The 56,397-nt window shown below is 71.7% G+C and carries 49 protein-coding genes and 2 other RNA genes (1 of these 51 only partly in view); 39 read left to right on the top strand and 12 right to left on the bottom strand.

Annotated elements, in window-relative coordinates:
• Positions 1-166 precede the first annotated feature (166 nt).
• On the bottom strand, positions 167-1,042 hold the full coding sequence (gene hflC, locus J8J14_RS12560) for a protease modulator HflC (RefSeq protein WP_209379838.1): 876 nt from the start codon (positions 1,040-1,042) through the stop codon (positions 167-169).
• Positions 1,039-2,262 carry an FtsH protease activity modulator HflK gene (gene hflK / locus J8J14_RS12555; RefSeq protein WP_209379837.1) on the bottom strand — a complete coding sequence of 408 codons (1,224 nt, stop codon included), beginning with the start codon at positions 2,260-2,262 and terminating at the stop codon, positions 1,039-1,041. Before hflK ends, hflC begins: the two co-directional genes overlap by 4 nt.
• A 148-nt stretch (positions 2,263-2,410) precedes the next feature.
• Between hflK and J8J14_RS12550 the strand changes: the two genes are divergently transcribed.
• Together J8J14_RS12550 and J8J14_RS12545 are read left to right on the top strand one after the other, a co-directional pair.
• The gene (locus J8J14_RS12550; RefSeq protein WP_209379836.1) at positions 2,411-3,523 is read left to right on the top strand and encodes an Mrp/NBP35 family ATP-binding protein; all 1,113 of its coding nucleotides are present in this window, start codon (positions 2,411-2,413) and stop codon (positions 3,521-3,523) included.
• A gap of 55 nt (positions 3,524-3,578) precedes the next feature.
• A complete protein-coding gene (locus J8J14_RS12545) occupies positions 3,579-4,508 on the top strand; it encodes a 3-hydroxyacyl-CoA dehydrogenase NAD-binding domain-containing protein (RefSeq protein WP_209379835.1) in 930 nt (309 codons plus the stop codon).
• Positions 4,509-4,615: 107 nt separating this feature from the next.
• Here the strand turns inward: J8J14_RS12545 and J8J14_RS12540 are convergent, their stop codons facing one another.
• The 3 genes from J8J14_RS12540 to J8J14_RS12530 all read right to left on the bottom strand — a co-directional run bounded on the left by J8J14_RS12540 (position 4,616) and on the right by J8J14_RS12530 (position 6,353).
• Positions 4,616-4,909: a hypothetical protein gene (locus tag J8J14_RS12540; protein ID WP_209379834.1), complete on the bottom strand. Its 294-nt coding sequence runs from the start codon at positions 4,907-4,909 to the stop codon at positions 4,616-4,618.
• A 13-nt stretch (positions 4,910-4,922) separates the two neighbouring features.
• Entirely contained in the window at positions 4,923-5,861 is a 939-nt protein-coding gene (gene thyX / locus J8J14_RS12535; RefSeq protein WP_209379833.1) for an FAD-dependent thymidylate synthase, read from the bottom strand.
• Between the two features lie 126 nt (positions 5,862-5,987).
• Positions 5,988-6,353, bottom strand: a complete 366-nt coding sequence (locus J8J14_RS12530) for a hypothetical protein (RefSeq protein WP_209379832.1) — start codon at positions 6,351-6,353, stop codon at positions 5,988-5,990.
• A 117-nt stretch (positions 6,354-6,470) separates the two neighbouring features.
• Here J8J14_RS12530 and ssrA point away from each other — a divergent pair.
• The 3 genes from ssrA to J8J14_RS12515 all read left to right on the top strand — a co-directional run bounded on the left by ssrA (position 6,471) and on the right by J8J14_RS12515 (position 9,534).
• Positions 6,471-6,796, top strand: a transfer-messenger RNA (tmRNA) gene (gene ssrA, locus J8J14_RS12525).
• Between the two features lie 288 nt (positions 6,797-7,084).
• A complete protein-coding gene (locus tag J8J14_RS12520; RefSeq protein ID WP_209379831.1) occupies positions 7,085-7,609 on the top strand; it encodes an SspB family protein in 525 nt (174 codons plus the stop codon).
• Positions 7,610-7,917: 308 nt separating this feature from the next.
• On the top strand, positions 7,918-9,534 hold the full coding sequence (locus J8J14_RS12515) for a fumarate hydratase (protein WP_209379872.1): 1,617 nt from the start codon (positions 7,918-7,920) through the stop codon (positions 9,532-9,534).
• A gap of 79 nt (positions 9,535-9,613) precedes the next feature.
• On the opposite strand, the gene J8J14_RS12510 is transcribed toward J8J14_RS12515, so the two are convergent.
• Positions 9,614-10,681, bottom strand: coding sequence for a tetratricopeptide repeat protein (locus J8J14_RS12510; RefSeq protein WP_209379830.1), 1,068 nt, complete (start codon positions 10,679-10,681; stop codon positions 9,614-9,616).
• A gap of 168 nt (positions 10,682-10,849) precedes the next feature.
• Between J8J14_RS12510 and J8J14_RS12505 the strand changes: the two genes are divergently transcribed.
• Genes J8J14_RS12505 through J8J14_RS12485 form a run of 5 tightly spaced genes read left to right on the top strand, consistent with a single transcriptional unit; the run spans position 10,850 to position 14,480 of the window.
• Positions 10,850-11,239, top strand: coding sequence for a RidA family protein (locus tag J8J14_RS12505; protein ID WP_209379829.1), 390 nt, complete (start codon positions 10,850-10,852; stop codon positions 11,237-11,239).
• Between the two features lie 11 nt (positions 11,240-11,250).
• A complete protein-coding gene (locus tag J8J14_RS12500; RefSeq protein WP_209379828.1) occupies positions 11,251-11,655 on the top strand; it encodes a VOC family protein in 405 nt (134 codons plus the stop codon).
• Positions 11,652-12,773 carry an alanine racemase gene (locus J8J14_RS12495; protein WP_209379827.1) on the top strand — a complete coding sequence of 374 codons (1,122 nt, stop codon included), beginning with the start codon at positions 11,652-11,654 and terminating at the stop codon, positions 12,771-12,773. Before J8J14_RS12500 ends, J8J14_RS12495 begins: the two co-directional genes overlap by 4 nt.
• 40 nt (positions 12,774-12,813) lie before the next feature.
• Positions 12,814-14,262, top strand: coding sequence for a class II fumarate hydratase (locus J8J14_RS12490; RefSeq protein ID WP_209379826.1), 1,449 nt, complete (start codon positions 12,814-12,816; stop codon positions 14,260-14,262).
• Positions 14,262-14,480, top strand: coding sequence for a ribbon-helix-helix domain-containing protein (locus J8J14_RS12485; RefSeq protein ID WP_209379825.1), 219 nt, complete (start codon positions 14,262-14,264; stop codon positions 14,478-14,480). The genes J8J14_RS12490 and J8J14_RS12485 overlap by 1 nt, the downstream gene beginning before the upstream one ends.
• Before the next feature lie 47 nt (positions 14,481-14,527).
• Here J8J14_RS12485 and J8J14_RS12480 read toward each other — a convergent pair whose 3' ends face one another.
• Entirely contained in the window at positions 14,528-17,368 is a 2,841-nt protein-coding gene (locus tag J8J14_RS12480) for an AsmA family protein (protein ID WP_209379824.1), read from the bottom strand.
• A gap of 253 nt (positions 17,369-17,621) precedes the next feature.
• Between J8J14_RS12480 and J8J14_RS12475 the strand changes: the two genes are divergently transcribed.
• The 25 genes from J8J14_RS12475 to J8J14_RS12355 all read left to right on the top strand — a co-directional run bounded on the left by J8J14_RS12475 (position 17,622) and on the right by J8J14_RS12355 (position 46,102).
• Positions 17,622-18,395, top strand: coding sequence for a TerB family tellurite resistance protein (locus tag J8J14_RS12475; protein WP_209379823.1), 774 nt, complete (start codon positions 17,622-17,624; stop codon positions 18,393-18,395).
• An 88-nt stretch (positions 18,396-18,483) separates the two neighbouring features.
• Positions 18,484-19,209 (top strand): N-acetylmuramoyl-L-alanine amidase, encoded by a 726-nt coding sequence (locus J8J14_RS12470; RefSeq protein ID WP_408895955.1) that lies wholly within the window; start codon positions 18,484-18,486, stop codon positions 19,207-19,209.
• A 53-nt stretch (positions 19,210-19,262) separates the two neighbouring features.
• Positions 19,263-19,675: RNase P RNA component class A (gene rnpB / locus J8J14_RS12465), an RNA gene on the top strand.
• Positions 19,676-19,958: 283 nt separating this feature from the next.
• Entirely contained in the window at positions 19,959-20,432 is a 474-nt protein-coding gene (gene mraZ, locus J8J14_RS12460; protein ID WP_209379822.1) for a division/cell wall cluster transcriptional repressor MraZ, read from the top strand.
• Positions 20,429-21,406 carry a 16S rRNA (cytosine(1402)-N(4))-methyltransferase RsmH gene (rsmH, locus tag J8J14_RS12455; RefSeq protein WP_245215714.1) on the top strand — a complete coding sequence of 326 codons (978 nt, stop codon included), beginning with the start codon at positions 20,429-20,431 and terminating at the stop codon, positions 21,404-21,406. Before mraZ ends, rsmH begins: the two co-directional genes overlap by 4 nt.
• On the top strand, positions 21,403-22,401 hold the full coding sequence (gene ftsL, locus J8J14_RS12450; RefSeq protein WP_209379821.1) for a cell division protein FtsL: 999 nt from the start codon (positions 21,403-21,405) through the stop codon (positions 22,399-22,401). The genes rsmH and ftsL overlap by 4 nt, the downstream gene beginning before the upstream one ends.
• A complete protein-coding gene (locus tag J8J14_RS12445; RefSeq protein ID WP_209379820.1) occupies positions 22,398-24,482 on the top strand; it encodes a peptidoglycan D,D-transpeptidase FtsI family protein in 2,085 nt (694 codons plus the stop codon). The genes ftsL and J8J14_RS12445 overlap by 4 nt, the downstream gene beginning before the upstream one ends.
• Positions 24,483-24,486: 4 nt before the next feature.
• Positions 24,487-25,944: a UDP-N-acetylmuramoyl-L-alanyl-D-glutamate--2,6-diaminopimelate ligase gene (locus tag J8J14_RS12440; RefSeq protein WP_245215732.1), complete on the top strand. Its 1,458-nt coding sequence runs from the start codon at positions 24,487-24,489 to the stop codon at positions 25,942-25,944.
• Positions 25,941-27,320: a UDP-N-acetylmuramoyl-tripeptide--D-alanyl-D-alanine ligase gene (locus tag J8J14_RS12435; RefSeq protein ID WP_209379818.1), complete on the top strand. Its 1,380-nt coding sequence runs from the start codon at positions 25,941-25,943 to the stop codon at positions 27,318-27,320. The genes J8J14_RS12440 and J8J14_RS12435 overlap by 4 nt, the downstream gene beginning before the upstream one ends.
• Positions 27,317-28,402, top strand: coding sequence for a phospho-N-acetylmuramoyl-pentapeptide-transferase (gene mraY / locus J8J14_RS12430; protein WP_209379817.1), 1,086 nt, complete (start codon positions 27,317-27,319; stop codon positions 28,400-28,402). Before J8J14_RS12435 ends, mraY begins: the two co-directional genes overlap by 4 nt.
• A gap of 5 nt (positions 28,403-28,407) precedes the next feature.
• Positions 28,408-29,757 (top strand): UDP-N-acetylmuramoyl-L-alanine--D-glutamate ligase, encoded by a 1,350-nt coding sequence (gene murD / locus J8J14_RS12425; RefSeq protein ID WP_245215730.1) that lies wholly within the window; start codon positions 28,408-28,410, stop codon positions 29,755-29,757.
• A complete protein-coding gene (locus J8J14_RS12420; protein ID WP_456307516.1) occupies positions 29,754-30,911 on the top strand; it encodes an FtsW/RodA/SpoVE family cell cycle protein in 1,158 nt (385 codons plus the stop codon). The genes murD and J8J14_RS12420 overlap by 4 nt, the downstream gene beginning before the upstream one ends.
• Positions 30,908-32,050 carry an undecaprenyldiphospho-muramoylpentapeptide beta-N-acetylglucosaminyltransferase gene (gene murG / locus J8J14_RS12415; protein WP_209379814.1) on the top strand — a complete coding sequence of 381 codons (1,143 nt, stop codon included), beginning with the start codon at positions 30,908-30,910 and terminating at the stop codon, positions 32,048-32,050. Before J8J14_RS12420 ends, murG begins: the two co-directional genes overlap by 4 nt.
• A 3-nt stretch (positions 32,051-32,053) precedes the next feature.
• A complete protein-coding gene (gene murC, locus J8J14_RS12410; RefSeq protein WP_209379813.1) occupies positions 32,054-33,496 on the top strand; it encodes a UDP-N-acetylmuramate--L-alanine ligase in 1,443 nt (480 codons plus the stop codon).
• Complete coding sequence (gene murB, locus J8J14_RS12405; protein WP_245215713.1) at positions 33,493-34,398, top strand: UDP-N-acetylmuramate dehydrogenase; 906 nt, start codon at positions 33,493-33,495, stop codon at positions 34,396-34,398. Before murC ends, murB begins: the two co-directional genes overlap by 4 nt.
• Positions 34,395-35,348, top strand: coding sequence for a D-alanine--D-alanine ligase (locus J8J14_RS12400; protein ID WP_209379812.1), 954 nt, complete (start codon positions 34,395-34,397; stop codon positions 35,346-35,348). Before murB ends, J8J14_RS12400 begins: the two co-directional genes overlap by 4 nt.
• Positions 35,338-36,228 (top strand): cell division protein FtsQ/DivIB, encoded by an 891-nt coding sequence (locus J8J14_RS12395; protein WP_209379811.1) that lies wholly within the window; start codon positions 35,338-35,340, stop codon positions 36,226-36,228. Before J8J14_RS12400 ends, J8J14_RS12395 begins: the two co-directional genes overlap by 11 nt.
• Positions 36,225-37,526, top strand: a complete 1,302-nt coding sequence (ftsA, locus tag J8J14_RS12390; RefSeq protein WP_342452440.1) for a cell division protein FtsA — start codon at positions 36,225-36,227, stop codon at positions 37,524-37,526. Before J8J14_RS12395 ends, ftsA begins: the two co-directional genes overlap by 4 nt.
• 58 nt (positions 37,527-37,584) lie before the next feature.
• Positions 37,585-39,153: a cell division protein FtsZ gene (gene ftsZ / locus J8J14_RS12385; RefSeq protein ID WP_209379810.1), complete on the top strand. Its 1,569-nt coding sequence runs from the start codon at positions 37,585-37,587 to the stop codon at positions 39,151-39,153.
• Between the two features lie 245 nt (positions 39,154-39,398).
• Positions 39,399-40,349, top strand: a complete 951-nt coding sequence (gene lpxC, locus J8J14_RS12380) for a UDP-3-O-acyl-N-acetylglucosamine deacetylase (protein WP_209379809.1) — start codon at positions 39,399-39,401, stop codon at positions 40,347-40,349.
• 154 nt (positions 40,350-40,503) lie between these two features.
• Complete coding sequence (locus tag J8J14_RS12375; RefSeq protein WP_245215712.1) at positions 40,504-41,355, top strand: outer membrane protein assembly factor BamD; 852 nt, start codon at positions 40,504-40,506, stop codon at positions 41,353-41,355.
• Between the two features lie 14 nt (positions 41,356-41,369).
• Positions 41,370-43,049: a DNA repair protein RecN gene (recN, locus tag J8J14_RS12370; protein WP_209379808.1), complete on the top strand. Its 1,680-nt coding sequence runs from the start codon at positions 41,370-41,372 to the stop codon at positions 43,047-43,049.
• A gap of 103 nt (positions 43,050-43,152) precedes the next feature.
• Positions 43,153-44,781, top strand: coding sequence for a DUF2491 family protein (locus tag J8J14_RS12365; protein ID WP_209379807.1), 1,629 nt, complete (start codon positions 43,153-43,155; stop codon positions 44,779-44,781).
• A 35-nt stretch (positions 44,782-44,816) separates the two neighbouring features.
• A complete protein-coding gene (locus tag J8J14_RS12360) occupies positions 44,817-45,230 on the top strand; it encodes a DUF350 domain-containing protein (protein ID WP_209379806.1) in 414 nt (137 codons plus the stop codon).
• Between the two features lie 62 nt (positions 45,231-45,292).
• Complete coding sequence (locus J8J14_RS12355; RefSeq protein WP_209379805.1) at positions 45,293-46,102, top strand: hypothetical protein; 810 nt, start codon at positions 45,293-45,295, stop codon at positions 46,100-46,102.
• Positions 46,103-46,145: 43 nt separating this feature from the next.
• Here J8J14_RS12355 and J8J14_RS12350 read toward each other — a convergent pair whose 3' ends face one another.
• Positions 46,146-46,883, bottom strand: coding sequence for an endonuclease V (locus J8J14_RS12350; RefSeq protein WP_342452439.1), 738 nt, complete (start codon positions 46,881-46,883; stop codon positions 46,146-46,148).
• A gap of 35 nt (positions 46,884-46,918) precedes the next feature.
• Here J8J14_RS12350 and ligA point away from each other — a divergent pair, with 35 nt between their 5' ends.
• Positions 46,919-49,081: an NAD-dependent DNA ligase LigA gene (gene ligA, locus J8J14_RS12345; RefSeq protein WP_408895933.1), complete on the top strand. Its 2,163-nt coding sequence runs from the start codon at positions 46,919-46,921 to the stop codon at positions 49,079-49,081.
• A gap of 17 nt (positions 49,082-49,098) precedes the next feature.
• On the opposite strand, the gene J8J14_RS12340 is transcribed toward ligA, so the two are convergent.
• Positions 49,099-50,004 (bottom strand): hypothetical protein, encoded by a 906-nt coding sequence (locus tag J8J14_RS12340; RefSeq protein WP_209379804.1) that lies wholly within the window; start codon positions 50,002-50,004, stop codon positions 49,099-49,101.
• Positions 50,005-50,177: 173 nt separating this feature from the next.
• On the opposite strand from J8J14_RS12340, the gene J8J14_RS12335 reads away from it, so the two are divergent.
• Positions 50,178-50,813: a LysE family translocator gene (locus tag J8J14_RS12335; protein WP_209379803.1), complete on the top strand. Its 636-nt coding sequence runs from the start codon at positions 50,178-50,180 to the stop codon at positions 50,811-50,813.
• A gap of 42 nt (positions 50,814-50,855) precedes the next feature.
• On the opposite strand, the gene J8J14_RS12330 is transcribed toward J8J14_RS12335, so the two are convergent.
• Positions 50,856-52,643: an aminopeptidase P family protein gene (locus J8J14_RS12330; protein WP_342452438.1), complete on the bottom strand. Its 1,788-nt coding sequence runs from the start codon at positions 52,641-52,643 to the stop codon at positions 50,856-50,858.
• Positions 52,644-52,806: 163 nt separating this feature from the next.
• On the opposite strand from J8J14_RS12330, the gene J8J14_RS12325 reads away from it, so the two are divergent.
• A complete protein-coding gene (locus tag J8J14_RS12325) occupies positions 52,807-53,169 on the top strand; it encodes a DUF1127 domain-containing protein (RefSeq protein WP_209379801.1) in 363 nt (120 codons plus the stop codon).
• Positions 53,170-53,440: 271 nt separating this feature from the next.
• Complete coding sequence (locus J8J14_RS12320; RefSeq protein ID WP_245215711.1) at positions 53,441-54,256, top strand: PRC-barrel domain-containing protein; 816 nt, start codon at positions 53,441-53,443, stop codon at positions 54,254-54,256.
• 54 nt (positions 54,257-54,310) lie between these two features.
• Here J8J14_RS12320 and J8J14_RS12315 read toward each other — a convergent pair whose 3' ends face one another.
• Positions 54,311-55,234, bottom strand: coding sequence for a 50S ribosomal protein L11 methyltransferase (locus J8J14_RS12315; protein ID WP_209379800.1), 924 nt, complete (start codon positions 55,232-55,234; stop codon positions 54,311-54,313).
• A gap of 51 nt (positions 55,235-55,285) precedes the next feature.
• Positions 55,286-56,397, bottom strand: partial view of an ATP-dependent helicase gene (locus J8J14_RS12310; protein ID WP_209379799.1) — the end only. 1,126 nt of this gene lie beyond the right edge of the window; only the last 1,112 of its 2,238 coding nucleotides appear in the window; the start codon falls outside the window, past its right edge; the stop codon is at positions 55,286-55,288.

The raw sequence follows: 56,397 nt of genomic DNA, 5'->3' as shown, positions 1-56,397 counted from the left end.
CCGGTAACGTCTGAGCGGCAGATTGGACCATTCCGGGCCGCGCGAAAGGCCCCGCCTGTTACAAAGGGCGACGGGCGCGATCACGCCTGGGTGCGGAAACGGCAGCGGCCCGCCCCCAGGGAAGGGAACGGGCCGCCGCTTCGGTCCTGAACTTAACCGGGCCGGGTCAGCGCGTGCTGCCCGGGATTTCCCGGAAGAAGCGGAAGAACTCGCTCTCCGGGGAGAGGAGCAGGCGGCTGTCGCCACCTTCGGAGAAGGCCTCGCGGTAGGCCTGCATGCTCCGCCAGAAGCCGAAGAACTCCGGATCGCGCTGGAAGGCGTCGGCGGAGATGCGGATGGCTTCCTGCTCGCCCTGGCCGCGCAGGATGTCGGCCTGGGCCTGCGCCTCGGCCAACAGCACGGTCCGGTCGCGGTCGGCGGCGGCACGGATGCGGGCACCCTGCTCCGCGCCTTCCGCGCGGGCCTCGCGGGCCACGCGCTCGCGCTCGGACTGCATGCGGGAGAGCACGGCCTGGGTGTTCTCCTCCGGCAGGTCGGCGCGGCGGATGCGGACATCCTCCACGGCGATGCCGAAGCGCGCCGCCTCGCGATTCACCTGGTCCCGGATCTCGTTCATGATCCGCAGGCGGTCGGCGGAAAGCACGTTCAGCAGCGCCTCGTTGCCGAGCACGCGGCGCAGGGCCGAAGAGACGATGGAGGCCAGGCGCCCGCGGATGCCGCTCTCGGCCACGCCCGCGGTCTGGAAGAAGAGCAGCGGGTCGGTGATGCGGAAGCGGGTGAAGCTGTCCACGATCAGGCGGCGCTGGTCGCCTAGGATCACTTCCTCGCCCGAGGCCTCGTAGTCCAGCAGGCGGCGGTCCAGCGCGATCACGCTCTGGATGAAGGGCAGCTTCACATGCAGGCCGGGCTCACGGATCACGCGGATCGGCTCGCCGAACTGCGTGATGATCACCTGCTGGGTCTGGTGAACGGTGAAGAACGCGGAGGCGGCCGTGAAGACGGCCAGAACGAACACCACCGCGATGATGGTCAGGCGGTTCATCGGGCGATCCCCTGCTGCATCGGCCGAGGCGGCTGGGTGGTGGCGGCGCCGGGCGCCGGCGGCACGCCGTTGCGGGGCGGCTGCTGTTGCTGCTGCGGTGCGCGGTTCGGGTCGATGTTCAGAAGCGGCACCAGGCCCTGCAGCCGGTCATCCACGATGATCTTCGGATTGCGGCGGAGGATTTCCTCCATCGTCTCCAGATAGATCCGGCGCATCGTGACATCCTGCGCCACCTGGTAGGAGGAGAGGACGGAGACGAAGCGCTGCGCCTCGCCGCGGGCCCGGGCAATCTGGCTGTCGCGCTGGCCCTCGGCCTCCTGCACCATCCGCGCCGCCTCGCCGCGCGCGCGGGGGATGATGTCGTTGCGGTAGGACTCGGCCTCGTTGCGGGCGCGCTCGCGGTCCGCATTGGCGCGCTGCACGTCGCGGAAGGCCTCGATGACCGCGCCGGGGGGATCCACTTTCTGCAGCTGCACCTGGGTCACCTCGATGCCGGCGCCGTACTGGTCCAGGATGGCCTGGGTTCCCTGGCGGACCTGCTGCTCGATCTGGGCGCGCGCCTCGGTCAGCGCGGGCTGGATCGGGGTGCGGCCGATCACCTCGCGCATCATGCTCTCGGCCGCCGACTTCACGGTGACCTCGGGGTTGCGCGTGTTGAACAGGTATTCGCCGGCATCGCGGATGCGCCAGAACACGGCGAAGTCGATGTCGATGATGTTCTCGTCGCCTGTCAGCATCAGGCTTTCCTCCAGCACGTCGCGGCTGGGGGTGGGGCGCTGCACGATGGTGGCGGTATCGGCGGCGCTGCGGAAGCCGACATCGACGCGGTTGATGCGGGTGACGCGCGGTGTCGTCACGCTCTCGACCGGCCAGGGGATGCGGTAGTTCAGGCCCGGCGGGGTGGTGCGGTTGAAGGCGCCGAAGCGCATCACCACGCCCTGCTCATCCGGCTGCACGCGGTAGAAGCCCGAAAGGCCCCAGGCGCCGATCGCCAGAACGGCCAGCACGGCCAGGCTTTTCCCCCCGAGGCCACCAGGCCCGCCGGCGCGGCGGGGAAGCCAGCGGCGTACCGCATCCTGTGCCTGGCGGATGGCGTCATCCAGGTCCGGGCCACGGCCGCTGCCGCCACCCGGGGGCGGGGTGCCCCAGGGACCCTGCGGGCGGTTGTTGCCGCCTGGCGAGCCCCAGGGGCTTGGTCCGCCGCTGTTGTTCCACGGCATCTGCCGGTCACTCTCCCTCGTTATAGCGGTACGGCCCCGCCCGCTTGCGCGGGTTGGGGGCCGCCCATATGGCATTCGCGGCTCATACCCTGCGGGGGCTGATCCGGGCAGTAGGCCATGTTGGCCGGGTTGTGGGGGTTTTCAAGCGATGGTGAGCGGTCTCGAGGCGGCGGTACGGGCGGCGCTGGCGGGCGTGCGGGAGCCATCGGGCGGGCGCGACATCGTCGCGGCCGGCATGGTGGGGGGCATCGCCGAACGCGATGGCATGGTGCAGGTGGAGATCGCGGTGCCGCGGGAGCGCGCCCGGGAGTTCGAGCCGCTGCGCGCGGCGGCGGAGGCTGCGGTGCGGCGCGTCCGCGGCGTGATCTCGGCCAGCGTGGTCCTGACCGCGCACCGGGCCGGCCCCTCCCCCGCATCCCAGCCCTCCCCGCAGGCATCTCCACAGGCGCCGCCGCAGCGCGGGGCCATGCTGCTCGGGGAGGTCGGGGCGGTGATCGCCGTCGCCTCGGGCAAGGGCGGGGTGGGCAAGTCCACAACCGCGGTGAACCTGGCCGTCGCCCTGGCCGGGATGGGGCTGCGGGTGGGGCTGCTGGACGCGGATATCTACGGCCCCTCCCTTCCCCAGATGCTGGGCGCGCATGAGAAGCCGGCCGTTCAGGGCAACCGGATCATCCCCATCGAGCGCTGGGGGTTGAAGGCCATGTCCATCGGCTTCCTGGTGGACCAGGAAACGCCGATGATCTGGCGCGGCCCCATGGTGATGGGCGCGCTGGAGCAGATGATGTCCCAGGTGGAATGGGGCCCGCTGGACGTGATGGTGGTGGACATGCCGCCGGGCACCGGCGACACGCAGCTCACCATGTCCCAGCGCGTGGCGCTGCGCGGCGCCGTCATCGTCTCCACCCCGCAGGACGTGGCGCTGCTGGATGCGCGGCGCGGCATCCGCATGTTCGAGAAGGTGAACGTGCCGGTGCTCGGGCTGCTGGAGAACATGAGCTATTTCTGCTGCCCCAACTGCAACCACCGCAGCGAGATCTTCGGCCATGGCGGCGCGAGGGCCGAGGCGGAGCGGCTGGGCGTGGCCTTCCTGGGGGAGCTGCCGCTGAAGCTCTCCATCCGCGAGCATGCGGATGCGGGCCGGCCGGTGGTGCTGGCGGCGCCGGACAGCGCCGAGGCCGGCGCCTACCGTGCCATTGCGGACAAGGTCTGGGCCAGGGCCACCGGGGCGGGCCAGGCGGGGCCACGGATCGTGGTGGATTGAGGGCGCGCCCTCTCCGGGGTGGAATGCGGCGGCAACCACGGCGGAGGGGAATGCCATGGAGGTGAAAACCGTCGCGATCGTCGGGGCCGGCACGATCGGCGCGAGCTGGGCGGCCTGGTTCCGCGCGCGCGGCTTCGCGGTGGTGGTGACCGATCCTTCGGCCGAAGCCGAAGGCTTCGTGCGCGACTACGTCGCCTCGGCCTGGCCGGTGCTGCAATCCCTGGGCGCCGTGCGGCCCGGCGCGACGCCCGAGGGCATCCGCTTCGAGCCTGAACTGCGCGCCGCGCTGGATGGCGCGGACTTCGTGCAGGAGAATGCGCCGGAGCGGGAGGAGATGAAGATCCGCATCTTCGCCGAAATGGACGCGCTGCTGCGGGAGGAGGTGATCATCGCCTCCAGCTCCTCCGGGCTGTTGATGAGCCGCCTGCAGTCGCGCTGCACCCATCCGGAGCGCTGCGTGATCGGGCACCCCTTCAACCCGCCGCATCTGATCCCGCTGGTGGAGGTGGTGGGCGGGGATCGCACCGCCCCGGCGGCGCTGGACCGGGCGATGGCGTTCTACCGATCCATCGGCAAGCACCCGATCCGCCTGAACAAGGAGGTGCCGGGCCATGTCGCCAACCGCCTGCAGGCTGCGCTGTGGAGGGAGGCGATCCACCTTGTGGCGGAGGGGGTGGCGAGCGTGGCCGACGTGGATGCGGCGGTGACGCAGGGGCCCGGGCTGCGCTGGGCCGTGTTCGGGCCACACATGACCTTCCATCTCGGCGGGGGCCGGGGCGGGATGGAACACTTCCTGGCCCATCTCCTCGGGCCTTTCGAGGGGTTCTGGGCCGATCTCGGCCAACCCGCGATGACGCCGGCGCTGCAACGGCGGATCGTGGAAGGGGTGGAGGAGCAGGCGGAGGGGCGGCCGGTTGCCGAGCTTGCCGAAAGCCGGGACCGCCGCCTGACCGCCATCCTCCAGGCCCTGGCCGCGGCGCGGTAGTGCGGGCCGCTCAGGCCCGGGGCGGCTGCCCGTTCGAGTGCGGCCGGCGATCACCAGGCATGGCCGTCACGCGGTAGTCGGCGGGCGATCCGCTCGCCCTGTCCTCTTCACGCCGTCGCGCGGCCGAGTGCGAAGCCGCCGACCAAAGCAGCAAGGATCACCGCCCAGATATCGCCGAGCACAGCAGCCACGATGGGGAGGATCACCAACACGGCCAGGACGATGAGGGCGACGCCGATCCAGGACGGACCGCGGGCCAGGCGGCTTCGCCAGCCCAGGGCGCCCGCCGCGCCGGATCTGGAGCCCTTCCGGGGCGATGCCGCCTTGCCACTGATGGCAGGGCGGCTGGCAGCCGGCTTGCGGGGGGCGGCGCCGGCCTTGCCGGCAGGGGCCTTGCTCATCGCGGCCGAAGGCTCAGGCCTCGCGGCCCAGCATGGACATCAGCTCGCGCCATTCGCGCTTGGAAAGGCCGCTGCCTTCCTGCTGCGGGTCCTGTCCCTGCACCATGGCGCGGACGGCGTTCAGCATCTGGGCCGAAAGCGTGACCGCCCCCATGCGGTAGTCGCGGAAGGCCTCATGCACCAGGGGAACCCAGGCCTGCACCGTTTCCAGCATGGCCTCCGCATAGACGCGGATCTCATACTGCGCGTGCGCGTCGGCGCGCAGCGACAGGAAGTTGAGGAGGTTGTGCAGGTCGGATTTCCAGTACCACTGCGTATAGGCGTTCAGGGTCAGGTTCATCCGCGCCAGCTCGCGCGCGAGGCCATTGCGGGATTCGTCGATCACCCGCCCCTCCGCATCCTCGTTCAGCATCTCTAGGTAATGGTCGTAGTTACGCGCCGCGTCCTCCCGCAGAAGGTCGAGCACGCGCGCGGCCTCCTCGCCTTCGAGAACATGGCCACGGCCCTGGCGGTTCACGGCGGATTGTGCGGCCAGCTGCCCTGGCGCGGGCAGGTAGAACTCGCGGTCCAAGATGGAGTAGCGAGCGGAATACTCGTTCACATTCGCCATGCGGTGGCGGATCCACTGCCGCGCCACGAAGATCGGCAGCTTCACGTGGTACTTGATCTCGCACATCTCGAAGGGCGTGGAGTGGCGGTGGCGCATGAGGTAGCGGATGAGGCCGCGATCCTCGTTCGCCGCCTTGGTCCCGCGCCCATAGGAGACGCGCGCGGCCTGCACCACGGCGGAGTCATCGCCCATATAGTCCACCACGCGCACGAAGCCGTGGTCGAGCACCGGGATGGGGCGGAAGAGCATCGCCTCCAGCCCGGGCGATACGGGGCGGCGCGTCTCGTGGCGCTGGGCCTCGGCCTCGGCCAGTTCCTGGCGCTGCGTGTCGGTCAGTTCCATCGGCGGCCCCCTGAGTCGGCGCAGGGGTTTACCGGGGCCTGGGCCCGCTCGCTAGGTCCAGGATCTGCTGCGGAAAGGGTCGCGGCCCGGCACGAGGATGCGCCGGGCCGCTTCATCCCTGCGGGCTTAGCGCATCCGCCCGCCGCGGTTGCTGCGGGAGCCGGGGTCGTTCACCACCGCCGGGTCATAGGCGCCCGAGGTCGCGCTGCCCGAGGCCGCGGCACCGGTGCCGCCGCCGCGATTGGCGCGGGAGCCCGGGTCGTTCACCACCGCCGGGTTATAGGCGCCGGAGGGCGCGCTGCCAGAGGCGGCGGGGCCGGTGCCGCCGCCGCGATTAGCGCGGGAACCAGGATCGCTCGGCACCGAGGTGGAGGTGCCGGCGGGCTGCGCGGGCGTGCCGCTGCTGGCGTTCATGTTGTTGTCCGCGCAGGCGGACAGCAGGGCGGCGCAGGCCAGCATGGCGGAGACGCGGAGAACCGAAGGCAGCTGCATCAGGGACCACTCCTGTTGGTTGTAGGCGGTGCAAACTCTGCATCCGACTCGAATTCAAAAGCAAAATGTCCCGTTCGCCCAGGGCTTCCGCGCCGGCGCGCGTATTAAAGTTGGGCACCGCTAGCAATCGGGCAAGGGGCAGCCTATATTAGTCCTTGCCGCCTTCGGGCGACTATGGCGATAAACGGCACGTGGAATAAGCGTTGTGGACCCGGGGGCAGTGCCCGGCGCCTCCACCAATCATCCCCGCCTTATCAGCGGGACGATGGGGGCGAAACAGGCTCGACGCGCGCGGTAAAGACGTGTCCTTTGCCCGGCATTGTACCGCCGTTATCGGGCTAAATCACAAGTGCCAACGATAACAGCCGCGAGGCTGTGGCGCTCGCTGCCTAGGAATAGGTAAGCGCCGTCCGGGGGGAACGGGGCAACAGAATCCCCCCACCTATGCCCTTTCCATCTTCCAGGAAGCAGCCAGTGCGTCACGCGCCCTGGGACGCAAGGCGGGCCCGCCAAGGCCGGGTTATCCGCCGCGTCATTGCGTGCCGGAGGGCACGTTTATGGGCTGGCCATGCTGCTGCCGGAAGGGGAGCTGTCCATGAAGGGCCCGGCAGGGCTGGTTCGGGACCTGCCGCTGGAACCCGGCGCGCCATGCTCCGCCGGGTGCTAGGCCCAGTGCGGAACCTCCCCTATACGGGGCGTTTCCGGAATCCGCCCGGCCTGGACATGATCGTATGAGCGAGCAAACGCCGCCCCCCGAAAGCCTGCTTCCCTATGACCGCTGGACCGAGGAGGCCATGCGGAACGTGGCTCTTCGCGCATTGGAGTTCGCGGCGAGGAACGGGCTGCCGGGCGAGCATCATTTCTACCTGACCTTCCGCACGGACCATCCCGAGACAAAGGTGCCCGGCCATCTCAAGGCCCGCTACCCGCAGGAGATGACCATCGTCCTGCAGCACCAGTTCTGGGACCTGACGGTGGACCGGGCCGAGCAGAAGGTGTCGGTGGGCCTTTCCTTCGGAGGCGTGGCCGCGACCCTGGTGGTTCCATTCGCGGCCCTGGTGGCGTTCTGGGACCCCCATGTGCGGGTGGGGCTGCGCTTCGGCGAGTTGTCGGCCACCGATGGAGAGGCTGACGAGGTGCCCGAGGCCGTGGCCCCCGAGCCCACCCCGCCCGCCGAGCCCTCCGAGCCGAAGACCGACAGCCCGGCCCAGGTGGTGAGCCTGGACGCCTTCCGGCGCCGGCCGAACAAGGAGTAGCGGGCGGCTTTGCGGCCGCCACCCCTTCAAGCCGCGGCCCGGGCATTCCATCTCCGTTCTGGCTGCTGGCGCGCTGCACCCTGCCGCGCTAACACCTTTCCCGTCCTTCTGCGGCCGCATGCCGCGCTGCCCCGTGGCCTGTCCTCCCGGCGGGCCGCTCTTCGGAGAGCGCTTCCGTGACCTCCTCTTCCAACCAGACCCTGGATGCCGTGCAGCCCCCGATCCCGGTGGGCGCCACCCCTGTCGCCACGCGCGACGGCGCGGAGGCCGATGCCGGCACCCCCACTTCCCAGCGCACCGCGGGCTTCATGTTCAGCACGATGTTCCCGCTGGCGGAGGACACCACCCCCTACCGCAAGCTGGACATCGCCGGCGTCTCCACCATCGAGGTGGAGGGCAAGACCGTGCTGAAGATCAAGCCGGAGGTGCTGGAGCAGCTCGCCTTCCAGGCCTGCAAGGACGTGTCGCATCTTCTGCGGCCCGGGCATCTGCAGCAGCTCGCCAACATCCTGAAGGATCCGGAGGCGAGCGCGAATGACCGCTTCGTCGCCCTGGACCTGCTGAAGAACGCCAGCATCGCCGCCGGCGGCAAGCTGCCCATGTGCCAGGACACGGGCACGGCCATTGTCTTCGGCAAGAAGGGCCAGCGCGTCTGGGTGGAGGGTGACGAGGAGGAGGCGCTCTCCTACGGCGTGCACCGCACCTATACCGAGACGAACCTGCGCTATTCGCAGATGGCGCCGCTGACCATGTTCGACGAGGTGAACACCGGCAACAACCTGCCGGTGCAGTTCGACATCTACGCGTCCCCGGGCGACTACCACGCGGACGAGTTCGCCCTGCAGTTCATCCTCAAGGGCGGCGGATCGGCCAACAAGACCTTCCTCTACCAGCAGACGCGCGCCGTGCTGAACAAGCCGAAGCTGCTCGCCTTCCTCGAGGAGAAGATCAAGACGCTGGGCACCAGCGCCTGCCCGCCCTACCACCTGTCGATCGTCATCGGCGGCACCTCGGCCGAGACGAACCTCAAGACCGTTAAGATGGCTTCCACCCGCTACTACGACACGCTGCCGGAGAAGGGCAGCAAGGCGGGCCATGCCTTCCGCGACCGGGAGCTGGAGGCCGAGATCCACAAGCTGACGCAGAACATCGGCATCGGCGCGCAGTTCGGCGGCAAGTATTTCTGCCACGATGTCCGCGTCATCCGCCTGCCGCGCCATGGCGCGAGCCTGCCCATCGGCATCGGCGTGTCCTGCTCTGCGGATCGCCAGATCAAGGCGAAGATCACGCCCGAGGGCGTGTTCCTGGAGCAGCTGGAGCATGATCCCGCGCGCTTCCTGCCCGACCAGACCGAGGGCCTGGAGGAGAGCGGCGAGGTCGTGAAGATCGACCTCAACCAGCCGATGGACGCCATCCGCGCGGAGCTGTCCCGGCATCCGGTGAAGACGCGCGTGTCGCTCACCGGCACCATCGTCGTGGCGCGTGACATCGCGCATGCGAAGCTGAAGGAGCGGCTGGATTCCGGCCAGGGCCTGCCCGACTACATCAAGAACCACCCGGTCTACTACGCGGGCCCGGCCAAGACGCCCGAGGGCATGCCCACCGGTTCCTTCGGCCCGACCACGGCGGGGCGCATGGACTCCTATGTGGCGGAGTTCCAGGCTGCGGGCGGATCGCTGGTGATGCTGGCCAAGGGCAACCGTTCGAAGGCCGTCACCAATGCCTGCAAGCAGTTCGGTGGCTTCTATCTCGGCTCGGTCGGCGGCCCGGCGGCGCGGCTGGCGCAGGACTGCATCCGCAAGGTCGAGGTGCTGGAATATCCCGAGCTCGGCATGGAAGCCGTGTGGCGGATCGAGGTGGAGGACTTCCCGGCCTTCATCGTGGTGGACGACAAGGGCAACGACTTCTACGACGGGCTGGAGTGACGCAAGCGGCGGGCTTCCGGTCCGCCGGCCAGATCGGCAAGGGGGCGCCCGGGCGAAGGCCTGGGCGCCCTTTCCGTTTTCAGCCGACCGTCTCCGCCACCCGCTCCGGCCTCCCCTCCGCGACCATCCTGTTCCAGTAGCGGGTCAGGCGGCGATGCGAGGGGCTGAGCCGCAGCCCCTGCCCACAATGCTCAAGCGCTTCCTCGGTCAGCCCGGCCAGCCGGAGGGTGGAGACGAGGCCGCAGATGGTCTCCACATCCTCGGCATCCAGGGCCAGCGCCGCCCGGTAGGCTGCGTTGGCCTGCCTCCAGCGCCCCTGCCCCTGGAGGGCGTTGCCCAGTTGCTGCCGTGCCAGCGAGCTGTCCGGCAATGCGCGGGCGAGACGGACGAAGGCGCGCTCGGCCGCGACATGATCGCCCCTTTCCTGTGCGGCGAAGCCCTGGCGCACCGCTTCGGCCAGGCCGGCATCGTAGGCAATGGGCAGCCGGCCCAGTTCCTCGAGATCCAGGCGCCCGGAGAGCGTGCGGCCGATCAGCCCTTGCCGAAACCCCCGGCCATGCAGTTCGCCGGGCAGGTTGTGCCCCGCCGCGCGGAGGAAATGGAGTTGCACGCCGGGCACCCCGACCATGTGGATGGCAGCCAGCAGGTCGGCCGCGTCGCGCTCCCCATAGAGCAGGTGGGCCTCTTTCGGCGGATGGGCGAGCGCGACCGCGCGAAGATCCGTCAGGGGAGAATCCAGCCGGGCATTGCCGAGAAGCCGCCCGCTCCGTGTCCCCGGCAGGCCCAGCGCGGTCTGGCCCGAGACGGCCAGGATCCGCTCCGCCCCGAGAAGCATCCCGTAGAGAAGGGCGCCGAAGGCGCCGAAGGAGAAGCCGTAGCTGAAGATGCGGCGCGCCCCGGATTGCGCGGCCAGGGCACGCAGTTCCTCCAGCATCGCGGGGATGCTCGCCACCAGGGCGGGAATGCCGCCGCTGGCCCATTCCGGGCGCGTGTTCACATAGTGCAGGCGGCTGGCACCGAGCCCGGCGACAGCGGATTCATAGCCGTAGCGCCCCTCCGCCTCGGTCAGTCCGGGGAAGATGAGCACGAGGTCCTCGGCCCCGGGTAGGATGTCGAGCTTGTAGTAGGGAGTCTCAAGCGGGAGCATGGCGGGCGAGATTGCCCGCAACCGGCTCTGGCCGTGTAGATGCCGGTCTTATCACGGTTCCGTGAATAACATCCCAGCCGCAGCTTGCCGCCCGCGCAGCCGAGGGCGGGTTGACCGGCATGGCCGCCCCCTGCCATTTGCGGGCAGAATTCCCGGAACCAGGGCCCGATGACCCGCCGCCTGATCTCCTCCGGATCCCGCTTCGAGAGCGAGATCGGCTACTCCCGCGCCGTGGTGGATGGGGACCTCGTCTTCGTCTCCGGCACCACGGGCTGTGACTACGCGACGATGACGATCGCCGAGGACGTGCAGGGCCAGTGCGAGCAGGCCCTGAAGAACATCGCCGCGGCCCTGGCAGAGGCCGGCGCCTCGCTGGAGGATGTGGTGCGCCTTCTCTTCATCGTGCCGGACCGGGGTGACTGGGAGCCCTGCTGGCCCATACTGCGCCGCCATTTCGGCGAGATCCGCCCCGCCTCCACCCTCATCCATGCCGGGCTGCAGACGGATGCGATGCGGATCGAGATCGAGGCGACCGCCCGCCTCCGCAACCGCGCCTGAGGAGACGCCCCATGCGCTTCGCCGTGGACCGCCTGGACCACCTGGTCATGACCTGCAACGACGTGGAAACCATGGCGAGCTGGTACCAGCGCGTACTGGGGATGGAGCGGGAGAATTTCGGCCCGCACAATCGCACCTCGATCCGCTTCGGAGGGCAGAAGATCAACCTCCGCCCGCGCGACGCGACGCAGGAGGACTGGTTCACCGGCCGTGGCGCGGCGCCCGGCGGCAACGACCTCTGCTTCATCGTCACGGTGATGGCGGATGACGTGGTCGCGCATCTGAAGGAGTGCGGCGTGGCCGTGGAGGCGGGGCCGTTGGCGAAGGCCGGGGCTCTGGGGCCGATCATCTCGGTGTATTGCCGCGACCCCGACGGCAACCTGATCGAGATCTCCTCCTACGGGGACAAGCGGTGAGCACCATTCTCGACACACCCCGGCTGCTGCTGGATCAGGCGCGGCTGGAGGCCAATGCGAAGCGGATGCGGGACCGCGCGGCGGCGCTGGGCGTCAGCTTCCGCCCGCATTTCAAGACGGCGAAGTCGGTGGAGGTGGCCCTGGTGGCCCATGGCGGGAAGCCCGGCCCGGCCACCGTCTCCACCATGAAGGAAGCGGAGGCGCTGGCGGCCGCCGGGGCGGCGACGGACATCCTGCTGGCCGCCACCTGCATCCCCGCGCGCCTGCCGCGGGCGGAGGCCATCCGGCGCCAGCACGGCACGCGGCTGATCCTGGTGGTGGACAGCCCCGAGATGGCCGGCATGCTGGATGAGGCCGCCACCATGCCCCATGAGGTGCTGGTGGAGGTTGATTCCGGCGAGCACCGCGCCGGCGTGCCGCCGGAGCGTGCCCTGGCCGTCGCGCGGGCCGTCCATGGCTCGCGCAACCTGCGGCTGGCCGGGGTGATGACCCATGGCGGCCATTCCTACGGCTCGGATGACCCGGAGAAGGTGGCCGACATCGCAGAGGCCGAGCGCGCCTCCACGGTTTCGGCCGCCGAGGCCATCCGCGCGGAGGGCATGCCGGCGCCTATCGTGTCCGTCGGCTCCTCTCCCACCCTGCTGCATGCCCGGCATCTCACGGGGGTGACCGAGGTGCGCGCGGGCATTTCGCTGTTCTGGGACCTGGCGCAGATGTCGCGCGGCATGTGCGGCTGGGACGATCTCGCGCTCTCCGTCCTCTCCACCGTGATCGGGCACAACCGGCAGTCCCGCGCCCTGGTGCTGGATGCCGGCGCGCTGGCGCTTTCGAAGGACGTGACGGCCAACACCTTCGCGCCCGGGACCGCCTTCGGCACGCTGGGCGATGCCCGGAACGGGGAGCATCTGCCCCTGCATGTGACCAATGCCTACCAGGAGCACGGCATGGTGCCCGTGCCCGATGAGAGCTGGTTCGAGCGCCTGCCCGTGGGCAGCCTCGTCCGCGTCTATCCCAACCACGCCTGCCTCACCGCAGCCGGCGGCTATGGCAGCTACGAGGTTCTGGATGCGGCCGGGAACAGCATTGCGCGCTGGGCCCGTGTCGATGGGTGGCACTGAGGGGTAGCGAAGCGCGGCCCGGCTGCCCAACTGCCCCGGCATGTCAGACAGCCAAGCCCCCCGCTCCGAAACAGCCCGCTCCGAGGCCGCCCGCACGGAAACCGATAGCCTCGGCACGATCGAGATCGCGGCCGATCGCCTCTGGGGCCCGCAGACCGAGCGGGCCAGGAGGTTGTTCCAGATCGGGTCGGAGGTCTTCCCCCCGGTCCTGATCCGCGCCGTGGGGCTGCAGAAGCAGGCCGCGGCAGAGGCGAACCGGCAGCTGGGCGAGCTGCCGCCCGATATCGCGGACCCCATCATCGCCGCCGCGCGCGAGATCGCGGCGAATGAGCGGGACGCCGACTTCCCCCTGCCCGTCTGGCAGACCGGATCGGGCACCCAGACCAACATGAACGCGAACGAGGTCATCTCGAACCGCGCGAACCAGATGTTGGGCCAGCCGCTCGGCTCGCGGAAGCCGGTGCATCCGAACGACCATGTGAACCGCGGCCAGTCCTCGAATGACAGCTTCCCCGCCGTGATGCATGTCGCAGCCGCCGAGGCCGTGACGAAGCTTCTGATCCCCGGGCTGGAGGTGCTGCAGGCCAGCCTCGCCCGGCGCGCGGAGGAATGGGACGGGATCGTCAAGCTCGGCCGCACGCACCTGATGGATGCGGTGCCGGTGACGCTGGGCCAGGAGTTCCGGGCCTGGGCCATGCAGGTGGAGTTCGGGATCGCGCGGGTGAAGGCGGCGCTGCCGGACCTGATGCGCCTGCCCCAGGGCGGCACGGCGGCGGGCACGGGGCTGAACACCCATGCGGATTTCGCCCGCGTCTTCGCGGAGCGCGTGGCGGCGCTCACCGGCCTGCCCTTCACGGCGCACCCCCATCCCTTCGAGGGGATGATGGCGCATGATGCCTTCGTGGCCCTTCAGGGCGCGATGAACACGGTCGCCGTCTCCCTGAACAAGATCGCCAATGACGTGCGGCTCCTGGGTTCCGGCCCGCGCGCGGGCTTCGCCGAGCTGGTGATCCCGGCCGATGGCCTCTCCTCCTCCATCATGCCGGGCAAGACGAACCCGACGCAGTCCGAGGCGCTGACCATGGTCTGTGCGCAGGTGATGGGGAACACCACCACGGTCACCATCGCCGGCACCCAGGGACATCTGGAGCTGAACGTCTTCAAGCCCGTGATCATCCAGGCCGTGCTGCAATCGGCCCGGTTGCTGGGCGATGCCGCCACCAGCTTCGCCCACAACATGGTGGACAAGCTGGAGCCGAACCACGAGCGGATCGCGGAGAACCTGGCGAAGTCCCTGATGCTGGTGACGGCGCTGAACCCGAAGATCGGCTACGACAAGGCCGTGAAGATCGGGAAGAAGGCGCTGGCGGAGAACCTGACGCTGCGCGACGCCGCGGACCAGCTGGGCTTCGTGAAGCCCGAGGATTTCGATCGCTGGGTGCGGCCGGAGGAGATGACGCGCCCGGGCGCCACGCTCGCCGGGGGCTGATGGCGGGGCACCTGGTTAAGCGCTCCTTCACCCTCGCGGGCCACCGCACCTCGGTGGCCCTTGAGCCCGAATTCTGGTCGGTGCTGGAGCAGGAGGCGGCGCGGCGGGGACAGCCCCTGTTGCGCCTGGTCGCGGCGGCCGATGCGGCGCGGGACGATCCATCCCTGCCCCTGGCTTCCGCGCTGCGCGTGCTGGCACTGGGGGTGGCCCGGCGCTGAGCCGGGCCTCCGCAGGGCCGCTCGCCAGGGTTCCGCGCCGTGGCCGGCTAGCGTTCCGCCCGCCAGCGCAGCCAGGCGGCGAGGTCGAGCAGGCGGCGCGGCTGCCCGGCCGGGCCGGTGAGCCGCACCCCCACCTCCGGCACGGGATCGGGCGGCTTCTGGGTCGCGGACACGTCCAGGGCCGAGCGTGCGAGGTCCACCTCGCCGCGCAGGGTGAGGGCGACACCCTCGCCGGCGGCACCCCCCTCCCGCAGGGCGGCGCGGCCGGCATCGAGGCCGGCGCGCAGGGCGAGGGATTCGAATTCCGTGCGGCCCTCCTGCAGCGCGCGGCGCAGGGCGGGCTCGTCCCCCGCCATGGCGGCGCGGCCGGCGGCGGCGGCGTCGAGCCCGGTGAGCGCGCCGCGGCGCACCGACACCGCGGCCTCGCCCGAGAGGGTGGCGAGCAGCGCGGCAGGGCTGCTTCCGGTCGCCTCCAGCCGCGCATCGCCCGCGGCTTCCCCGGCCACGATGTCCAGCGGAAGGCCCAGGACCGGGCCGCTGATGGCCACGCCGCGGATCCCGCCGGCCAGCAGCAGGCGCGGCGCATCACCCGATGCGTCGAGCGCAAGCGCGCCGGCCCATGTCCCGCCCGCGACGGCGGCCTCCATCTCCTCCAGGGCCAGCTTCCCGGCCGAGAGGCGCAGCCGCCCGCGCAGCTCGCGCAGGGGAGGAAGCCCGCCAGCCTCGAGCTGCGCGACGGAGAGGGAAAGCTCCGCATCCAGCAGGCGCAGGGCGGCAAGGGGCAAGGGCTCGCGGCCGCGCCAGTCCAGCGGCGGCAGGATGATCGTCTCCGCAGCCAACCGCCCCGCCAGGCGCGGGCGCGGGCCATCGAGGGCGAGGGTGAGCTGGCCGCCGGCACGCAGCGCGCCGAGCACGAGGTCGAAGCGCTCGGCCGCGATCCCCTGCGGCCCCGCGGCGATGGCGGCGATAAGGGAAAGCGAGCCCTGGCCGATCCATTCCCGCACGGGGCCGGATGCCTCCTGGCCCAGCGCATCGCCCAGCAGCCGGGGCGCGCCGGGATGGCGCAGCGTCAACGTGCCGCTGCCACGGCGGCCGGGTAGGTCGAGCGTTCCCCCCGCTTCGATCCGGGCATCGCCCCATTCCGCCCCGGCCTGCACGGCCAGGGCCTCGGGGGCTCCTCCGGCCGTGGCGCGCAGCGTGATGGCCTCATTGGCCAGCGGAAAGCCATCCGGCCAGCCGCCGGGCAGCAGCCCGGCCAGGGCGCGGGCCTGGGGGGCCGCGAATTCCAGAATGGCGTCCGAGAAGCGGGGGCTGGGGCCGAGCAGCGCGGTGCCGGAAAGCGCGAGGTCGCCGCCGGCCACGCCCCCGGCCAGGCGGCGCAGCGTGAGCCGGCCATTCTCCAGCGCGGCATCCAGCGAGGCGCGTTCGAGCACCGCGCCGCGCCAGCGCGCCCGTTCCGCCGCCAGGCGGAGATTGGCATCGATCCCCCCCAGGAAGCGGCTGGCGGAGGGCCAGTCCAGCCCAGGGCGGAGCCAGCCCTCCAGGTCCAACGTGTCGAAGTTCAGGCCCAGGCCCAGGGCCGGCCGCTGGCCGAAGCGCAGCACGCCCGCGCCGGAGATACGGATGCCGTCCAGCGTGGCCGAGAGCTCGGGCACCGCGGCCGAGCCGGGCTCCAGCACCAGCCGGGCCCGCCCCTCCCCCTCCCGCAGCCGGCCCGGGGCGAGCCAGTCCGTGCCGAGGCCGAGCGCCTCGATCGTGCCGCGCAGATCCGTGCCGGAGAAGCGGAGGGCGGCTTCGAGCCGGTCCCCGGCGGTCGCGCCGTTCAGCTCGACCTGCGTGCCGCCCGGAAGGATGGCGGAGACATCGGACAGGGTGAGCCGGCTGTTCTCCGGCACACCCTCCCGGAACACGGCGGCGCGGAGGCGGCGCAGCGGCACGCCCCGGAAGCTCGCCGCCTCGGCCGAGAGGTCCAGCCCGAGCGGCAGGGCGATGGGCCGGGCGCGCAGGGCAGCCAGCCAGGGATCCAGGTCGATCCGGCTGGCGAGAAGCGCGGCGTCCAGCCGGGGCGCCGGGGAGAGGCGCAGGGTGAGGGCGCCGCGGGCCGGGCTGCCGCCGATATCCAGGGCCAGGTCATCGGCCGCGATCAGGTCCGCCGCAACGGTCAGGCGGCCGCGCGCGCGGAACGGGCCGGGCGGGCCGGGCACCAGCAGCGCCAGATCGGGGCCCGAGGCCTCCACCGTGCCTTCCACCGTGCCGTCCTGGGTCAGGATCCCGCGCGCCTGGAGGCTGGCATTGCCCATGGCGAGGTTCAGCTCGACCGGGACGATGCCGTCATAGCCCGGGCGGCCGACCCCGGCCTCGAAGCGCCATTCCAGGCCGCTCCAGGCGAAGCGCCCCCCGGCGCGCATGCCCTGGGTGGGATCGCCCGCGGTCAGCTCGGCCTGCACCCCCTCCAACCGCACGCCCCCGATGACCAGGCGGCTGTCCACCAGCCGCACCGAAAGGGCGGAAAGGCTGCCGGGAAGGCCCGCCGCCTCGGCGGGGGGCCAGGGCAGGCGCAGCTCGGCACCGACCACGGCCATCTCGCGCGGGGCGATCCGCCCGATCAGCAGGGCGCCGCCATCCAGGCGCAGGCGCAGGGAGCTGGCGGCGAAGGCGAGGCCATCCCCCGCGTCACCGAGGGTCACGCCCTCGGCTTCGACCACCGGATAGGGCAGCAGGCGGAGGCGGACGGGCCCGTGCAGCGTGACCGGGCGGCCGATGCGGGCGGAGGCGATATCCGCCAGCTGCTCCCGCCGGGCGGTCCAGTCGGTGAAGAGCGGGGCTGCGTAGAGGGCGGCGAGCAGAACCAGGAGCAGGGCCCCGCCGGCCAGGACGATCCGGCGCATCTCAGCCGGCGGTCCCGTGGCGTGGCATGGCACCGGTGTGGACCACGGCGCAGGGCCCTGTCGCCGGCACCCCCGCATCGGGGCTTACGGAACTGGCACCGGTTCTGGACAAAGCACCTCCGCGCGCGTGGAATCCCTCGATTCCCGTCGGGCCGACCATGCTTGAGGCGGGGGCGGGCGGCAAGGAAGTGGCGCGCTTCCTGTCGCGGCGAATTCCGGGCATAGGCAGGCGAACTGGACTGGTGGAGAGGCCTTGGGCTTCTGGGGCAAGATCATCGGGGGCGCGGTCGGCTTCGCCATGGGCGGGCCGGTTGGCGCCATGCTGGGCAGCGCGCTGGGCCATGCGGCGGATGAGGGCAACCTGGCCCGTGGCCTGCCCGGCATGGACGGCGCGCAGATCGCGGCCATGCTCGGCTCGCGCGAGAGCCTGTTCGCCATTTCCGTCGTCGTGCTCTCGGCCAAGCTCGCCAAGTCGGACGGGCCGGTGAAGCGGGCGGAGATCGACGCCTTCAAGCGCCTGTTTCGCATCCCGCCCGAGAACATGCGGGAGGTGGCCCATCTGTTCGACCGGGCGCGGGAGAACGCGGACGGCGCCGAGCCCTATGCCGAGCGCCTCGGCACCGCCTTCGCCCAGGAGAAGCCGGTGCTGGAGGATGTGCTGGGCGCGCTGTTCCGCATCGCGGAGGCGGATGGGCCGGTGAACCGGGCGGAATTGAACTACCTTGGCGGCATCCATGCGCGGCTGGGCCTGGATGCGGCGGCCTGGGAGCGCGCGCGGCTCGGGCGGCCCAATCCCTCCAGCCCCGCCCTGCCCCCCGAGGGGCCCGATCCCTACTCCGTGCTGGGCCTGCCGCGCGATGCCACAGACCAGCAGGTGCGCGAGACCTGGAAGCGGCTGATGCGCGAGCACCATCCGGACAGCCTGACCGCGCGGGGGGTGCCGGCCGAACTGGTGCGCCGCGCGACGGGCAAGGTGGCGGGCATCAACGCCGCCTGGGACCGGATCAAGCGGGAGCGCGGGCTGTGAGCGGGCGGGAGGGCCGGGCTTGAACATCCGGCGCGGCCCCCTTCCCGGCCAACCCTCCGGCCGCCGGCCAGGCAGCGCCGTGCTGCCGCTGGCGCCGAACCGGGGCGGGCTGGCCATCACGGAGTTGCCCAGCCCGAACCAGGATGACAGGCCGGCCGGCCTGCCCATCGACACGCTGATCCTTCACTACACGGACATGGAAACGGGGGCGGCGGCCATCGCCCGGCTGAGGGACCCGGTGGCGCGCGTGTCCTCCCACTACGTGGTGGAGGAGGACGGGCAGATCTTCCGGCTGGTGCCGGAGGAACGGCGCGCCTTCCATGCCGGTGTTTCCCACTGGCGCGGGAATGAGCTGCTGAACGGGCGCAGCATCGGGATCGAGGTGGTGAATCCCGGCCATTCCTGCGGCTACCGTCCCTTCCCCGCCCTGCAGATGGCGGCGCTGGCCGATCTGTGCCTCGAGATCCTGGCGCGGCATCCGATACCCGCACGGAACGTGGTGGCGCATAGCGACGTGGCGCCGGACCGCAAGCGGGACCCCGGGGAGCTGTTCGACTGGCAGGGCCTGGCCTCGCTCGGCGTCGGGCTCTGGCCCGAGGCGGTGGAGGGCGGCGACCTGTCACCCGTGCCAGGCGGCATGGAGCGGGCAGCGGAGCTTCTGCGCCGCATCGGCTACCAGGTGGATCCGGCCCGGCCCGAACTGGCGCTGGTGGCGTTCCAGCGGCACTGGCGGCAGGAGGATTGGGGCGGCCGGGCCGATGCCGGCACGCTGGCGCGGCTGGAAGCGGTCGCGGCGCTGGCCGGGGCGGCCTGATCCGATCGCGGGTGGCTTGACCCCCGCCCACCCGAGTCGCATACCCCCGGCCGCCAGACGGCCGGGCGACCGCTGCCAGCTTCGCAAGAAGCGGTGGAGGAAAGTCCGGGCTCCACGGGAATACGGTGCCGGTTAACGGCCGGCGGGGGCGACCCCAGGGACAGTGCCACAGAGAAGAGACCGCCCCCTTTGGCCAGAAGGCTTGCCTTCGGGCCCGGGGGTAAGGGTGAAACGGTGGGGTAAGAGCCCACCGCGCCCCTGGCGACAGGGGCGGCACGGCAAACCCCACCGGGAGCAAGGCCGAATAGGGATGGCCGGAGGAAGCCCGGAAGGGCTTGCCGCCAGGGGCTTTCCCGCCCCGCCATCCGGGTTGGCCGCGAGAAGTCGCCGGTGACGGCGACTCCAGAGGAATGGTCGCCCGGCCCGCAAGGGCCGACAGAACCCGGCTTACAGGCCGTCTGGCATTTTCCTGTTAACCAACTCTAAATGTACCGTATAACCGATTGAAATAATCGGATATGCGGCGCGTTGCAGCTTGGCAACACTTCGTCATGACAGTGCAATCGCGCTTGTTGGCCCAGACGATCCCATGTTATCCCACCTCATCCCGCAAGGGCCCGGACCTGAGGGGGGCGAGGGGCTGGCGGGATGGTCGGGTGAGCCGGCGGGGTCGGGGGGCCTCGCCGGCCACTTGATAAAGGGGATCCACAGTCGCCCGGTGCGACCGCGAGGGGGCGGACGTCCAGCGGATGACCCATTTCATGGGCACCTTCACGGGCAAGCTGGACAAGAAGGGACGGGTCTCCGTCCCGGCGTCCTTCCGCTCTGCCCTTGAGCGCCTGGGCACGCTGGAGATGGTCCTGCGGCTTTCCCATCGCGATCCCTGCGTGGAGGCCTGGCCGCTCCCGAGCTTCGAGGCGATGGCCGGCGGGATCGACCAGCTGGACGTCTTCTCCGACGCCCATGACGACCTCTCCCTCAGCCTCTTCGCCGATGCCTTCCCGATGCGCCCCGATGGCGATGGCCGCCTGGTGCTGCCGGAGGAGCTGATCGGCCATGCGAACCTGACCGAGGCCGTGACCTTCATGGGCCTGGGCAAGCTGTTCCAGCTCTGGGAGCCCGAGGCGGCCAAGGCGCGCGCCGAGGCGGCCCGCCAGCGTGCCCGCGAGCGCGCCCTGACCATTCCGGCCCGTCCCGGCCTGCCGCCCGCGGGGCGCGCATGAGCACCGACCTCACCTCCCCCATGGTCGCGCCCGACCCCACCGAGGGCGGCCATGTGCCGGTGATGCTGGCCGAGGTGCTGGCCTCGCTCGCCCCGCGCGACGGCGCCACCTATCTCGACGGCACCTTTGGCGGCGGCGGCTACAGCGCCGCCATCCTCTCCGCCGCCGCCTGCACCCTCTATGCCGTGGACCGCGACCCCGACGCGATCGCCCGCGGCGCCAGCCTCGTGGCCCGCTTCCCCGGCCGGCTGCACCTGGTGGAGGGCCGCTTCGGCGACATGCACGCCCTGATGGAAGACCGGGGCGTGGCGGCGCTGGACGGGGTGGTGCTCGACCTCGGCGTGTCCTCCTACCAGATCGACCAGGCGGAGCGCGGCTTCTCGCTCCGCACGGACGGGCCGCTCGACATGCGGATGGAGAAGTCGGGACCGACCGCGGCCGAGCTGGTGAACACGCTCCCGGAGCGGGAGCTGGCCGACCTGCTCTGGCAGCTCGGCGAGGAGCGGCATTCCCGGCGCATCGCGCGCAAGATCGTGGCCGCGCGCGGCGACGCGCCCTTCGAGACGACGCTGCAGCTTGCGGAAGCCATCCATGCGGTGATGCCGCGCGATCCTTCCGGCATGGACAGCGCGACGCGCAGCTTCCAGGCGCTGCGCCTGCGCGTGAATGACGAGCTCGGCGAGATCGAGCGCGGGCTCGACGGCGCGGCGAAGCTGCTCGCGCCCGGCGGGCGGCTCGTCGTCGTCTCCTTCCATTCGCTGGAGGACCGCATCGTGAAGCGCTTCATGCGCGATGCGGCGGGCCGCACGCCCGGCGCTTCCCGATTCGATCCGGCCTCGTTGAAAGAGGCCCAGAAACCGGCGGAATTCCGCCTGCTGACCACCACCGCTCTGCGACCTTCCGTGGCAGAGTCCACAACGAATCCACGAGCGCGATCCGCAAGGCTCCGCGCCATCGAGAGGCTGGCCGCATGATCCGACCCCTCACTTTCCTGTCGCTGGTTGCCGCGGCCGGGGCGGGGCTGCACCTCTACTCGGTGAAGCACGAGGTTGCTCAGCTCGAGAAGGTGCTGCGCGAGACCGTGAAGCAGACCGAGGTCGCGCGGGAGCGCACGGCGGTCCTGCGCGCCGAATGGGCCCTGCTGAACGAGCCGGAGCGGCTGCGTGCCGCCGCCACGCGCAACCTGCCGCTGGAGGTCATGCAGACCAACCAATTCGTCCGCGCGGCCGAGCTTGAGCGCCGCCTGCCCGCGGCGGTGGCCTTCGCGGGCGCGCCGAGCCTTTTCGCGCCGGCGCCTTCGCAGCGGCCGGGCGCGTCCAACAATGTCGCCGTGGCTTCCGCCATTCCGGCCTCCATGGCTGTGCCCGACGCCAGCGCCGCGCCGCACCTGGCGCAGGCGCCCGCCGCGGAGGAGCCCGGGCTGATCGCCTCCGTTTCCGTGGAGCCGCTGCCCATCCCGCCCCCGGCCCCGCCGCCCGCGCCGGTGCAGCTCGCCGCAGCCCGCACGGCCCCGGCCCCGGCTCCGTCCGAGCGCGCGGCGCCCGCCGTGGAGCGAAGCGCCCCGGCCCCCGAGCGCCCCGCACGCGTTGCCGCGCCCGCCCAGCCGCAAGTGGCCGCGCTCCGCAGCCCGGTCCCGCGCGCGGTGGCCGAGCGTGAGCCGGCGCCGCGCCTGGCCGAGGCGCCCCGCCCGGTGCCGCGCCGCGTGGCGCCGCAGGCGGTAGAATCCCAGATCGCCGAGCGCGAGGTTGATCGCGGCATCAACCTGGCCGCCCCGCCGCAGGCGCCCGCGCTGCTGCGGACATCCCTGCAGATGCGCCAAGTGGCCCCGGCGGCGCAGCCGCCCGCGCCGCGCGCGCCCGAGATGCCGGTGGTTTCTGGCTCCATGCTCGGCGGCGCATCCCGCCCGCTGCTCGCGCCGCCCGTTCCCGTGGCGCGCGCCAGCGCCGCGACGCTGGATAGCGTGCGGTGAACGAGCCCTCCGCCCCCGATCCCAACGCGACGATCGCCTACCACCTGCGCGAGCCCGTGCGGGCCGCGCGCCTGGGCGATGGGCGGGGAAGCCATTGGTCGGCCGCGCGCTCGGGCCAGCCCGACCTGGCGCGGCGCGCCATGCTGGAGAAGAGCCGGGGGCGCCTGGTTCTCGCGGCCGCCGGCTTCGGCCTTCTCTTCGGCGCGGTGGGGCTGAAGGCGACCATCGCCACGGTGATCGACCCGCGTGAGCCGCGGCGCCCGGTGCAGCCGCTGGCGTCGCGCTTCGTGCCCACGCCGGACCCGGTAACCACCCGGGCGCCGATCACGGACCGCAACGGGGAGATCCTCGCGGTTTCGCTGCCGGTGACGGCGCTCTACGCCAATCCGAAGCAGATCGACAATCCGGCGGAGGTCGCGCAGCGCCTGTCGCGCGTGCTGCCGCAGCTGGATGCCTCGCGGCTGGCCGCGCGGCTGACGGGGGAGCGCCAGTTCTCCTACCTCGCCCGCGCGCTGACCCCGCGCGAGAAGCAGGCGGTGAACGACCTGGGCATCGCCGGCCTGCATTTCGAGGAGGGCGAGCGCCGCTACTACCCGCAGGGCCGTGCCGCCGTGCACGTGCTGGGCAATGTGGACGTGGACGGCGCCGGCCTCTCGGGCATGGAGCGCTACCATGACGAGAGGCTGCGCGCCCGCCCACATGACCCGCTGCGCACCTCCATCGACATCCGCGTGCAGCTGGCGCTGCGGGACGCGGTCGCGAAGGCGATCGATGATTACACCGGCATCGGCGGCGCGGGCGTGGTGCTGGACATCCACACCGGCGAAGTCATGGCGATGGTGTCCCTCCCCGACTACGATGCGGGCGACATCGGCTCGGCCACGCCGGAGCAGCGCTTCAACCGCGTGACTGTCGGCACCTATGAGCCGGGCTCGACCTTCAAGCTGATCACCGCGGCCGCGGCGCTCGAATTCGGCACGTCCAACGTGCATTCGAGCAGCTTCAACGCTGCCTCGCCGATCCGCTACGGCCGGTTCACCATCAGCGACTACAAGGGCAAGAACCGCTGGCTGACCTTCCCTGAGGTCCTGGCCTACTCCTCGAACCTGGGTGCGGCACACATGGCCCAGGGCTATGGGCCGCAGCGCCAGCGCGAGTTCATGCAGCGCCTGGGCATGCTGTCGCGCCAGCAGATCGAGATCACCGAGACGGCGCTGCCGTTGGTGCCGCCCGCCAATGGCTGGCGCGACATCAACATGATGACGATCTCCTTCGGCCACGGCATCTCGGTCACGCCGCTGCATGTCGCCACCGGCATCGCGGCCATCGCCAATGGCGGGATCCTGCGGCAGCCGACCCTGCTGGCACAGCCGCCGGGCACGGTGCGCGAGGGCACGCGGGTGGTGAGCGAGCGCACCTCCGAGACCATGCGCCGCCTCATGCGGCTGGTGGTGACGGATGGCTCGGGCAAGGGCGCCGATGTTCCCGGCTATTTCGTCGGCGGCAAGACGGGCACGGCGCAGAAGACCGGGCCGCGCGGCGGCTATCTGGCGAACAAGCGCATCGCGGCCTTCGTGGGCGCCTTCCCGATGAACGCACCGCGCTACGCGGTCTATGTGATGGTGGACGAGCCGAACCCGAATGCGCGGTCGCATGGCTATGCGACGGCGGGTTGGGTGGCGGCGCCGGCGGCGGGCGCGGTGATCGCACGGATCGCGCCGGTCCTGGGGATGGTTCCCGAGAACCCGCAGGAGCCGTCGATCCTCCAGGCCGTATCCATTCCGCTGCAGCCTGGCCGGCCCGGCCCGCGCCCCTCCGCGGCCACCGCCCCGGCGGCGCGCCCGGGAACCGCAGCCGCTCCGCCTTCCCGCCCGGCCACGACGCCGGCGGTTGCGCCACGGCCGGCCACGCCGCAGCCCGTGCCCTCCACCCCAACCCTCGCGCCGCCGGTGCCGCTGCGGGTGACCGAGACGGAGATGATGCGCGGCCAGGCGGTGAGCCGGATCCGCTTCTCCATGGCAGCGCAGGCGGCCACGCTCCCGGCCACGCCTTCCTGGCCCGAGAGCCATGAGGCTCGATGAGCTGATGGCCCGGCTGGACCCGATCGCGCTGCGCTACGATGCGGGATCCGAGGGCCGGCCGGATGTGACGGCGCTGACGGCGGATAGCCGGCAGGTCGTGCCGGGTGCGCTGTTCGCGGCGCTGCCGGGCACGCGCACGGATGGGCGCACGCATATCGAGGACGCCGTGCGGCGCGGTGCCGCCGCCATCCTGGCGCCCGAGGGCACGGAATGGCCGCCCGGCGTGCCGCCGCGCCCGCTGGTGACGGCGCGTGACCCGCGCCGGGCGCTGGCGCTGATGGCGGCGCGCTTCCATGGCGTGCAGCCCGGCACCGTGGTGGCCGTGACCGGCACCAACGGCAAGACGAGCACGGCGGATTTCCTGCGCCAGATCTGGGCGCAGGCAGGAGCCCGCGCCGCTTCCATGGGCACGCTGGGGCTGATGGCCGATGGCTTTCCCCAGGGGCCTTCCCTCACCACCCCCGATCCGGTGTCGCTTCACGCGACCCTGGCCGCCATCGCGCGCGCAGGGGTGACGCATGCGGCCATGGAGGCATCCTCCCACGGCCTGGACCAGCGGCGGCTGGATGGCGTGTCGCTGGCCGGCGCCGGCTTTTCGAACCTGACGCGCGACCATCTGGATTATCACGGCACGCTCGAGGAATACCGCGCGGCCAAGCTGCGCCTGTTTGACACGCTGCTGGAGCCCGGGCGGCCGGCGGTGGTGAATGCCGACATGGACGGCGCGACGCTGGCGGCGTTGCGCGCCATCGCCGCCGCGCGGCGGCTGCGGCTGATGAGCGTGGGCGAGGCCGGATCAGACCTGCGGCTGCTCCGCCACGCGCCGCAGGCGGATGGGCAGGAGCTGGAGCTGAGCCTGTTCGGCCGCCGGGAGACGGTGCACCTGCCGCTGGTCGGGCGCTACCAGGCCGACAACGTGATGGTGGCGGCGGCGCTGGCCGTGGCCACGGGCCTGCCGGCCGATCGCGTGCTGCGCGCCCTGCCCCGCCTGGCCGGCGTGCGCGGACGGATGGAACTGGCCGCGCGGCTTCCGAACGGCGCGGCGGTCTATGTCGATTACGCCCATACGCCCGATGCGCTGGAGCGGCTGCTGACCGCGCTGCGGCCCCATGCGGCGCGGCTGCATGTCGTGTTCGGCGCGGGCGGGGACCGCGATCCCGGCAAGCGCCCGCTGATGGGGGCCGCGGCCGCCCGGTATGCGGACCGTGTGGTGGTGACCGATGACAACCCGCGCAGCGAGGAACCCGCGGCGATCCGCGCATCCGTGCTGGCCGCCTGCCCCGGCGGGGTGGAGATCGGCGGGCGCGAGGCCGCCATCGCGGAAGCCATGGCGGCGCTCGGCCCCGGCGATGTGCTGGCCGTGGCCGGCAAGGGGCATGAGAGCGGGCAGACCATCGCGGGGGTGACGCATCCCTTCGATGATGTGCAGGTGGTGCGCCGCCTCGCAGGGTCCGCTCCGTGACCGCACCGCTCTGGGATTCGGCCTCCCTGCGGGAGGCGACAGGCGGCGAGGTGCCGGATGGCGTGGCCATCACCGGCGTTTCCATCGACAGCCGCGGCATCGGGTCCGGCGAGTTGTTCGTCGCGCTGCGCGATGCGCGGGACGGGCATGACTTCGTTCCGGATGCGCTTTCGCGCGGCGCGGCCTGCGCCATGGTGGACCGCGCGATCCCCGGCGCCGCGCCGCTGCTGCGCGTGGATGACACGCTCGCCGGCCTCACCGAGCTCGGCGCGGCCGGGCGGGCGCGTTCCGCCGCGCGTTTCGTGGCCGTCACGGGCAGCGTGGGCAAGACCAGCACGAAGGAGATGCTGGCAGCAGGGCTTGCAGCCTGCGGTTCCGTCCATGCCGCGGTGGCAAGCTACAACAACCATTGGGGCGTGCCCCTCACCCTCGCGCGGATGCCGGTTTCCGCCGGGTACGGCGTGATCGAGATCGGGATGAACACGCGCGGCGAGATCGCGCCGCTCTCGCGCCTCGCGCGTCCCCATGTGGCGGTGATCATCACCATCGCGCCGGCTCATCTCGGGCGCCTCGGCTCGATCGAGGCGATTGCCGAGGAAAAGGCCGATATCGTCGCCGGGCTGGAGCCGGGCGGCGTGGCGGTGCTGCCGGCCGAGGGCGCGCAGGCCGGGCTGCTGCGGCGCCGGGCCGAGGAGGCCGGGGTGCGGGTCGTCACCTTCGGCGATGGCGGCGATGCCCGGCTGCTGGACTGGCAGGGCGAGGCCGACCGGCAGTCCTTCCGCGTCGGGCTGGGGGGGCAGGCCTTCCCGGTCTCGCTCGCCGTGCCCGGGCGGCACATGGCCATGAATGCCTGCGCGGCCCTGGCCGCCGCCCAGGCGCTCGGGGCCGATCCATCGCGATTTGCTGAAGGCCTGTCCGCGTTTTCCGCGCTGGCCGGGCGGGGGGCCCGCGTGGTTATTCCCGCCCCGGGCGGCACGCTCCTGCTGCTCGATGAATCCTACAATGCGAATACGGTCTCCATGCGTGCGGCCCTTGCCGTCCTGGCGGCTCAGAGGGAGATGCGGCGCGTGGCCGTGATGGGCGATATGCTTGAACTGGGTGACGAGGGCGTGGCGATGCATGCCGCCCTGGCCACGGATGCGGCGGCTTGTGCCGACATCGTCTTTACCTGTGGTCCGCAGATGCAGGCGCTTCACGATGCGCTGCCGCCTGAGAAGCGCGGCGCCCACGCGCCGGACAGCGCGGCGCTGGCCCCGATGGTGGCCGATGCGCTGCGCGCGCGGGATGCGGTGCTGGTGAAGGGCTCGCTCGGCAGCCGCATGGCGGTGGTGGTGCGCGCGATTAAGGCCATCGGCCCGCAGGGAGCGGCGGCATGATCCCCGCGCTGCTCGCCGGGCCTGGCGACCTCATCATCTTCAACCTGCTGCGCTACCTCACCTTCCGCGCGGGGGCAGCCTGCATCACGGCGCTGGTCGTCTCCATGGTCTTCGGCCCGATGGTGATCCGCTGGCTCCGCACCTTCCAGCGCGGCGGGCAGCCGATCCGGGAGGACGGGCCCGCGCGCCACCTGGTGGAGAAGAAGGGCACGCCCACCATGGGCGGCGTGCTGATCCTGCTGGCGCTCTGCGTCTCCACCCTGCTCTGGGCGGATCTGCGCAACGGCATGGTCTGGGCGGTGCTGCTGGTCACGGTCGGCTTCGGCCTGCTCGGCTTCGCCGATGACTGGCTGAAGGTGACCAAGCGGAACACCAAGGGCGTCTCGGCCCGCGGGAAGCTGGTCACGCAGTTCGGGCTCGGGCTGGTCGTGGCGGTCGGGATCGGCTGGTTTCTGCCGCCGGGGCTGAGCAACCACCTCACCCTACCGGTCTTCAAGGAACTGCTGATCCCCTTCGGCATCCTCTTCCCCATCATCGGCATGCTGGTGATCGTCGGCGCCTCCAACGCCGTGAACCTGACGGATGGGCTGGACGGCCTGGCGATCGTGCCGGTGATGATCGCGGCGGGCGTCTTCGCGCTGATCGCCTATCTCGTGGGCAACCGGGTCTTCGCCGACTACCTGCAGCTGCACTTCGTGCCGGGCACGGGCGAGCTGGCGGTGTTCTGCTCGGCGCTGATCGGCGCGGGGCTGGGCTTCCTGTGGTTCAATGCCCCCCCGGCCGCGGTGTTCATGGGCGACACGGGCAGCCTTTCCCTGGGCGGCGCGCTCGGCGCCGTGGCCGTGGCGACGAAGCATGAGGTGGTGCTGGCCATTGTCGGCGGCGTCTTCGTGGTTGAGACGCTCTCGGTCATCATCCAGGTCTTCTGGTTCAAGCGCACGGGCCGGCGCGTGTTCCTGATGGCGCCCCTGCACCATCACTTCGAGAAGAAGGGATGGGCGGAGCCGACCATCGTCATCCGCTTCTGGATCATCTCCATGATCCTCGCCCTGGTCGGCCTTTCCACGCTGAAGATCCGGTGAGCGTCATGCGCGCCCCCTTCGCCGGAACCCGTATCGCGGTGCTCGGCCTTGGGCGGGCCGGGCTTCCGGCCGCGCTCCGGCTGCGCGAATGGGGCGCCGAGGTCATCGCCTGGGATGATGGCGAGGCCGCGCGCGCCCAGGCCGCCGAGGCCGGGCTCCGGCTGGAGCGGCCGGCTGATTTCGACCTGCTGATGATCTCCCCCGGCATCCCGCATCGCGGCCCGAAGGCGCATCCCGTGGCGCTGCGGGCCGCGGAAATCGGGGCGCCGGTGCTCTGCGACGTGGAGTTCCTCTACCGGGCGGTGCGCGCGGCGGGCAGCAGGGCGCGCTTCGTCGGCATCACCGGCACCAACGGCAAGTCCACCACCACCGCGCTGCTGGACCATATCGCCCGCAGGGCGGGGATGGTGGTGTCCACCGGCGGCAATCTCGGCCCGGCCGCGCTGGACATGCCGATCCTGCCGGATGACGGCGCGTATATCCTTGAGATGTCCTCCTATTCGGCGGAGCGGCTGGACCAGGCGCGCTTCGATCTGGGCGCGCTGCTCAACCTTTCCCCGGACCATCTGGACCGGCATGGCGACATGGCCGGCTATGCCGCCGCCAAGGCACGGGTGATGCTGGGCAACGATGTCGCGGTGTTCGGCATGGATGATGCCGGGACGCGCGGGTTGGCGACGGAGCATCGGGGGCGCGTGGTCCCGGTTTCCGGCACCGCGCCGCAGACCGGCGGCATCTGGGCCGAGGGCGTATCGCTGCGGGACGAGAGGGGGGTGATCGCTGATCTCTCCGGCGCCATCGCCCTGCCCGGCATCCACAACGCCCAGAACGCGGCAGCCGCCACGGCCCTCGCCTTCGGCCTCGGCATCTCGCGGGAGGTGGTGGCGCGGGCGCTGCTGACCTATCCCGGCCTGCCGCACCGGCAGGAGCGCGTGGGCGAGCTCGACGGCATCGCCTTCCTGAACGACAGCAAGGCCACGAACGCGGACAGCGCCGCCTATGCGCTGGCCTGTCATGAGCGCGTGGTCTGGATCGCGGGCGGCGTGCCGAAGGCGGGCGGGATCGTGCCGCTGGCCCCCTATTTCCCTCGTATCGCGGAAGCGCTTCTGATCGGGCAGGCGGCGGAGGAATTCGCCGCCACCCTCGCGGCGCATGGCGTGCCAAACCGCATCCTCGGCACGCTGGAGGCGGCGGTTCCCGCCGCGCTGGAGGCCGCGCGGCGCACCGGCAGCGGGGCGGTGCTCCTCTCGCCGGCCTGCGCGTCCTTCGACCAGTTCCGCAGCTTCGAGGCGCGGGGCGATGCCTTCCGCACCCTCGTCGCCGATCTCGTCAACCGTGAGGCGGAGCCTGCCTGATGGCCCTTTCGCGCGCCGACACCTCCACCCTGGGCCGCTGGTGGTGGAGCGTGGACCGCTGGACCCTGGCGGCCCTGCTGACCCTTGTCTGCTTCGGCTATGTGATGGTGCTGGCCGCGGCGCCGGCCGTGGCGGAGCGCATCGGCGCCTCCTCGCGCAACATGTTCTTCATCAAGCAGGTGCTGTTCCTGGCCGGCGCGGCGGCCGTGATGGCGGGCGTCTCGCTGCTCAGCCCGAAGAATGTGCGGCGGCTGGCCCTGCTCGGCCTCCTGGGCGCGCTGGTGCTGACCTTCGCCACGCTGGTGATCGGCGCGGAGGTGAAGGGCGCACGCCGCTGGCTGAACATCCCGCTGCTCGGTTCGCTGCAGCCTTCCGAATTCCTCAAGCCCTGCTTCGCCGTGGTCGCCGCCTGGATCATCGCCGAGGCAAAGGCGGCGGGCCGCAAGGGCTGGATGGCCTGGGCCGCCGTGCTCGGCCTCTATGCCGCCGTGGCGGTGGTGCTGCAGCGCCAGCCCGACATCGGCATGCTGCTGGTGGTCAGCAGCGTGTTCTTCGCCCAGGTCTTCGTCGCCGGCATCAACATGGCCGTGGTGCTGGCGCTGGGCGGGTTGGGCGCCTCGGGGCTGGTGGGCGCCTATTTCGTCTTCCACCATGTGCAGCGGCGCGTGGACCAGTTCCTCTTCGGTGAGGGCGGGGCGAGCTACCAGGTGGATGTGGCGCTGGAGGCCTTTGGCGCCGGCGGGCTGATGGGCGTGGGCCCGGGCGAGGGCCGCATGAAGAACGTGCTGCCCGACGCCCATGCGGACTTCGTCTATGCGGTGGTGGGGGAGGAGTTCGGCCTCGTCGTCTGCCTGTTCATCCTCGCCCTCTTCGCCTTCGTGGTGGTGCGCGGGCTGATGCGGCTGCTGGCCGAGACGGATCTCTACGTGATCCTGGCCGCGACGGGGCTGCTGACGCAGTTCGGGCTGCAGGCCTTCGTGAACATGGCCTCCTCGCTGCACCTGATCCCGACCAAGGGGATGACCCTGCCCTTCGTCTCCTATGGCGGTTCCTCCGTCATCGCCATCGCGCTGGGCATGGGCTTCCTTCTCGCGCTGACGCGGCGGCGGCTGAGCCGGGCGGAGGAAGGCTCGGCGGAGGCAGGCTTCCGGTGAGGGGGGCCGAGCCGCGCCCCATCGTGATCGCGGCCGGCGGCACGGGAGGCCACTTCTTCCCGGCCGAGGCGCTGGCCGCCGAACTGACCCGGCGCGGCGAGCGCGTGGCGCTGATGACGGATGCGCGGTCCTCCGCCTATGCGAGCCCGGTCTTCGCCCATGCGGAGCGCTTCGTGCTGAAGGGCTCGGGGCTGGCGGGGCATGGGATGCTGGGCGCGGCGCGCGGTGTGCTGGCGCTGGCGCGGGGCGCCATGGAAGCGCGCCGGTTGCTGTCGGATATCCGTCCCTCCGCCGTGGTGGGTTTTGGCGGCTATCCTTCCGTGCCCCCGCTGGTCGCAGCGCGGCTGCTGCCGGCGGCGCGCCGGCCTGTCGTGGTGCTGCATGAGCAGAATGCGGTGCTCGGCCGCGCGAACCGGGCGCTGGCGCGCGGGGCGGATCTTCTTGCCCTCTGCTTCAGCGGCACGGGGCGCGTTCCGGGCGGCGTGCGCGCGGAGGTGCTGGGCAATCCGGTGCGCCCGGCGATCACGGCGCTGCATGGCCAGGGCTATGAACCGCCGGACCAGGTGATGCGGATCCTCGTGCTCGGTGGATCCCTCGGCGCGCGGATCTTCGCCGATGTGGTGCCGCCCGCCATCGCCCTCCTTGAACCGGAGCTGCGGCGCCGCATCCAGGTGGTGCAGCAATGCCGGAAAGAGGATCTCGACCGCACCCGCGCCGCCTATGCCGCGGCAGGCGTAAGGGCCGAGCTGGCGCCCTTCTTCAGCGATGTGGAGGCGCTCTACCGCGCGGCGCATCTGGTGATCGCCCGGGCCGGCGCTTCCACCGTGGCCGAGATCGCCTGCGCCGGGCGGCCGAGCATCCTGGTGCCCCTGCCCCACGCGATCGACGACCACCAAACCGAGAACGCCCGTTCCCTTTCGGCGTCCGGTGCCGCGGAACTGATGTTCCAAGGCAGCTTCACGGCGGAATCCCTTGCGGCGGCGCTGAAAAATCGCCTGAACGCTCCGGAAACCCTGGACGAAGCGGCCCGGGCTGCGGCACTTCTCGGAAGACCGGACGCGGCCGCGAGGCTGGCCGACCGTGTTCTCTCCCTTGTGGCCGAAATGCCGCAGCAATCCTCCCTGGGGAAGGCAGCCTAGATCATGCGCGCCCTGCCGCTGAATATCGGCCCTATCCATTTCGTCGGCATTGGCGGCATCGGCATGTCCGGCATCGCGGAGGTCCTGCACAACCTGGGCTACCAGGTGCAGGGCAGCGACATCGCCGAAGGCTACAATGTCACGCGCCTGCGGGAAGCGGGCATTCCCGTCACGATCGGACATGACGCCGCGAACCTGGGCGAGGCACAGGTCGTCGTCATCTCCTCGGCGGTGAAGAAGGATAATCCAGAGGTCCAGGCGGCGCGCACGCGCTTCCTGCCGGTGGTGCGCCGCGCCGAAATGCTGGCCGAGCTGATGCGCCTGAAATGGTCCATCGCGGTGGGCGGCACCCACGGCAAGACCACCACCACCAGCCTCGTCGCCTGCGTGCTCGAGGCCGCGAAGATCGACCCCACCGTCATCAATGGCGGCATCGTCAACGCCTATGGCACCAACACGCGCCTGGGTGCCGGCGAGTGGATGGTGGTCGAGGCCGATGAGAGCGACGGCTCCTTCCTGAAGCTGCCCGCCGTGGTCGCCGTGGTCACCAACATGGATGCCGAGCATCTGGACCACTGGGGCACGGCGGATGCGATGAAGGAGGGCTACGCCCAGTTCGTCGGCAACATCCCCTTCTATGGCTTCGCGGTGCTCTGCGCGGACCACCCCGAGGTGCAGGCGATGATCCCGCGCCTCTCGGACCGCCGCCTGATCACCTATGGCTTCTCGCCCCAGGCCGATGTGCGTGCCGAGCGCGTGATCACGGACCGCATGGGTGCCACCTTCGAGGTGGTGGTCCAGGACCGCGTCTCCCGCCGCTCCCGCGCCTTCAAGCCCTTCCGCCTGCCGATGCTGGGCCAGCACAACGTCCTCAACGCCCTGGCGGCCATCGCCATCGGCGTGGAGATGGAGGTGCCGGAGGAGACGATCCGCATGGCGCTGGCCGGGTTCAAGGGCGTGAAGCGCCGCTTCACCAGGGCGGGCGAGGCCGGCGGCATCACGGTGATCGATGATTACGGCCACCATCCCGTGGAGATCGCCGCCGTGCTGAAGGCGGCGCGGCAGGCCGGCGCGCGGGATGTCGTCGCGGTGGTGCAGCCGCACCGCTATTCGCGGCTGGATGCGCTGTTCGACGAGTTCTGCACCTGCATGAACGATGCGGGCACGGTGATCGTGGCCGATGTCTATGCGGCGGGCGAGCAGCCCATCGAGAACCGCGACAAGGATGCGCTGGTGGAAGGGCTGCGCGCCCATGGGCATCGCAGCGTGGTGCCGCTTTCCAGCCCCGACCACCTGGCGGAGATGGTGCACGCCATCGCGCGGCCGGGGGATTACGTGGTCTGCCTCGGCGCGGGCAACATCACGAACTGGGCGCATGCCTTGCCGGCGCAGCTGGCGGAGCTGCAGGCCAAGTCCGGCCCGCGCCGGATCAAGGGCGCCGCATGAGCGCTTCCGTCTCCATGACGGAAGGCCCCCTTCCCCCCCTGCGCGGGCGCGTGCAGGCCGGGGCGCCGCTGGGGGCGGGCACCTGGTTCCGCGTGGGCGGGGCGGCGGACTGGCTCGTCCGCCCGGCCGATACCGACGACCTGCTGCGCCTGCTGCGGCGGGCCGAGGCCCCGATCACCGTGATCGGCGCGGCCTCCAACCTCATCATCCGGGATGGCGGGGTGCGCGGCATCGTGCTGCGCCTCGCCCGCGGCTTTGGCGACGTGGTGGTGGAGGGTGACGGCGTGGTGGCCGGCGCGGCGGCGCTGGACGCGACCGTGGCCGAGCATGCGGCGGCGGCCGGGCTCTCCGGGCTGGAGTTCCTTTCGGGCATCCCCGGCGCTATCGGTGGCGCGGTCGCGATGAATGCTGGTGCCTATGGCGCCGAGGTGGCGGACCGGCTGGACTGGGCCGAGATCGCGACCGTGGACGGGCTGCTGCGCGTGCGCACCGCCGAACTCCGCCTTTCCTACCGCCGCTCGCAGCTTCCCCCTGGTGGCGTGGTGGTGCGGGCACGCTTTCACGCCGTGCCCGGCGACAAGGAGGCGATCGCCGCCCGCATGGCCGCGATCCGCGAGAGCCGCGAGGCGACGCAGCCCGTGCGGGCGCGCACCGGCGGCTCCACCTTCGCCAATCCGCCCGGCCAGAAGGCCTGGGCCTTGATCGATGCCGCGGGCTGCCGGGGCAGGAGCCTCGGCGGCGCGCAGGTGAGCGAGAAGCACTGCAACTTCCTCCTGAACACCGGCGACGCGACCGCGGCCGATCTGGAGGATCTGGGCGAGGCGGTGCGTGCCGCCGTGCTCGCCCATTCCGGCATCTCCCTGGAATGGGAAATCAAGCGCATCGGGGAGCGTTCCGCATGACGCGCGTCACGGTCCTTCTGGGCGGCCTCTCCAACGAGCGGGAGGTGTCTCTCTCCTCCGGCCGCGAAATCGCATCCGCCCTGCGCGAGGCGGGGTTCGAGGTGACCACGCTGGATCCCGGCCCGGATCTCGGCGCGGTGGTCTCCGGCATCGCGGCCTCCCGCCCCGATGTCGTGTTCAATGCCCTGCACGGTCGTTTCGGCGAGGATGGCTCGATCCAGGGCGTGCTGGACTGGATGGGCATCCCCTACACGCATTCGGGGCTGCGCGCCTCCGCTGTGGCGATGGACAAGGCGGCGGCGAAGGCGGCCTTCGCGGCGGCCGGCCTGCCGGTGGCGCCGCACCGTCTGCTCGACGCGGCGGAGCTGGCCGATGCCGATCCCCTCCCCCTGCCCTATGTGGTGAAGCCGCTGCGCGAGGGGTCCTCGGTCGGCGTGCATATCCTGCGCGAGCGCGACAACCGGCGCGCCGAGATCGCGGCGGGCTGGCGCTGGGGCGAGATCATCGCCGAGCCCTTCATCCCCGGAAAGGAACTGACCGTCGCGGTGATGGAGGACCGCCCCCTGGCGGTGACGGAAATCGCCACCGGCCATGCCTTCTACGACTACGACGCGAAATACGCCGATGGCGGATCCCGCCACACCATCCCGGCCCCCGTTCCCGACGAGGTGCGGGACCGCGCGATGGCGGTGGCCGTGGCCGCCCATGCGGCGCTGGGCTGCCGCGGCATCAGCCGTTCCGATTTCCGCTGGGATGATTCGAAGCCTGGCGCCGAGGGGCTGATCCTGCTGGAGGTGAACACCCAGCCCGGGATGACGCCCACCTCCCTGGTGCCGGAACAGGCGGCCTATCGCGGCATCTCCTTCCCCGAGCTTTGCGCCTGGATGGTGCGGCAGGCCCGGCATGACGGCGTCCAGCGCGGCGCGAAGGGCATGCGCGATGCCGCGTAAGCTTTCCGCGGGCGTCCGCGCCCGCCCCGCCCCGCCCGAGCCGGTTCGCCCCAGCGCGCTGCGCCTCTGGATGCGCCGCCGCAAGGCGCTGCTTCGGCCGGCCGGCAAGATCGCCGCGCTGCTCGGCCTCTGCGGCGTGGCGGCGGTCTGGGTGGCGAGCCTGGATCCGGCCAGCCGGCTCTCCTCGGCGCTGGATGGCGCCATGGCCAGCATCGGCGCGCGCGTCGGCGGGCTGGTGGTCAGCGAGGTCCGGCTGGAAGGCGTGCGGAACACCCCGCCCGCGCTGCTGCGCCGCGCACTGGATGTGCGCCCGGGCGACCCGGTGCTCGGCTTCGCCCCCGCCGCCGCGCGGGAGAGGCTGGAGGCCGTGGCCTGGATTGAGGAGGCGGAGGTGCAGCGGCACCTCTCCGGCGTGATCCTGGTGCGGGTGAAGGAGCGCGCCCCCTTCGCCATCTGGCAGAACAGCGGCCGCTTCGCCATCGTGGACCGCGAGGGCCGGATCGTGGCCACGGACAGGCTGGACGCCTTCGGCCCCCTGCCCCTGATCGTCGGGCCCGGGGCGGAGAAGGCGGCCGCGGCGCTGCACGACCTGCTGCGCGAGGCGCCGGATGTGCAGGCACGCACCCAGGCGCTGGTGCGGATCGGCGAGCGGCGCTGGAATCTCCGCCTGCACAGCGGAACGGATGTGCTGCTGCCCGAGGGGCATGAGGAGGCGGCGATCCAGCGGCTGGCCGAGCTGCACAGGCAGAACCAGCTTCTGGACCGGCCGATGCAGACCGTGGACCTCCGCCTGCCGGACCGGCTGGTGCTGCGCCCGGTCGCCTCGCCCGAACCCGCCACCCCGCCCGCGACCCGCGCCCGGGCCGGGAGGAACGGGTGAACGCCCTGCCCCGCACGCCCGATGGGGCAGGCCCCGGCCTGGCGCCGCCCCGCGCCCGCCATCCCCGCGCGCGGATGGGCAATTTCGGCGTGCTGGATATCGGCAGCACGAAGGTCGTCTGCATCATCGCGCGGATCGAGCCGGACGGGATGGCGCGTGCCCTGGGCTATGGCTGGCAGCGCTCTCAGGGCGTGAAGGGCGGCAACATCATCGACCTGGGCGATGCCGAGCGCGCCATCCGCGCCGCCGTGGCCCAGGCCGAGGAGATGGCGGACACGAAGCTTTCCGGCGTCATCGTCAACCTCTCCTGCGGCCAGCCGCAGAGCCGCCAGCACCATGTGCAATGGACGATCGGCGGCCGGGCGGCGACGGAGGCGGATCTGCGCGCCATCGTGGCCGAGGGCCGGCGCCGCATGGCGGAGGAGGGGCGCGAGGCTGTGCATGCCCTGCCGCTGAACTTCACCCTGGACGCCACGCCCGGCGTCGGCGACCCGCGCGGCATGATCTGCGAGAGCCTGGGGGCGCGGCTGCATGTGGTGGATGCCGCCTCGGCCTCGCTGCGCAACCTCGGCACCTGCCTCGCGCGCTGCGACCTGGAGGTCGAGGAACCGGTTTCCGCTCCCTATTCCGCCGCCCTCTCCGCGCTTTCGGACGACGAGCGGGAGCTTGGCACGGTGCTCATCGACATGGGCGGGGGCACCACCTCGCTCGCCGTGCTGCATGAGGGCAATCTCGTCCACACGGCGCAGATTCCGGTGGGCGGCTGGCAGGTGACGAATGACCTGGCCCGCGGCCTTTCCACCCCGCTCGACCAGGCGGAGCGGCTGAAGACCATGCATGGCAGCATGATCGGCACCATCGAGGACGAGCGCGAGATGCTCTCCCTCTCCCAACTGGGGGAGGAGGGGGAAATCCTCTCCCGCGTGCCGCGCGCCCTGATGCTCTCCATCATCCGCCCCCGTGTGGAAGAGACGCTGGAGCTGATCCGGGACAGGCTGGCGGAGGCGAATATCGGCCCCGAGGCCGGGCAGCGCGTGGTGCTGACGGGCGGCGCGAGCCAGCTTGTCGGCGTGCGCGAGGCGGCGGCGCGGATTCTCGGGCGGCAGGTGCGGCTGGGCCGCCCCGCGCCGATCCGGGGATTGCCGGAAGCGTTCCATGCGCCCGGTTTCGCCACCACCCTGGGCCTGCTGGCCTGGGGCGGCGGCGAGGGGAGGCCGGCGCTGGATTTCGATTATGCAACACAGGGATCGCGCGGTGTTTTCGCGCGTTTCGTCAATTGGCTCCGGGACCGTGTGTGATGCATAAGGGCTTGGGGGCGATTCGCATTCAACGCGTCTTCGAAGGGGGCCTGGAACGATGACGCTGAACCTGACCATCCCGCGTCAGCAGCACACCGACTTTACGCCGCGGATCACGGTCATCGGCGTTGGTGGCGCGGGCTGCAACGCGGTGAACAACATGATCGGCATGGGGCTCGAAGGGGTCGAGTTCCTTGTCGCGAACACCGATGCACAGCAGCTGGTGAACAGCCGCGCCGAGCGCCGCGTGCAGCTTGGCCCGCATCTGACGCAGGGGCTTGGCGCCGGCGCCAAGCCCGAGATCGGCCGCGCGGCGGCGGAGGAGGCCACCGAGGACCTCGCCCGCCACCTTGAAGGCGTGCACATGATCTTCATCACCGCCGGCATGGGCGGCGGCACCGGCACGGGGGCGGCGCCGGTCATCGCCCGCATGGCGCGCGAGCGCGGCGTGCTGACGGTTGGCGTGGTGACGCGCCCCTTCGACTTCGAGGGCCCGAAGCGCAAGCGCGCGGCGGAGCAGGGACTGGAGGAGCTTCAGCAGTATGTCGATACGCTGATCATCGTCCCGAACCAGAACCTCTTCCGAAAGGCCAATGAGCGGACGACCTTCGCCGAGGCCTTCAAGATGGCCGACGACGTCCTCTACATGGGCGTGCGCGGCGTGTCCGACCTGATGACGAACCCGGGCCTCGTGAACCTGGACTTCGCCGATATCCGCACCGTCATGGCCGAGATGGGCAAGGCGATGATGGGCACGGGCGAGGCCGAGGGCGAGGACCGCGCGGTCAAGGCGTCCGAGGCCGCGATCAGCAACCCGCTGCTGGAGGACACCTCCATGCGCGGTGCCCGCGGCGTGCTGATCAACATCACCGGCGGCTACGACATGACGCTGTTCGAGGTCGATGAGGCCGCGAACCGCATCCGCCGCGAGGTGGACGAGGATGCGAACATCATCTTCGGCACCTCGGTGGACGAGACGCTGAACGGCCGCCTGCGGGTTTCCGTCGTCGCCACCGGCATCGACGCGGTGCAGGACCAGCAGGCCGAGGCCGTGCAGGCCGAGCCCGCGCGGGTGGTGGCCATTGGCGGCGGCGCCCCGGTGCAGGGCATGGGTGGCCAGGCCAGCGGCCCTCTCGGCGCCCCGAACGTGCCGGGCATGCGCCCCGCCGGCATGCAGCCCGGCACGGCCGGCCGTCCGGCTCCGGTGGTGGGCGCCCCGCGCCCGGCGCCGATGGCCCCGGCTGCCTCGGTGCCCGCCCCGGGCCCGAATGCCGGCCCGCGCCTGCCCATGGGCATGCGCCGCGAGGCGATGATCGACACCCGCAACACGGCGGAGCCCCAGGCTGAGCTGCCGGCTGCCGCCCCGGTTGCCGCGCCCCCGCTGCACGCCGCCCCGGCGCCGCGCGTGGCTCCGGCCCCGCAGTCCCCGGCCCCCACGGGCGGCCTGGGCGGCATCTTCCGCCGGGCCACGGGCATTGGCGGCATGCGCCGCACCCTGCCCGACGGTGCCGAAGGGCCGCAGCAGGCGCAGGCCCATGCCCCTGCCCCGGCACCCCGCGTGCAGCAGCCGCAGGAGGATGGGATGGGGCTGGACATCCCGACCTTCCTTCGCCGCCAGGGCAACTGAGCCCAGGCTGCGCCGCCCCGGCCAGGGGCGGCATGATCCCGGAAGGGCCCCGCCGAGATTTCGGCGGGGCCCTTTTGGCTTTTAGAAGGGCCATTCTTTCAAGCACTTACGCCGTAATACGGAGAAACAACGCTTGACTGGAAACCATTGTGCTGCGGTGCGACGTTGCAGCGCGCCGGGGCGTTGACACCGGCGAGGATCGGGCTTCGGCCCGGTTGCAAAGCCCGCTTTTCCCGAGGTTCCCGATGGACGGCTTCTTCCCGATCGGCACGGCACGCGCACGGACCCTCCGGTCCGCGATCGGCTGCGTCGGCGTCGGCCTTCACTCGGGGGCCCGTGCCACCCTGACCCTCCGGCCGGCCGAGGCTGGGCATGGCATCGTGTTCCGCCGCACCGATCTCGGCATCGACATCCCCGCCCGGCATGACCAGGTCACCGATACCCGCCTCTGCACCGCCATCGGCGAGGGCGTGGAGCGGATCGGCACGATCGAGCATGTGATGGCGGCCCTTGCCGGGCTCGGCATCACTGACGCGCTGGTCGAGGTGGACGGGCCGGAAATCCCCATCCTGGATGGGTCCGCCGCCCCCTTCGTGTTCCTGATCGACTGCGCGGGCGTGGTGGAGCTGGCCGAGCCGGCCCGCGCCATCGAGGTGCTGCGCACGGTCCGCGTGACAGAGGGCGAGGGCCCCGACGCGGCCTGGGCCGAGCTCTCCCCCGCCGTGGGCGTGGGCTTCGAGGCGGAGCTGAGCATCGATTTCGGCGCCACCGCCATCGGGCAGCAGTCCCTCTCCATGCGGATCACCGAGGATGGGTTCCGCAGCATCCTGGCCGATGCCCGGACCTTCACCATGGCCGAGGACATCGCGCGGCTCCGCGCCGTGGGCCTGGCCCGCGGCGGCTCGCTCGCCAATGCGGTGGTGGTGGACGGGCCGCTGGTGGTGAACCCGGGCGGGCTGCGGCATGCGGATGAGTTCGTGCGCCACAAGCTGCTGGACGCGGTGGGCGACCTGGCCCTGGCCGGCGCCTCCCTGCGGGCGAAGTTCCGCGGCCACCGCTCCGGCCATGCGCTGAACAACCGCCTGCTGCGCGCCCTTCTTGCCGACCCGCGCGCCTGGCGCTGGGTGGAGGGCGCGGCCGAGCCGGAGCTCTCCGGCGCCACGCTCCGCCTGCCCATGGCGGCCGCCCCGGCCTGATCCCGGCGCCCATCGGCCCGGCCTGGAACCGGCCCTGCCCCGAGGCCGGTCCGGTCCGGCGTATCGCATGAGGAAAGGGTAACCCCCACCCTGCCCGCCATGTCGCGGCCCTCTATGTCCCATCGCCGGGGTCGCATGCTATAGAGCCGCCGCCATGATGACCCGTCGCCTCGCGATCCTGCCCTTCCTCCTCGCCCCCCTCGCCCTGGGCGGATGCGGCAGCCTGAATTTCTGGGATGGAGATTCGGACCGCCTGCGCCCGCGCGGCGCAAGCTATGCCGATATGGAACCCGAGGCGGTCTATGCCGCCGGGCTGGAGGCCCTGCGGGCCGAGCGCTATGCCCAGGCGATCGAGATGTTCGACGCGGTGGAGCGCGACCATCCCTATTCCACCTGGGCCACCAATGCCCGGCTGATGAGCGGCTATGCCGAGTATTCGCGCAACCGCTACACCGAGGCGCTGGGCCAGCTGGAGCGCTTCATCCAGCTGCACCCGGCCCATCGCGACATCGCCTATGCCTATTACCTCCGCGCCCTATGCTACTATGAGCAGATCGCGGATGCCGAGCGCGACCAGCAGGGCACCGAGACCGCGATGGCGGCCCTGCAGGAGGTGGTGAACCGCTTCCCCAACTCCTCCTACGCCCGTGACGCCCGGCTGAAGATCGACCTTGCCCGGGACCACCTGGCCGGCAAGGAAATGAATATCGGCCGCTTCTACCAGAACCGGAAGCTCTACTCCGCCGCCATCGGCCGCTTCCGCCGGGTGGTGGAAAGCTACCAGACCACCAACCACACGCCCGAGGCGCTGCACCGGCTGACCGAGATCTATCTCGCCCTGGGCCTGACCGAGGAGGCGCGCAAGACCGCCTCCGTGCTCGGCCATAACTATCCCGGCAACCCCTGGTACCAGGACAGCTACGCCCTGCTGGTCGAGGGAGCCCCCCGGGCTGAGAGCATCGGCCGCCCAGGCCTGCTCCAACGGGCCGTGGACACCATTTTCTGATCTGAAGGACGGGCGTGCTCGCCTCCCTTTCCATCCGCGACGTGGTGCTGATCGAGCGCCTGGACCTGCATTTCGGGCCGGGCCTCTCGGTGCTGACCGGTGAAACCGGCGCCGGCAAGTCGATCCTGCTGGACAGCCTCGGCTTGGCTCTCGGCCAGCGGGCCGAAGCGGGCATGGTGCGCGCCGGCCAGTCCCAGGCCGGGGTGGTGGCGGTGTTCAATCCGCCGGCAAGCCATCCCGCCCACGCCCTGCTCACGGAGCAGGGCATCGAGAACGAGGACCAGATCGTGGTCCGCCGCATCGTCACCGCCGATGGCCGCTCCCGCGCCTTCGTGAATGACGAGCCTGTGGGCGTGGCGCTGTTGCGCCGCCTCGGTGCCCTGCTGGTCGAGGTGCAGGGGCAGCATGACCAGGTCGGCCTGGCCGATCCGGCCACCCATGCCGGGCTGCTGGACGCGTTTGGCGGGCTGGATTCCCGGCGCAATGCCGTGGCCGAGGCCTATCGCGCCTGGCGCGGGGCAGAGAAGGCGCTGCGCGAGGCGCAGGAAGCCATCGCCGCCGCCCAGCGGGATGAGGAATGGCTGCGCCACGCCGTGCAGGAGCTTTCCGACCTCGCCCCGGTCGAGGGCGAAGAGGACCAGCTGGCGGCCGAGCGGCAGGGGCTGCAAGGCAGTGAGAAGCGGGCCGAGGCCATCGCCTCCGCCCTCTCGGAGCTGCAGCCGCGCGATCGGCGCGGCGGCGGGGCGCCCGCGGCGGGGCTGCGCAATGCGGCGCGCGCGCTGGAACGCCTCACCCCGCCATCCGAGGAGGTGACCGCCGCCCTCACCGCCCTGGCCGCGGCGCAGGATGCCCTGGCCGAGGCCGAGAACGTGCTGGAGCGGCTGGCGAGCGACGCCCAGCCCGACCCGCGCCGGCTGGAGCATGTGGAGGAGCGCCTTTTCGCCCTGCGTGCCGCCGCGCGGAAATACGCGGTGGCCGTGGTGGACCTGCCCGGCACCCTGTCCGGGCTGAAGGAGCGGCTGGCCAATCTGGATGCCGGCACGGGCCGCGTGGCCGCGCTGGACGCCGCCGCGCGAGAGGCCCGCGCCGCCTATGTCGCCGCCGCCGATGCGCTGACCGCCGCGCGGCGCGACCATGCGGAGAAGCTGGAAAAGGCGGTGGCGCGGGAGCTGGCGCCGCTGAAGCTGGAGCGGGCGCGGCTGCATATCGAGATCGCGCCGCGCGAGGAGAATGCCTGGGGCCCGGATGGGCGGGACCGGGTGACCTTCCTCGTCACCACCAATCCCGGCCAGAAGCCGGGGCAGCTGGCCAAGATCGCCTCGGGCGGTGAGCTTTCCCGCCTGATGCTGGCGCTGAAGGTGGTGCTGGCACGCGGCTCGCCCGTGCCCACCCTGGTCTTTGACGAGGTGGATAGCGGCATCGGCGGCGCCACGGCAGCGGCCGTGGGCGAAAGGCTGGCCCGGGTGGCGGAGCGGCTGCAGGTACTGGTCGTGACCCATTCGCCCCAGGTGGCCGCGCGCGGCAGCCGCCATTTCCAGGTGGCCAAGGGAATCCGCGGCGACCGCGCCGAGACGCGGGTGACGCCGCTGGAACCGGCAGCCCGGCGGGAGGAGATCGCGCGCATGCTGGCCGGCGAGCGCGTGACCGAGGCGGCGCGCGCCGCGGCGGACGAGCTGCTGGCGGGCGCGGCCTGAAACACGCCCCTGTGCGCGGCACCTTTCCGCCCTGGCGGCGTTAGCCCCGCGCCTTATGATCGTGCTCTGGCGCCGCGGGCGAGGATGGTTGGACCGGGAGGCTATGCGAGGACCCTCAACCCGCCTGCTGGCCCTGCTTCTCCTGGCCGTGCCGGTCACGCCCACCCTGGTCCTGCCCGGCCTGGCGCTGGTCAGCGCGGAGGCGGAGGCGCGCCCGCGGGCCCGCTCCAGCGGCGGCTATTCCCGCCCCAGCAGCGGCGGCCGCACCCCTTCCTTCAGCGGTGGCGGCTATTCCCGCGCCCCCTCCTCCGGCGGCTATGCCCGGCCGCGCAGTTCGGGGGGCGGTTTCTCCATTCCTTCCACCGGCGGTTCGGCGGCGGACCGGGATTACGGGCGCAGCCAGGCCGGCGACGCGCTGCGCCGGATGCGGGAGGCCGAGGCGGCCGCCCAGCGCCGCGCCCAGCCCGCGCCGGCCCCTTCGGGCGGCGGCTTCTCCTTCCCCGCGCCCCGCAGCCGCACCCCGTCGGGCGGCGGCTGGTCGGGCGGGGGCTGGTCCGGCCCCTCATCCGGGGGCTGGTACCGGGATCGCGGCTGGTCCGTGCCGGGCAGCGTCCTTTCCGGGCCGCGCTCCTTCGGGATCTGGGACGCGGCCTTCCTCTGGTTCCTGTTCTCCAACCTCTCCCGCCCGGGCCATGCGGATTTCTTCCGCAACCACCAGGATGACCCGGGCTACCGATCCTGGCGGCAGGAGGCGGAGCAGCGCGCCCAGGGCGATGCGGAGATTCGCCGCCAGCTGGACGAGCTGGACCGCCGCCTCGCCGGGAGCGAGGGCCAGCCGCGGGACCCGAACTACCTTCCGCCCGGCATCCCTCCCGAGGTGGCGACGGGCCGGGAGGCGCCGCCGCCCGAGGATCGCCGCACGCCCAGCACCGCGGACCAGGATGGTGAATCGGGCGGCCTGCTCGGCTCCATGGGCGGGCTGCTGCTGGTCGGGGGCGGCGTCGCGGCCTTCCTGGCCCTGCGGCGGGCCAGGAACCGGGCGGGAACGGGAGGCACGGGCATGACAACGGGCGACACGCTGCGCAGCGCGGGCGGGATGCTGCGCCACAAGATGTCCGGGGAGGGCTATGCCCCGTCCCGCTTCCGGCTGGGCACCACGCTGACCATCGACCCCACGCCCTTCCTGCTCGCCGCCGGTTCCACCCATGTCACGGCTCCGCCCGGCGCGGGGGGGCGGGTGAGCGTGACGGCGATCGGGCGGATCGGCGGCGGAGGGCCCGGCTCCATGCTGCGCCTCTACCTGCCGGAGGGCGGCGCCATGCTGCAGCTGCACCTGGACGCGCAGGGCGAGGCCTCTGAGTGCCGGTATTTCAGCCTGCTGGACGAGATCGCCCCGGCCGACGAGGGCGAATGGGGTGCCTGGCTTGACCCGGCCGAGGGCATGATCGGCTGGCCCGAGTTCCAGACCAGGGACGGCAAGCTCTATGGCCGGGTCTGGGCGCCCGGCTCATCCCGCGTGCCGCCGCGCCTACTGGAGGAGGAGGTGGAAACCCCGCAGGGCCGCCGCATCGTCCGCAGCCAGGCCATGCTCTATGGCGCCTCGACCGGTGCCGCCGCCCCGGCGCCACAGACCGAATACATCCTCGTCTCGGCGGTGGAGGACGGCACCCAGGCCTGGGTGGAGGTCCGCGCCGGGCTGGACGTGAACCCCGCTTCCCTCTCCCCCACCTGAAGCCCTGACAGCCGATCGGAGCGCGAACCGCCGCCATGGACGTCATCCTGGAAACCTTGCGGGCCGGCCTGCCAGTGCTGGTCCTGCAATTCGCGATCACCCTCGCCCTGCTGGGCCTGGGGATCGCGATCTACATGGCGATCACACCCTTCCACGAGGTGCGGCTGATCCGGGAGGGCAATGTCGCGGCAGGCCTCGTGCTGGGCGGAACGCTGGTTGCCCTCGCCATGCCGCTGGCGGCGACGCTGGCCACCAGCCTCGTGACGCTCGACATCCTGATCTGGGGCCTTGTCGCGCTGGTCGTGCAGCTCCTGGCCTTCTTTCTTGCCTCGGCCCTGCTGCGCGGCCTGCGGCACATGATCGAGGAAGGCAACGTGGCCGCGGCCTGCGCGCTGGTCGGGCTGCAGCTCGCCGTCGCCCTTCTCAATGCCGGCGCGATGGCCGGCTGACGGCCGGCCCGCCCTCACCCGGCCATTCTATCGCCCAGCCCCTTCATCACACGGAGAAGACGATGCTCGCATTCATCCGGAACCTCGTTGGCGTGAAGACCGACCAGGCCGTGAACAACGCGGTCGAGGCGATCGTTCGCTGGGACCCGAAATCGGCCACGGAGGCCGAGCTGCGCACGATGGAGCAGCATCTGGACCAGCTGGGCCTGCAGGTGGCCGAGGCGCGCCAGGCCTATGAGAAGGAGAGGAAGGAGGCCGATGCCATCCAGGCCCTCTCCACCCAGCGCATGGCGGCCGCCGAGCAGCTGAACGCGCGCCTGGAGGCCGAGGCGGACCCGGCGAGGAAGGCGGAGCTGGAACGCTCCCTCACCACGCTGCTGGGCATGTTGGAGGAGATGGCCCCCGAGATCGAGCGGGAGAAGCAGGACGCGGCGGACGCGCATGAGTTCATGCAGACCCTGCAGCAGACCTATGACCAGGCCGGCCAGAAGCTGCGCTCCGCGCGCGCCGAGCTGACGCGGGCGCAGCGGGACATGACCCGCGCCGATGCCCAGCGCGACGCGGCGGAGCGGCGGGCCGAGGCGGCGCGGCAGGCGGCCGGGCTTTCCGGCGCGACCAGCGGGCTGAGCGTGGCGCTGAAGGCCATGCAGGATGCCGCCGCGCGCGACCTGGCCCAGGCGGAGGCCGCTAATGCCAAGGCGAAGCTCCTGACCCCGACCCAGCCGGAGAAGGAGGACCCGAACATCGCGGCCGCCCTGGCCGCCGCCTCGGGCAAGGGCGCGGCGCCGGCCAACCTGTCCGACCGGCTGGCCGCGCTGCGGCGCGGGCAGGGGCAGGGGCAGGGGCAGAAGCAGATCGCCGGCCCGGGCTGATCATGCAGGCCGCCATCGGGCCCGCCAGCCCTGGGGCGGCCGCCTATTCGGGCAGCAGGCTCGCCTGCCGCTCGATGGCTCTCCGGGCCTGCCCGGCCAGCTTGTCGGCAAGGCGGGTGGGTTCGGGCAGGCGGTAGCCGGCCAGCCATTCCGTGACCCGCGCCACCGCCGTCTCCAGCGAGACGCGGTGGCCGGTGGAGATAAACAGGGGCTGCACGCCGCGCCTGCTGCGCAGCGCCGTGCCGATGCGGCGGCCCTTCCAGACCAGCGGGGCGGTGCTGCCCGCCTCCATGCCCAGCTCGCCCGCCACCCTCCCGACCAGGATCGACTTGGCGACGCCCACCGTCGGCAGGTCCAGCACCACGCCCAGATGGGTGGCGATCCCGCAGCCGCGCGGATGGCTGGTGCCATGCCCATCCACCAGGATCAGCTCCGGGCGTTCCGGCAGCTTCGCCACGGCCTCCAGCACGAAGGGGATCTCCCGGAATCCGAGAAAGCCGGGGATGTAGGGGAAGCGGGGAACGCCCTCGGCCAGGCTCGTCGCCCGGGGCTGGGACGGGGCCGCGATGCCCAGCAGCACGGCCATGGCCCGGACCCGGTCCGGCCCGCCCCGCGCGGCACCGGCGCAATCCACCCCGGCCACCAGGGCCGGCGCGGGCGGCAGGCGGTCCTGGACCTCGGCGCGGGCGGCGATCTCGCGCTGGGCGGCGCGGGCGGCCTCCAGGCCGGCGGGGCGGATCCATTCCTCGGGCGTCATGCGGGTGACAACGCGGTGGCCCACGTTCCGTGGCAGCCGGGCCCCTGCTATCTCCGGGGATGATGGCCGCCAAGAATCCCTCCCCTGCCCTTCCACCCGAGGAGATGACCGAGGCGGAAGCCGCCCAGGAGCTGGAAAGCCTTGCCGCCCGCATCGCGGAGGCGAATGCCGCCTATCACGTCCATGATTCGCCGATCATGTCCGATGCGGATTATGACGCGCTGTTCCGGCGGAACCAGGCGATCGAGGCGCGCTTCCCGGAGTTGGTGCGGGAGGACAGCCCGTCCCGCCGCGTGGGCGATGCCCCGGCCGCCGGCTTCGCCAAGGCACGCCACGGCACGCCGATGCTCTCCCTGGACAACGCCTTCTCCCCCGAGGACTTCGCGGAATTCGCGGCGCGCATCCGCCGCTTCCTCGGGCTTTCGGCGGAGGAGGTGCTGCGCTTCGTGGCGGAGCCGAAGATCGATGGGCTCTCGGTCAACCTCACCTATGAGGACGGCGTCTTCACCCGCGGCGCGACGCGCGGGGACGGGACCGAAGGCGAGGACATCACCGAGAACCTGAAGACGCTGGATGAGCTGCCGCGCCGGCTGAAGCCCCCCTTCCCCGACCGCATCGAGATCCGCGGCGAGGTCTTCATGACCAAGGCCGATTTCATGGCCTTCCATGCCGAGCAGACGCGGCTGTTCGAGGAGCGCGAGCGGCGACGCGAGGCCGGGGAGAAGGCGGGCGAAGCCGTGCGCATCCCCGTGAACCCGCGCAACGCGGCGGCGGGCTCGCTGCGGCAGCTGGACCCGAAGGTGACCGCGCGCCGGCCCCTGCGCCTCTTCGCCTATGCCCAGGGCGCCTCCTCCTCGCCGGTCGCGGAAACGCATTGGGATTATCTGGAAACGCTGCGGCGCTGGGGCTTCCGGGTGAACCCGCTGTCGCAACTTCTGGATAACGAGCACGCGGCCGCGGATTTCCAGGCAGGCATGGGCGAGCGCCGGGCGGGGCTGGACTATGATATCGACGGCATCGTCTACAAGCTGGACCGGCTGGACTGGCAGTCCCGCCTCGGTTTCGTCGGCCGCGCGCCGCGCTGGGCCATCGCGTGGAAGTTCCCGGCCGAGCGCGCGGTAACGAAGCTGCTGGAGATCCAGATCCAGGTCGGACGCACCGGCGCGCTGACGCCGCGCGCGGTGATGCAGCCGGTGAATGTCGGCGGCGTGATGGTGCAGCACGCCACGCTGCATAACGAGGACGAGGTGGCCCGCCGCGACGCGCGCGTGGGCGACACGGTGGAGCTGCAGCGCGCGGGCGACGTGATCCCGCAGATCATCCGCGTGGTGGACCCCGAACGCCCCGGCCGCGGCGAGCCCTGGCAGCCCCCCGCCACCTGCCCGGAATGCGGCAGCCCCGCCATCCGGCCGGAGGGCGAGGTGGTGCGCCGCTGCACCGGCGGCCTGATCTGCCCCGCGCAGCAGGTGGAGCGGCTCATCCACTTCGCATCCCGCAACGCGATGGATATCGAAGGGCTTGGGATCGAGAATGTCGTGCTGCTGCACGAGGCGAAGCTGGTCACCACGCCGGCCGACATCTTCCGCCTGAAGGAGCATGTGGCGACGCTGCGCGGCTGGAAGGGCTGGGGCGGCAGCGCGAAAGGGGAATCCAAGAAGGTCGCCAATCTTCTCGCCGCCATCGAGGCGCGGCGGAGCGTGAGCCTGGAGCGCTTCATCTTCGCCCTGGGCATCCGCCGCATCGGCGAGCAGAACGCGCGGCTTCTCGCGCGCCACTATCACACGGCGGAGGCCTGGCGGCAGGCGATGCTGGATGCGCGCATCATCGGCAGCGAGGCGCGGGAGGATTTGGGCGGCATCCAGGGCATCGGCCCCGCCATTGCCCAGGAGCTGGTGGCCTTCTTCTCCGAGACGCGTAACGTGGAGGCGCTGGACGACCTGCTGCGCGAGGTCTCGCCCGAGCCCGCCGAGGCGGTGGCGGAGGGCGCGCTTTCCGGCAAGTCCATCGTTTTCACCGGCAGCCTGGAGACGATGACGCGGCAGGAGGCCGAGGCGCGCGCGGAGCAGATGGGGGCGAAGGTGGTGAAGTCCGTCTCGAAGAAGACGGATTTCGTCGTGGTCGGCGCCGATGCGGGGTCCAAGGCGAAGAAGGCGGCGGAGCTCGGCCTGGCGATGCTGACCGAGGCGCAGTGGCGGGAGATGGCGGGCTTCGCGGAGGGCTGAGCGAAGCCGCGCCGCCCTCAGCGGGGCGCCGGTTCCGCCTCAATCCGGGCGAAGGCCACCAGATCGTCCTCCCCCGGGCGGCGCAGTGCGGGATGGGCATGCCCGGCCCCGGCGGGGGGCTCGGGCCAGCGGCGGATCTCCGTGACACGCGTCGTGAAGCCCGCCGCCGCGAAGGCCGCGCGGAGTTGCGACAGGCCCAGCCGGTTCACGTAGAGCCCGCTGCGCGCGACCAGCCCGCCTTCCCAGAAGGAGGGCGGGAAGCGGAGGGTGTTGAGCGCGCCGCCGACATGGTCGTGGAAGTCCACGGCGTGGATGCCCAGCGCGGCGGGGGCGGAGATCCGGCGCAGCTCGGCGAGCAGCCCCGGCAGGGCATCCCGGCGAACATGCTCCAGCGCGACATCGGAGAGGACCAGTTCCACCGATGCGTCGGGGATGCGGGCGAAGGCATCGGCCCCGCCGATGAGCAGCCGCGCATCGCAGGCGGCCAGGGCGGCTTCGCGATCGGCGGCGCCCCCCAGGGCCGGAGCGGGCAGCCCGGCAGCGCGGGCGAGATCGGCGACACGGGCATAGGCTTCCACCTCGCGCGGCGCGTCATCCTCCACATCCACGAAGGTGACGGGGCCGCATCCCAGCGCCGCATAGGCGGCGGCGCGGGTGACCATGCGCCCCGGCCCGAGTTCCAGCACGCCGCGCGGCGGGCGGCCATGGCGCGCGACGAAGCGGGCCACATGGGCCATCGGCTCCCCCAGGAGCCGCGCCTCGGTATCCGCGACGAAGCTGTGCCGGATCAGCCCGGCGCGGCGCAGAAGCCCATGCGGCAGGCGAAGCGCGGCGATGGCGAGCTTGCCGCCGATCTTCGCCCACCAGGGCAGCGCGGCGCCGGCCGCATAGCCGCGCGGCAGCATGTCCGTGCGCGGCAGCATGTCACCCGGTTCGGCCTGTGCTTCCATCGGCCCGCTTCTCGCGCTTGTGCCGGTGCCGCGCAACTCTCATCGCGCGTGGCGCGGTGGCACGCCCCGCGGGCATCAGCGGTGCTGATGGAGGCGATCAGGAAAAGGCGTTCGACGCCCGCGGCAGCCATGGGGAGACTGCGGCCATGCCGATCGACCCCGCCCTTCTCCTTGCCTGCATCCTGGCCAGCATCGTGGTGGCGCTGGCGCCCGGGCCGGACATGATGTTCGTGCTGGGCCAGACCCTGGCCGGCGGCGCGCGGCGCGGCTGGGCGGCGGCCTTGGGAATCTATTGTGGGGCGGCGGTGCACATCCTGATGGCCGCGCTGGGCGTCGCCGCCCTGCTGGCGGCCGAGCCCGCCCTGTTCGCGGCGCTGCGCCTGGCGGGTGGCGCCTATCTCCTCTGGCTCGGTATCCTGTCCTTGCGCGCGGCCTGGGCGGGCGGTGCCCTGGGCGCCCCGTCGCGCGTGCCGGTGCGCCGCGTCATGCTGCAGGGCGCCCTGACGAACCTGACCAATCCGAAGGTGGCCCTCTTCTTCCTGGCCTTCCTGCCCCAATTCGTCTCCACCAGCCCGGAGCGGGCACCGGAATGGCTGCAGATGCTGCTCCTCGGCCCCGTGCTGCCGCTGGTCTCCGTGCCGATCTTCGCCGCCATCATCGCCGGGGCTGCGAGGGCGGCGGGGCTGATGGCGCGCTCCGGCCGGGCGGCGCAATGGCTGAACGGTGTGGCGGGGGCGATCTTCATCGGCCTTGGGGCACGCCTGATCATCAGTCGGGGCTGACGATCCGGCGGGGCCGGGCCGGGAGAGGGCGCCGGACGGACCTCAGAGCGGCGCGCAGGCCGCGCGCAGCCAGTCCGCCGCTGCACCGTCTAGACCCGGCCCGATCTCGGCGAGGATGCGGGCGTGGTAGGCATCGATCCAGCCATGCTCCGCCGGGGTGAGCGCGGCCGTGTCGATCAGCGCCCGCTCGAAGGGAACGAGGGTGAGGGTCTCGAAGCCCAGCCAGCGCTTCGGCCCGGGCACCCGCGGATCGGGGCGGACGAGGAGCAGGTTCTCGATCCGGATCCCATAGGCGCCGGGCAGGTAGAAGCCGGGTTCGTCCGAGAGGATCATCCCCTCCTGCAGCGGGATGTTCGCGGCGTTCCGCGAGAAGGCCGCGGGCCCCTCATGCACCGACAGGAAGGCGCCAATGCCATGGCCGGTGCCATGGTCGTAGTCCAGCCCCGCCTCCCAGAGCGGGCGGCGGGCGATGGCGTCGAGATGCGGCCCCGCGACGCCTTCCGGGAAGCGCGTGGTGGCGAGCGCGACCATCCCGCGCAGCACGAGGGTGTAGCGCGTGCGCAGCTCGGCGGGCGGCATGCCAGGGCCTGTCCACAGGGTGCGGGTGATGTCGGTGGTGCCGTCCAGGTACTGGGCGCCGCTGTCGATCAGGAAGGACTCGTCCGGCCTCACCGCCCGGTCAGTTGCCTCGGTGGCACGGTAATGGATGATGGCGCCATGCTCCCCGGCGCCGGTGATGGCGGGGAAGGATTCCGCCCGGAAGCGGTCCTCGGCCTGGCGGAAGGCGAGCAGCCGCTCGCCCACGGCCAACTCGGTGAGCCCGCCCTTCGGCGCCTCCACCGCGAACCAGTGCAGGAAGCGGATCATGGCCCGGGCATCGCGGCGATGCGCGGCGCGGGCGCCATCCTGCTCCGCCCCGGTCTTGCAGGCGCGGGGCATGCGGACGGGGTCGGTGCCCTTCGACACCTCCGCCCCGGCCTCCTGCAGCGTGGTGGCGAACCAGGCGGGCGTCAGCTCGGGATCGACACGCACCTTGCGCCCGCGCAGCGCGGCCAGGGCGGCGGGAAGCGCGGCGCGCGGCTCGATGGAAACGGCATTGCCCAGCGCCTCCCGCAGCGCGGGGCCGGCCTTCGCGGGGTCCATGAAGACGGTGGTGGAGGCATCGTTCCGCAGCAGCGCGAAAGCGAGGGCGATCGGCGTATGCCCCAGATCCCCACCGCGCATGTTCAGCAGCCAGGCGACGGAATGGGCATCGGCCAGGACCACCGCATCCTCCCCGGCGTCCCGCAGGTCCTTGGCGATGGCCTCCCGCTTCTCCGCGGCGGAGCGGCCGGCCAGTTCCTCGGGCCAGGGCTCGGCGGCGGCGGCGGGCGCGCCGGGGCGGTCCGCCCAGACCGCGTCGATCGGGTTGGAGGCGAGCGGGACGAGGGTCACGCCGGAGGCGGCGAGCCGGGCCAGCGCGGCCTGGGGATGCAGCCAGGGATCGTAGCCGATGCGGCGGCCGGCGGCATGTTCCTTCAGCCAGGCCGCCGGCGGCTGCTCGGTGATGTGGCAGTGTTCCCAGAGCGCCGGATCCGCCTGCTGCGCGAGCTGCGTGACGTAGCGGCCATCGGTGAAGACCGCCGCGCGGTCGGCCAGGACGATGGCGAGGCCGGCGGAGCCGGTGAAGCCGGTGAGCCAGGCGAGGCGCTCGCCGGAAGGGGGAACATATTCCCCGAGATACTCATCCCCGCGCGGGACGATGAAGCCGTCCACCCCCAGCCGCGCCAGCTCCGAACGGAGGGATAAGAGGCGATTTTGCGGCGGATTTGTCACGAGATGGTTAACCACGACATGTTTCCCCAGATTTCCATGCGCTCCGCGCATGGCTCAGCCACATGAACAACGCGACATCCGCCGGCATCAGAGGCGCATATACCTCTCACCGAAGGCATCCGGGCAGCGAGGATATGGATCCCCGCGCGACAGGATGGCCACAGACGGACAGAGACCAATGAACCCCCGCATCTCCCAGGTGCAGCACCCCGCGCCGATGATGCCCTTCCCCGCCAATGCCCAGCCGATGAGCCAGATCGAGGTTCTGCGGCAGGCGAACGAGGCCCGCAATGCCGTGATCACCTCCGGCCTGCAGCGCCTGGTGTCCGGCTTCGCCGCCTGGATCCAGCGCCGCCGCGCCGAGGCCGAGCTGACGGCCCTCACCGACCGTGAGCTGGCCGATATCGGCCTGACCCGTGGGGATATTCCCTTCGTGCTGCAGGGTGGCATCGAGCGCCGCGAGTCCTCCGCCCCGCGTGCCGCCACGACACCGGTGCCCGCCGCCGCGAATGATCCCTTCCGGAAGCGCGCCGCCGCCTGACGGCGCCTTCCATATTGTTACCGGGATGGCGGGCTCCCCCCTGCCGCCATCCCGATGCCCGGCCCGCGAAGCGCTCCTCCCCCTTGGGGCGCCGCCGCGGGCCGGTGCTGTTTCGAGCCCCGCCCCCCGCGCGATTGCCGGGCAATTATGGCCGAATGGGGCAGTTCCGCCTTTTTTATGCCTTCTTTGCACAACCATCGGCGATGGTGAGGCGCTCTCCTGCGACGGCGGTTCCGCACCTGCCGCCATCGTTGTTGAAAGGAGCGCCACCATGAAAAACCTGCTGTCCAGCACCGTGTTCGCCACGGCCGTCCTGCTCGGCCCGCAATTCGCGGACGCCCAGACGACACAGAACCCGGCCACCCAGAATCAGGCTATCCAGAACCAGGCAGGGCAAGGCCAGGCTGGCACTGCGGCACAGGCGCGGTCCCAGGACGCGAGCCCCGGCCGGGGTCCGGCCAATGCGTCGATCGTGCAGGAGGGCGACACGCATGCGATGGCGGAGCTGCGCCTTGCGGCTCAGCGCCTGCGGGAGTCCATCCAGGCCATGGCGCAGCAGCCAGCCGGCGAGCGCCGGAACGAGGCCATGGAGCAGGCCCGCGAGGCCCTGATGGGCGCCCAGGAAGCCATGATGCAGCTGCCTGTCGGCCTGCGCCGGACCGATGTGTATCGCGAGGCGCAGCAACGCGCCGGTGAGGCCCAGGCCGCCCTGCATGCGCGCGAGGCGAACCAGGCGAGCCAGCAGCAGGCCCAGCAGGCGGCCGATCAGCTGCACGTGGCCATCCTGCGCTTCGATGCCGCGCCGGTCGCGGATCCGCGCTACGCGACGCGGCTGCTCGACAAGAACCTCGTCGGCGCCAATGGCAAGGATGCCGGGCATGTCGAGGACCTCGTGCTCGACCGCAACTGGCGCGTCCGCGGCGCGGTGGTCGAGTGGGGCGGCTTCCTCGGCCTCGGTGAGCGCCGGGCCATTATCCCGATCGACCGCATCGGCATGACGAACAGTGCCGATGGCCGCGCGCAGCTCAACATGACCCGCGAGGAGCTGGAGCGCCTGCCCGTTTTCGAAAAGCAGCGCGCTGGCTGATCCGGCGGGATCCAGAAGGCCGGGCGGTTCGCCGCCCGGCCGCGCTTCCCGGCCTCAGGCCGCGGAAGGGGCCTTGCCCGGCTTGCGCAGGACCAGCGTGGTCCAGGGGCCGAAATTCAGCCGCCGTTCCAGCCGCAGCCCGCCGCGGCGATGCGCGGCCATCACCATGTTGGCCTGGGTGCCCAGAAGCCCGGCCAGGATAGCGGTCCCGCCCGGCCGCAGGTGCCGCGCGAGATCCTGCGCCATGGCGCAGAGCGGGCGCGCAAGAATATTGGCGAAGACCAAGTCGTAGCTGCCGCGGGCCACGACGGGGGCCTTCCATCCATCGGCCAGCACGGCGCGCAGCAGGGGCTTGAGCCCGTTCATCGCCGCATTCTGCTCGGCCACGCGCACCGACCAGGGTTCGATATCCGTCGCCAGCACCCGGCGATGCAGCGCCTTGGCCGCCGCCATGGCCAGGATGCCCGAGCCGGCGCCGAGATCCAGCAACCGCAGCTGGTCCTTCGGCAGCGGGCGCATGCGGCGGGAAACGCCTTCGAAGGCGATGAGGCAGCCGCGGGTGGAGGCGTGCTCGCCCGATCCGAAGGCCAGCCCCGCATCCAGCTTCAGCACGGTGCGGCCATGCACGCGGCGATCCGGCAGATGGGTGGGGCGGATCAGCACGCGGCCGCCGATCTCCTGCTCCGGGAAGGCCTGGGCCGTGCGGGCCAACCAGCCCTCCGATTCTACCGGCTGGCGCTGGGGCTGCAGGTCCAGCCCCGTCATCAGCGAGGCCAGGGCCAGGGCGGCGGTGAGGTCATCCTCCTTCGCCCCTTCCTCGCGCACGCCTTCCACGCGCCAGGTATCCGTCGGCTCATCGAGGAAAAGGGCGACGCTGCGGCAGACGCGCTGCAGCGCGGCCTCCACGGCCGGCACCGCTTCTTCGGGCAGGGAGTCCAGCCAGACGGTTTCCAGATTCTGCGCGTGGCGTCGCGACATCACGCGCGCTCCTCAACAACCGACATCACGCGCGCTCCTCAGGGATCGACATCAGGCCTTCTCCACGAAACGGTCGAGGACGCGCTTCTGGCCCGCCTTCTCGAAATCGACTTCGAGGCGGTCATCCTCCACCGCCGTGACGCGCCCATAGCCGAATTTCTGGTGGAAGACCCGCTGTCCCACGCGCATGGCATCGGCGCGTGCCGGGCGTTCCTTCACCTCCCAGGCACCGGCCTCGATCACCCGCGCCGGGCGCTGGGAGGAAAGCGGGAACTGGCCGGAGAAGACGGTGGGCGCGTTCACCATGCGGCCGCGCTGGGCGGCGCCACTGCCCTCGCGCTCGATCTCGCCAGGAGGCAGCTCGTCCAGGAAGCGGGAGGGAATGGCGGCTGACCAGTTGCCATAGACGCGGCGGTTCGCCGCATGGCTGATCACCGCCATCTTCCGCGCGCGGGTGATGCCGACATAGGCGAGGCGCCGCTCCTCCTCCAGAGACTTGGTCCCGCCCTCGTCCAGCGCGCGCTGGTGGGGGAAAAGCCCCTCCTCCCAGCCCGGCAGGAAGACGAGGTCGAATTCCAGCCCCTTGGCGGCGTGCAGCGTCATCAGCGAGACGCGCTCGCCCTCGGCATTCTCGTCATTCTCCATGACGAGGGCGACGTGTTCGAGGAAGCCTTCCAGCGTCGCGAACTCACCGATCGCGCGGACCAGCTCCTTCAGGTTCTCCAGCCGCCCCGGGGCTTCCGCGGATTTGTCCTGCTTCCACATCTCCGTGTAGCCGGATTCATCGAGCATGGTGGCCACGGCCACCACATGGCCCTCGCGCTGCATCAGCGCGCGCCAGCGGGAGAAGCCGTCGAACAATTCCCGCATGGCGGCGCGGGGCTTGGCGCGCATCACCTCGGTGCGGGCCAGGCGCTCGGCGGCGATGGCGAGCGGGATGCCCTGTTCCCGCGCCCCCACATGCATCTGCTGCAGGGCGCCATCGCCGATGCCGCGCTTCGGCGTGTTCACGATCCGCTCGAAGGCCAGGTCGTCGCTTGGCTGGTGCAGCACGCGCATATAGGCCATGGCGTCGCGAATCTCCGCGCGCTCATAGAACTTCTGCCCGCCCACCACGCGGTAGGGGATACCCAGAGTAATCAGCCGCTCCTCGAAGGAGCGCG

The sequence above is a fragment of the Pararoseomonas baculiformis genome (assembly GCF_017813395.1).
In the GTDB taxonomy this organism is placed as follows: domain Bacteria; phylum Pseudomonadota; class Alphaproteobacteria; order Acetobacterales; family Acetobacteraceae; genus Roseomonas; species Roseomonas baculiformis.
Note: the sequence above shows the minus strand (reverse complement) of the source record. Positions and strands in the feature narration are given on the sequence as shown.

Coding starts and splice junctions, on each gene's coding strand:
- hflC (WP_209379838.1), bottom strand. CDS start 1,042: ATGAACCGCCTGACCATCATCGCGGTGGTGTTCGTTCTGGCCGTCTTC.
- hflK (WP_209379837.1), bottom strand. CDS start 2,262: ATGCCGTGGAACAACAGCGGCGGACCAAGCCCCTGGGGCTCGCCAGGC.
- J8J14_RS12550 (WP_209379836.1), top strand. CDS start 2,411: ATGGTGAGCGGTCTCGAGGCGGCGGTACGGGCGGCGCTGGCGGGCGTG.
- J8J14_RS12545 (WP_209379835.1), top strand. CDS start 3,579: ATGGAGGTGAAAACCGTCGCGATCGTCGGGGCCGGCACGATCGGCGCG.
- J8J14_RS12540 (WP_209379834.1), bottom strand. CDS start 4,909: ATGAGCAAGGCCCCTGCCGGCAAGGCCGGCGCCGCCCCCCGCAAGCCG.
- thyX (WP_209379833.1), bottom strand. CDS start 5,861: ATGGAACTGACCGACACGCAGCGCCAGGAACTGGCCGAGGCCGAGGCC.
- J8J14_RS12530 (WP_209379832.1), bottom strand. CDS start 6,353: ATGCAGCTGCCTTCGGTTCTCCGCGTCTCCGCCATGCTGGCCTGCGCC.
- J8J14_RS12520 (WP_209379831.1), top strand. CDS start 7,085: ATGAGCGAGCAAACGCCGCCCCCCGAAAGCCTGCTTCCCTATGACCGC.
- J8J14_RS12515 (WP_209379872.1), top strand. CDS start 7,918: ATGTTCAGCACGATGTTCCCGCTGGCGGAGGACACCACCCCCTACCGC.
- J8J14_RS12510 (WP_209379830.1), bottom strand. CDS start 10,681: ATGCTCCCGCTTGAGACTCCCTACTACAAGCTCGACATCCTACCCGGG.
- J8J14_RS12505 (WP_209379829.1), top strand. CDS start 10,850: ATGACCCGCCGCCTGATCTCCTCCGGATCCCGCTTCGAGAGCGAGATC.
- J8J14_RS12500 (WP_209379828.1), top strand. CDS start 11,251: ATGCGCTTCGCCGTGGACCGCCTGGACCACCTGGTCATGACCTGCAAC.
- J8J14_RS12490 (WP_209379826.1), top strand. CDS start 12,814: ATGTCAGACAGCCAAGCCCCCCGCTCCGAAACAGCCCGCTCCGAGGCC.
- J8J14_RS12485 (WP_209379825.1), top strand. CDS start 14,262: ATGGCGGGGCACCTGGTTAAGCGCTCCTTCACCCTCGCGGGCCACCGC.
- J8J14_RS12480 (WP_209379824.1), bottom strand. CDS start 17,368: ATGCGCCGGATCGTCCTGGCCGGCGGGGCCCTGCTCCTGGTTCTGCTC.
- mraZ (WP_209379822.1), top strand. CDS start 19,959: ATGACCCATTTCATGGGCACCTTCACGGGCAAGCTGGACAAGAAGGGA.
- rsmH (WP_245215714.1), top strand. CDS start 20,429: ATGAGCACCGACCTCACCTCCCCCATGGTCGCGCCCGACCCCACCGAG.
- ftsL (WP_209379821.1), top strand. CDS start 21,403: ATGATCCGACCCCTCACTTTCCTGTCGCTGGTTGCCGCGGCCGGGGCG.
- J8J14_RS12440 (WP_245215732.1), top strand. CDS start 24,487: ATGGCCCGGCTGGACCCGATCGCGCTGCGCTACGATGCGGGATCCGAG.
- mraY (WP_209379817.1), top strand. CDS start 27,317: ATGATCCCCGCGCTGCTCGCCGGGCCTGGCGACCTCATCATCTTCAAC.
- murD (WP_245215730.1), top strand. CDS start 28,408: ATGCGCGCCCCCTTCGCCGGAACCCGTATCGCGGTGCTCGGCCTTGGG.
- murC (WP_209379813.1), top strand. CDS start 32,054: ATGCGCGCCCTGCCGCTGAATATCGGCCCTATCCATTTCGTCGGCATT.
- murB (WP_245215713.1), top strand. CDS start 33,493: ATGAGCGCTTCCGTCTCCATGACGGAAGGCCCCCTTCCCCCCCTGCGC.
- J8J14_RS12400 (WP_209379812.1), top strand. CDS start 34,395: ATGACGCGCGTCACGGTCCTTCTGGGCGGCCTCTCCAACGAGCGGGAG.
- J8J14_RS12395 (WP_209379811.1), top strand. CDS start 35,338: ATGCCGCGTAAGCTTTCCGCGGGCGTCCGCGCCCGCCCCGCCCCGCCC.
- ftsZ (WP_209379810.1), top strand. CDS start 37,585: ATGACGCTGAACCTGACCATCCCGCGTCAGCAGCACACCGACTTTACG.
- lpxC (WP_209379809.1), top strand. CDS start 39,399: ATGGACGGCTTCTTCCCGATCGGCACGGCACGCGCACGGACCCTCCGG.
- J8J14_RS12375 (WP_245215712.1), top strand. CDS start 40,504: ATGATGACCCGTCGCCTCGCGATCCTGCCCTTCCTCCTCGCCCCCCTC.
- J8J14_RS12365 (WP_209379807.1), top strand. CDS start 43,153: ATGCGAGGACCCTCAACCCGCCTGCTGGCCCTGCTTCTCCTGGCCGTG.
- J8J14_RS12360 (WP_209379806.1), top strand. CDS start 44,817: ATGGACGTCATCCTGGAAACCTTGCGGGCCGGCCTGCCAGTGCTGGTC.
- J8J14_RS12355 (WP_209379805.1), top strand. CDS start 45,293: ATGCTCGCATTCATCCGGAACCTCGTTGGCGTGAAGACCGACCAGGCC.
- ligA (WP_408895933.1), top strand. CDS start 46,919: ATGATGGCCGCCAAGAATCCCTCCCCTGCCCTTCCACCCGAGGAGATG.
- J8J14_RS12340 (WP_209379804.1), bottom strand. CDS start 50,004: ATGCTGCCGCGCACGGACATGCTGCCGCGCGGCTATGCGGCCGGCGCC.
- J8J14_RS12335 (WP_209379803.1), top strand. CDS start 50,178: ATGCCGATCGACCCCGCCCTTCTCCTTGCCTGCATCCTGGCCAGCATC.
- J8J14_RS12325 (WP_209379801.1), top strand. CDS start 52,807: ATGAACCCCCGCATCTCCCAGGTGCAGCACCCCGCGCCGATGATGCCC.
- J8J14_RS12320 (WP_245215711.1), top strand. CDS start 53,441: ATGAAAAACCTGCTGTCCAGCACCGTGTTCGCCACGGCCGTCCTGCTC.
- J8J14_RS12315 (WP_209379800.1), bottom strand. CDS start 55,234: ATGTCGCGACGCCACGCGCAGAATCTGGAAACCGTCTGGCTGGACTCC.